This is a genomic window from Agrobacterium sp. MS2, from assembly GCF_003261015.1.
GTDB classification, from domain to species: domain Bacteria; phylum Pseudomonadota; class Alphaproteobacteria; order Rhizobiales; family Rhizobiaceae; genus Agrobacterium; species Agrobacterium pusense.
In genome coordinates, this window is the sequence record NZ_QLNF01000086.1 from 394,787 (window position 1) to 452,457 (window position 57,671).

The 57,671-nt window shown below is 57.3% G+C and carries 51 protein-coding genes and 2 tRNA genes (1 of these 53 cut by a window edge); 10 read left to right on the plus strand and 43 right to left on the minus strand.

Annotation, left to right across the window (positions count from 1 at the left end):
- Nucleotides 1-93: 93 nt before the first annotated feature.
- From DOU54_RS24770 to DOU54_RS24790, 5 genes are all read right to left on the minus strand, one after another.
- Entirely contained in the window at nt 94-5,550 is a 5,457-nt protein-coding gene (locus tag DOU54_RS24770) for an alpha-2-macroglobulin family protein (protein ID WP_113731998.1), read from the minus strand.
- Between the two features lie 119 nt (nt 5,551-5,669).
- Nucleotides 5,670-5,858 (minus strand): Trm112 family protein, encoded by a 189-nt coding sequence (locus DOU54_RS24775; protein ID WP_113731999.1) that lies wholly within the window; start codon nt 5,856-5,858, stop codon nt 5,670-5,672.
- Between the two features lie 10 nt (nt 5,859-5,868).
- Nucleotides 5,869-6,540, minus strand: a complete 672-nt coding sequence (locus DOU54_RS24780; RefSeq protein ID WP_022563035.1) for an LON peptidase substrate-binding domain-containing protein — start codon at nt 6,538-6,540, stop codon at nt 5,869-5,871.
- A gap of 67 nt (nt 6,541-6,607) precedes the next feature.
- Nucleotides 6,608-7,576 (minus strand): thioredoxin, encoded by a 969-nt coding sequence (gene trxA / locus DOU54_RS24785; RefSeq protein WP_022563036.1) that lies wholly within the window; start codon nt 7,574-7,576, stop codon nt 6,608-6,610.
- A gap of 53 nt (nt 7,577-7,629) precedes the next feature.
- Nucleotides 7,630-8,139 (minus strand): prolyl-tRNA synthetase associated domain-containing protein, encoded by a 510-nt coding sequence (locus DOU54_RS24790; RefSeq protein WP_004445709.1) that lies wholly within the window; start codon nt 8,137-8,139, stop codon nt 7,630-7,632.
- A gap of 254 nt (nt 8,140-8,393) precedes the next feature.
- Between DOU54_RS24790 and DOU54_RS24795 the strand changes: the two genes are divergently transcribed.
- A tRNA-Gly gene (locus DOU54_RS24795) sits at nt 8,394-8,468 on the plus strand.
- Nucleotides 8,469-8,496: 28 nt separating this feature from the next.
- On the opposite strand, the gene DOU54_RS24800 is transcribed toward DOU54_RS24795, so the two are convergent.
- The 8 genes from DOU54_RS24800 to DOU54_RS24835 all read right to left on the minus strand — a co-directional run bounded on the left by DOU54_RS24800 (nt 8,497) and on the right by DOU54_RS24835 (nt 17,478).
- Entirely contained in the window at nt 8,497-8,952 is a 456-nt protein-coding gene (locus DOU54_RS24800; RefSeq protein ID WP_146617399.1) for a hypothetical protein, read from the minus strand.
- 50 nt (nt 8,953-9,002) lie between these two features.
- Nucleotides 9,003-9,079, minus strand: a tRNA-Met gene (locus DOU54_RS24805).
- Nucleotides 9,080-9,215: 136 nt separating this feature from the next.
- Nucleotides 9,216-10,412: a tRNA 2-thiouridine(34) synthase MnmA gene (gene mnmA / locus DOU54_RS24810; protein ID WP_035209137.1), complete on the minus strand. Its 1,197-nt coding sequence runs from the start codon at nt 10,410-10,412 to the stop codon at nt 9,216-9,218.
- A gap of 206 nt (nt 10,413-10,618) precedes the next feature.
- Nucleotides 10,619-11,809: an OpgC family protein gene (locus DOU54_RS24815; RefSeq protein ID WP_113732001.1), complete on the minus strand. Its 1,191-nt coding sequence runs from the start codon at nt 11,807-11,809 to the stop codon at nt 10,619-10,621.
- Between the two features lie 449 nt (nt 11,810-12,258).
- A complete protein-coding gene (locus DOU54_RS24820; protein ID WP_022563039.1) occupies nt 12,259-13,332 on the minus strand; it encodes a Tim44 domain-containing protein in 1,074 nt (357 codons plus the stop codon).
- A gap of 221 nt (nt 13,333-13,553) precedes the next feature.
- The gene (serA, locus tag DOU54_RS24825; RefSeq protein WP_003506257.1) at nt 13,554-15,149 is read right to left on the minus strand and encodes a phosphoglycerate dehydrogenase; all 1,596 of its coding nucleotides are present in this window, start codon (nt 15,147-15,149) and stop codon (nt 13,554-13,556) included.
- A gap of 83 nt (nt 15,150-15,232) precedes the next feature.
- Nucleotides 15,233-16,411: a phosphoserine transaminase gene (locus tag DOU54_RS24830; protein WP_077985781.1), complete on the minus strand. Its 1,179-nt coding sequence runs from the start codon at nt 16,409-16,411 to the stop codon at nt 15,233-15,235.
- A gap of 212 nt (nt 16,412-16,623) precedes the next feature.
- Entirely contained in the window at nt 16,624-17,478 is an 855-nt protein-coding gene (locus DOU54_RS24835) for an outer membrane protein (RefSeq protein WP_006697163.1), read from the minus strand.
- Between the two features lie 213 nt (nt 17,479-17,691).
- Here DOU54_RS24835 and DOU54_RS24840 point away from each other — a divergent pair, with 213 nt between their 5' ends.
- Nucleotides 17,692-19,512 (plus strand): recombinase family protein, encoded by a 1,821-nt coding sequence (locus tag DOU54_RS24840; protein WP_113732002.1) that lies wholly within the window; start codon nt 17,692-17,694, stop codon nt 19,510-19,512.
- A 95-nt stretch (nt 19,513-19,607) separates the two neighbouring features.
- Here DOU54_RS24840 and DOU54_RS24845 read toward each other — a convergent pair whose 3' ends face one another.
- On the minus strand, nt 19,608-20,600 hold the full coding sequence (locus DOU54_RS24845; RefSeq protein WP_193603456.1) for a DNA-methyltransferase: 993 nt from the start codon (nt 20,598-20,600) through the stop codon (nt 19,608-19,610).
- 38 nt (nt 20,601-20,638) lie between these two features.
- On the minus strand, nt 20,639-22,294 hold the full coding sequence (locus DOU54_RS24850) for a restriction endonuclease PLD domain-containing protein (RefSeq protein ID WP_146617400.1): 1,656 nt from the start codon (nt 22,292-22,294) through the stop codon (nt 20,639-20,641).
- Between the two features lie 302 nt (nt 22,295-22,596).
- On the opposite strand from DOU54_RS24850, the gene DOU54_RS24855 reads away from it, so the two are divergent.
- Both DOU54_RS24855 and DOU54_RS24860 read left to right on the plus strand, forming a co-directional pair.
- On the plus strand, nt 22,597-23,322 hold the full coding sequence (locus DOU54_RS24855) for an ABC transporter permease (protein ID WP_113732101.1): 726 nt from the start codon (nt 22,597-22,599) through the stop codon (nt 23,320-23,322).
- Between the two features lie 180 nt (nt 23,323-23,502).
- Nucleotides 23,503-24,072, plus strand: coding sequence for a tyrosine-type recombinase/integrase (locus DOU54_RS24860; RefSeq protein WP_113466577.1), 570 nt, complete (start codon nt 23,503-23,505; stop codon nt 24,070-24,072).
- 55 nt (nt 24,073-24,127) lie between these two features.
- Here DOU54_RS24860 and DOU54_RS24865 read toward each other — a convergent pair whose 3' ends face one another.
- Nucleotides 24,128-26,647: a hypothetical protein gene (locus DOU54_RS24865; protein WP_113732005.1), complete on the minus strand. Its 2,520-nt coding sequence runs from the start codon at nt 26,645-26,647 to the stop codon at nt 24,128-24,130.
- A gap of 99 nt (nt 26,648-26,746) precedes the next feature.
- Between DOU54_RS24865 and DOU54_RS24870 the strand changes: the two genes are divergently transcribed.
- Entirely contained in the window at nt 26,747-28,108 is a 1,362-nt protein-coding gene (locus tag DOU54_RS24870; protein ID WP_113732006.1) for a hypothetical protein, read from the plus strand.
- Nucleotides 28,109-28,150: 42 nt separating this feature from the next.
- Here the strand turns inward: DOU54_RS24870 and DOU54_RS24875 are convergent, their stop codons facing one another.
- Together DOU54_RS24875 and DOU54_RS24880 are read right to left on the minus strand one after the other, a co-directional pair.
- Nucleotides 28,151-29,170: an ABC transporter substrate-binding protein gene (locus DOU54_RS24875; protein ID WP_113732007.1), complete on the minus strand. Its 1,020-nt coding sequence runs from the start codon at nt 29,168-29,170 to the stop codon at nt 28,151-28,153.
- 71 nt (nt 29,171-29,241) lie between these two features.
- Nucleotides 29,242-29,517 (minus strand): DUF6626 family protein, encoded by a 276-nt coding sequence (locus tag DOU54_RS24880; protein ID WP_113732008.1) that lies wholly within the window; start codon nt 29,515-29,517, stop codon nt 29,242-29,244.
- A 108-nt stretch (nt 29,518-29,625) separates the two neighbouring features.
- Between DOU54_RS24880 and DOU54_RS24885 the strand changes: the two genes are divergently transcribed.
- Nucleotides 29,626-31,002 (plus strand): hypothetical protein, encoded by a 1,377-nt coding sequence (locus DOU54_RS24885; RefSeq protein ID WP_113732009.1) that lies wholly within the window; start codon nt 29,626-29,628, stop codon nt 31,000-31,002.
- A gap of 9 nt (nt 31,003-31,011) precedes the next feature.
- Here the strand turns inward: DOU54_RS24885 and DOU54_RS24890 are convergent, their stop codons facing one another.
- Entirely contained in the window at nt 31,012-31,794 is a 783-nt protein-coding gene (locus DOU54_RS24890; protein WP_113732010.1) for a DUF2958 domain-containing protein, read from the minus strand.
- Between the two features lie 195 nt (nt 31,795-31,989).
- On the opposite strand from DOU54_RS24890, the gene DOU54_RS24895 reads away from it, so the two are divergent.
- On the plus strand, nt 31,990-32,502 hold the full coding sequence (locus tag DOU54_RS24895; protein WP_113732011.1) for a HEPN domain-containing protein: 513 nt from the start codon (nt 31,990-31,992) through the stop codon (nt 32,500-32,502).
- Here the strand turns inward: DOU54_RS24895 and DOU54_RS27225 are convergent.
- The 5 genes from DOU54_RS27225 to DOU54_RS24915 all read right to left on the minus strand — a co-directional run bounded on the left by DOU54_RS27225 (nt 32,483) and on the right by DOU54_RS24915 (nt 37,061).
- Nucleotides 32,483-32,677, minus strand: a complete 195-nt coding sequence (locus DOU54_RS27225) for a hypothetical protein (protein ID WP_146617401.1) — start codon at nt 32,675-32,677, stop codon at nt 32,483-32,485. The two genes, DOU54_RS24895 and DOU54_RS27225, sit on opposite strands and share 20 nt — an antisense overlap.
- Before the next feature lie 259 nt (nt 32,678-32,936).
- On the minus strand, nt 32,937-33,383 hold the full coding sequence (locus DOU54_RS24900) for a hypothetical protein (RefSeq protein ID WP_113732012.1): 447 nt from the start codon (nt 33,381-33,383) through the stop codon (nt 32,937-32,939).
- Nucleotides 33,384-33,485: 102 nt separating this feature from the next.
- The gene (locus tag DOU54_RS24905) at nt 33,486-34,280 is read right to left on the minus strand and encodes an HNH endonuclease (RefSeq protein WP_113732013.1); all 795 of its coding nucleotides are present in this window, start codon (nt 34,278-34,280) and stop codon (nt 33,486-33,488) included.
- 210 nt (nt 34,281-34,490) lie between these two features.
- Nucleotides 34,491-36,176, minus strand: a complete 1,686-nt coding sequence (locus DOU54_RS24910) for a flagellin N-terminal helical domain-containing protein (RefSeq protein WP_113732014.1) — start codon at nt 36,174-36,176, stop codon at nt 34,491-34,493.
- 210 nt (nt 36,177-36,386) lie between these two features.
- Nucleotides 36,387-37,061 carry a hypothetical protein gene (locus tag DOU54_RS24915; RefSeq protein ID WP_113732015.1) on the minus strand — a complete coding sequence of 225 codons (675 nt, stop codon included), beginning with the start codon at nt 37,059-37,061 and terminating at the stop codon, nt 36,387-36,389.
- Nucleotides 37,062-37,333: 272 nt separating this feature from the next.
- On the opposite strand from DOU54_RS24915, the gene DOU54_RS24920 reads away from it, so the two are divergent.
- Complete coding sequence (locus tag DOU54_RS24920) at nt 37,334-38,968, plus strand: recombinase family protein (protein WP_113732016.1); 1,635 nt, start codon at nt 37,334-37,336, stop codon at nt 38,966-38,968.
- 225 nt (nt 38,969-39,193) lie between these two features.
- Here DOU54_RS24920 and glmM read toward each other — a convergent pair whose 3' ends face one another.
- The 17 genes from glmM to ruvC form a co-directional block, all read right to left on the minus strand.
- A complete protein-coding gene (gene glmM / locus DOU54_RS24925) occupies nt 39,194-40,546 on the minus strand; it encodes a phosphoglucosamine mutase (protein WP_004445721.1) in 1,353 nt (450 codons plus the stop codon).
- Nucleotides 40,547-40,736: 190 nt separating this feature from the next.
- Entirely contained in the window at nt 40,737-42,701 is a 1,965-nt protein-coding gene (gene ftsH / locus DOU54_RS24930; RefSeq protein ID WP_110758059.1) for an ATP-dependent zinc metalloprotease FtsH, read from the minus strand.
- Between the two features lie 154 nt (nt 42,702-42,855).
- A complete protein-coding gene (gene tilS, locus DOU54_RS24935; protein ID WP_113732017.1) occupies nt 42,856-44,181 on the minus strand; it encodes a tRNA lysidine(34) synthetase TilS in 1,326 nt (441 codons plus the stop codon).
- A 30-nt stretch (nt 44,182-44,211) separates the two neighbouring features.
- Nucleotides 44,212-45,219 carry a tol-pal system protein YbgF gene (gene ybgF / locus DOU54_RS24940; protein WP_193603457.1) on the minus strand — a complete coding sequence of 336 codons (1,008 nt, stop codon included), beginning with the start codon at nt 45,217-45,219 and terminating at the stop codon, nt 44,212-44,214.
- Nucleotides 45,220-45,377: 158 nt separating this feature from the next.
- A complete protein-coding gene (gene pal, locus DOU54_RS24945) occupies nt 45,378-45,911 on the minus strand; it encodes a peptidoglycan-associated lipoprotein Pal (RefSeq protein WP_004445728.1) in 534 nt (177 codons plus the stop codon).
- Between the two features lie 209 nt (nt 45,912-46,120).
- Entirely contained in the window at nt 46,121-47,428 is a 1,308-nt protein-coding gene (gene tolB / locus DOU54_RS24950; protein ID WP_004445729.1) for a Tol-Pal system beta propeller repeat protein TolB, read from the minus strand.
- Between the two features lie 20 nt (nt 47,429-47,448).
- Nucleotides 47,449-48,618: a cell envelope integrity protein TolA gene (gene tolA / locus DOU54_RS24955; RefSeq protein ID WP_072493288.1), complete on the minus strand. Its 1,170-nt coding sequence runs from the start codon at nt 48,616-48,618 to the stop codon at nt 47,449-47,451.
- Nucleotides 48,619-48,627: 9 nt separating this feature from the next.
- The gene (tolR, locus tag DOU54_RS24960) at nt 48,628-49,089 is read right to left on the minus strand and encodes a protein TolR (RefSeq protein ID WP_004445732.1); all 462 of its coding nucleotides are present in this window, start codon (nt 49,087-49,089) and stop codon (nt 48,628-48,630) included.
- Between the two features lie 57 nt (nt 49,090-49,146).
- Nucleotides 49,147-49,866, minus strand: coding sequence for a protein TolQ (tolQ, locus tag DOU54_RS24965; RefSeq protein WP_113732018.1), 720 nt, complete (start codon nt 49,864-49,866; stop codon nt 49,147-49,149).
- Between the two features lie 261 nt (nt 49,867-50,127).
- Nucleotides 50,128-50,568 (minus strand): tol-pal system-associated acyl-CoA thioesterase, encoded by a 441-nt coding sequence (gene ybgC / locus DOU54_RS24970; RefSeq protein WP_004445735.1) that lies wholly within the window; start codon nt 50,566-50,568, stop codon nt 50,128-50,130.
- Complete coding sequence (locus DOU54_RS24975) at nt 50,565-51,101, minus strand: NUDIX hydrolase (RefSeq protein ID WP_113732019.1); 537 nt, start codon at nt 51,099-51,101, stop codon at nt 50,565-50,567. Before DOU54_RS24975 ends, ybgC begins: the two co-directional genes overlap by 4 nt.
- Nucleotides 51,098-51,622 carry an NUDIX hydrolase gene (locus DOU54_RS24980; protein ID WP_004445738.1) on the minus strand — a complete coding sequence of 175 codons (525 nt, stop codon included), beginning with the start codon at nt 51,620-51,622 and terminating at the stop codon, nt 51,098-51,100. Before DOU54_RS24980 ends, DOU54_RS24975 begins: the two co-directional genes overlap by 4 nt.
- Nucleotides 51,619-52,200, minus strand: a complete 582-nt coding sequence (locus DOU54_RS24985) for a DinB family protein (protein ID WP_004445740.1) — start codon at nt 52,198-52,200, stop codon at nt 51,619-51,621. Before DOU54_RS24985 ends, DOU54_RS24980 begins: the two co-directional genes overlap by 4 nt.
- Before the next feature lie 33 nt (nt 52,201-52,233).
- On the minus strand, nt 52,234-52,452 hold the full coding sequence (locus DOU54_RS24990) for a hypervirulence associated TUDOR domain-containing protein (protein ID WP_004445742.1): 219 nt from the start codon (nt 52,450-52,452) through the stop codon (nt 52,234-52,236).
- 52 nt (nt 52,453-52,504) lie between these two features.
- Nucleotides 52,505-53,545 carry a Holliday junction branch migration DNA helicase RuvB gene (gene ruvB / locus DOU54_RS24995; protein ID WP_004445743.1) on the minus strand — a complete coding sequence of 347 codons (1,041 nt, stop codon included), beginning with the start codon at nt 53,543-53,545 and terminating at the stop codon, nt 52,505-52,507.
- Nucleotides 53,546-53,667: 122 nt separating this feature from the next.
- Nucleotides 53,668-54,285: a Holliday junction branch migration protein RuvA gene (gene ruvA / locus DOU54_RS25000; RefSeq protein WP_113732020.1), complete on the minus strand. Its 618-nt coding sequence runs from the start codon at nt 54,283-54,285 to the stop codon at nt 53,668-53,670.
- Between the two features lie 29 nt (nt 54,286-54,314).
- The gene (gene ruvC / locus DOU54_RS25005; protein WP_004445748.1) at nt 54,315-54,827 is read right to left on the minus strand and encodes a crossover junction endodeoxyribonuclease RuvC; all 513 of its coding nucleotides are present in this window, start codon (nt 54,825-54,827) and stop codon (nt 54,315-54,317) included.
- A gap of 223 nt (nt 54,828-55,050) precedes the next feature.
- On the opposite strand from ruvC, the gene DOU54_RS25010 reads away from it, so the two are divergent.
- Nucleotides 55,051-56,052: an LLM class flavin-dependent oxidoreductase gene (locus tag DOU54_RS25010; RefSeq protein WP_022563046.1), complete on the plus strand. Its 1,002-nt coding sequence runs from the start codon at nt 55,051-55,053 to the stop codon at nt 56,050-56,052.
- A gap of 55 nt (nt 56,053-56,107) precedes the next feature.
- Here the strand turns inward: DOU54_RS25010 and DOU54_RS25015 are convergent, their stop codons facing one another.
- Entirely contained in the window at nt 56,108-56,854 is a 747-nt protein-coding gene (locus DOU54_RS25015) for a YebC/PmpR family DNA-binding transcriptional regulator (RefSeq protein WP_004445751.1), read from the minus strand.
- 198 nt (nt 56,855-57,052) lie between these two features.
- Here DOU54_RS25015 and DOU54_RS25020 point away from each other — a divergent pair, with 198 nt between their 5' ends.
- Nucleotides 57,053-57,556: a pyridoxamine 5'-phosphate oxidase family protein gene (locus DOU54_RS25020; RefSeq protein ID WP_004445753.1), complete on the plus strand. Its 504-nt coding sequence runs from the start codon at nt 57,053-57,055 to the stop codon at nt 57,554-57,556.
- A gap of 37 nt (nt 57,557-57,593) precedes the next feature.
- Here DOU54_RS25020 and DOU54_RS25025 read toward each other — a convergent pair whose 3' ends face one another.
- On the minus strand, nt 57,594-57,671 hold the 3' portion of the coding sequence (locus tag DOU54_RS25025) for an MBL fold metallo-hydrolase (protein ID WP_113732021.1). 765 nt of this gene lie beyond the right edge of the window; 78 of the gene's 843 nt are visible here — the last part of the coding sequence; its start codon lies off the right edge, out of view; it ends in the stop codon at nt 57,594-57,596.

The window sequence follows — 57,671 nt, forward strand, 5'->3', positions numbered from 1 at the left end:
GGTAGGCCTTGTCCAGCGCATCGAGACCGAAGGCCGCACCGCCGATAAGCAATGCGGCCACAACGAAGCCGACGATGACAGCCTTTTTCCGTCTCATGGGGTCGCCGAACGCACCTCCATGCGGCCGGTTGCGGTGCGGGCGGCAAATTGCGGCCGGTACATATCCTCAACAGACGCCGCCGGATGATCATAAGTACCGGGAGTGACCGCGCGGACGACATAGGCCAGCGCAATTTCCGAACTGTCCCCTGCCGAGCGATCGAAGGCCGCCACAAAACGGTCGTAGCGGAATTCTGTATGCGCCGCCTCCGTTTCCGGCAACCAGTCGAAATTCGACAGTTCGGCCGAATTGACGAGGCTCGGATTGTCGATCTCGAAACCGGAAGGCAGTAGATCCGTCACCAGAATGCGCGACTGCCAGTTATTCTGCGGCACCACGTTCAGAACCACGACATAACGTTCGTTCTGTGTGACGTCGCTCGGGTTCACCTCTTCACCGTCCAAAGAGTAATAGGTGCGGGTGATGGTGAAGCCTTCGCCGCCGGCGGCAAGCGGCTGAGCCGGCGGGGCCACCGTAGTGACAACGGCCGTGACCGGATCAGCCGAGGCATTGGCGATCTTCAAGGGTGCCGCCAGCAATTCATCGCCGCTCATCCGCTTGCCGAAACCGCCGGTCTGTAAATCACCGTTCACATCGAGACGGATGTCCTTGTCCTCGCCTTTCACGGCCCGGGCGGCCAGCAGCATCCATGCCTGCTCCTGTGTGCTGGTATAGGGCTTCTTTTCCCATTCCCTTGCCACGGCACCGGCAAGCTGCGGCACGACGGCCGGAACCGGACGGCTTTCCGCCGCCAGCGCCAGCGCCGCCGCACCGTCGCGAAGGGCGGAGCCGTAATCGGCGCGGGCGAAGCTGACATTGGTGGCGCGGCTGGCCATGTCGAGCGAAGCACCGAACACGGTCTTCGAACGGGCCTGGTCGCCGTAAAGCGAAAGGGCTGCGGCAACCTGCGCCTTGGCAAGCGGCGTCGGGAAATCGGCAAGCGCAGTATCGGCGTAATAACGCAGATCGTTGATCGCCGCCTTGCGGTTGCGCGCCAGCACATAAAGCGAATAGGCGATCTCGTTGCCGCGATCCTTGACATTGCTGTCATAGGACAGGCCGTTCTGCAGGTTGTTCAACGCCTGCACCATGGCCGCTTCGGGGACATCGTACTTCTGCTCGCGCGCGCGGGTCAGGAAGTCGGTAATATAGGCATCGAGCCACAGATCGCCGTACCCCGGCGACCAGAGGCCGAAGCTGCCGGAACTCGACTGGAAGGACAGCACGCGATAGACCGCTTCCTGAACCCTCTTACGGGTGTCGGGATCTTCAGCCATGCCGCTGTCCTTCGTCAGTTCCGAGACGTAAAGCAGCGGCAGCGCGCGGCTCGTCGTCTGTTCGGCGCAGCCGTAAGGATATTTGTCCAGCATCATCACCAGCGCCGGGATATCGAAAGCGGGCGAGCGCGTGACATTAACGGCGACGGACGAGCCGAGGAGCATGCTGTCGGCTAGAAGATCACCATTGATCGTCAGGCTGCTGTTCGGCGCAATCTTGATTTCGCGCCGCGTCGTGACTGGAAGAACGGCCGGGCGCACCGGAACGTTCAGAACCTGCTCAAGCGAGACACCTGCCGCATTGGAGACCTTTATGGTGATCGCGCCATTGCCGGGCTGCTCGCCCGTCAGCGGAACGGTCAAAGACGACTTGCCGCCCTTTTGCAGCGCAAGTGTCTGCGACACTTCACCCTGATCGACCGTCAGAGCCGTATTGCTGGTCACATCCAGCCGGTAGTCGCCGGCGTCGCCATCCGTATTGGCGATATCGAGCCGCAATTGCGAGATATCGCCGGGGGCGAGGAATTTCGGCGCGCTGGCGGTTACCACGACGGGATCGCGAATGATGGCATCGGAAACCGCATGTCCCACGCCGGTCTTCGTCCAGGCAACCGCCATGATGCGGGCCGTCCCGTTGAACTGCGGAATATCGAAGCTCACAGTCGCCTTGCCGTTAGCGTCGAGTTCAACCGGACCGGCAAAGAAGGCCACAAGCTTTTCCGTGGGCGGGCTGCCCTGAAGGGCCGCCCCGCCGCCATCACCGCCGGTGCGCAGCCGGCCCGTGGCGCCAAGCGAGCCGTCAATCAGGCGGCCATAGAGGTCGCGGATTTCCAGTCCCAGCCGGCGCTGGCCGAAATACCATTCATCCGGCTTCGGCGGCTCATAGCGGGTGAGGTTCAAGATGCCGACATCGACCGCCGCAACGATGGCGTAGGCCTTTTCGCCCACACCAGCCCCCGCAACCGTGATCGGAATTTCGAGCGGCTGGCGCGGCAGCGTCTTCTGCGGCGCGCCGAGTGTGACGGCAAGCTTGCGCTCGGCCGGATCGACGGCAAGCCACTTGATGCCGATGGCGCGCATGGGCATACGGCTTTCCTGCGCGTCGCCGGGGCGGAACAGCGTCGCCGTCACATAAGCGCCAGCGCCCCATTCCTCGGTGACCGGAATGTCGATCTCGCCGCCCTCTTCGCCGATCTCGGCATTCTGTACCGCAATCAGCTTTTCCGAACCGGACGTTATCATCAATTCACCGGCGAAACGTGAGGAGACCTTGAGTTTGGCCGTATCGCCGATCTTGTAGCTCTGTTTGTCCAGCGCGATTTCCAGCGCATCCGGCGTTTCCGTCGAGCTTGCCTCGACATAGAAACCGGCATCGAATTCGACACTGGAAACCGGTGCGCCATTACCCGCACCCTCCACTTCCAGCCGGTAGCGGCCCCAGGTGACCGGCACGGAAATTTCGCCGCCATTGGCGTCGACCGAAAGCGTGCCGGTTTCCTGCTGCTTGGTGTATTCCACGGGCTCATAACGCCAGGAATTACCCTGACGATACCATTGATAGTTACGCTCTACCTTGATGAGCTTCCAGGTCAGGCCATTCATCGCCTGTTTGGCACCATCGGCACTGACACCGATGATATGGAAACGTCCAACGGAGTTCTGGGCGAGATCGCCGGAAAACTGCGGCTTGATGCCAATGACGGATGCTTCCGCCTTGATGGGCAGCGCCAGCGAGCGTTCCACGGCGCGGCCGCCGGCTTCGCGCATGCGCACGGTGATGTTGGCGGAGAGAAGCTGCGTTGTGGATGGCAGATCGGTGAGATCAACGTTGAAGCTCGCTTTGCCTTCTTCATCCAGGACCGGCAGATCGGCAAGCGTCGTGCGGTTTTCCTCTTCGCTTTCCTCATCGGCCAGGCCGAAGAAATAACCTTCGAAATCGGCGCCGGTGCGCGTCGGCTTGATCGCGACCTCTCCTTCCAGCGTCAGGCCGGCAGCGGGCGCGCCATAAAGATAACGGCCATCGACGTCGATTGCCGTTTCTGCGCCCGGATCGATCTGTTTTGCCTTGCTCGAGAGGTCAAACTCGGTGCGGTCAGGCACAAAATCGTCGACAAGAAAGCTCTTTTCGCTGATCGCAGCCGTTTTCGGGTCGGTATGGATGCGCAATGTCCAGGTACCGCGCATGGCATTTGCCTGCAACGGCAGATCCACCGCATGACCGCCAAGCGCCTTGCCGTCGCTGACAAAGCGCCGGTCTTCCACCCCGTCAGGGCGTGAGAAAATGAAAGTGAGCGGCAGGTCTTCGATTGCCTTGCCGTCAACGTCACGGGCCAGGGCTGCGGCATGCACGGTCTCGCCGGCACGGTAGATGCCACGTTCGGTCCAGCTGAACACGTCGATAGCACCGGGTGCTGCACGTCCCGTCACCCCGCGATCCGAGAGATCGAAGCCTGCACGGGTCATATCGAGGAACACGTAATCCTCATCGCCGTTGCGCGCCGTCAGGATGGCAGGCGCCTGAGCCGCCGTGCCGCGCATCAGGCCGGCAGAGAATACCGCGCGTCCGTCCGCATCGGTTTTCGCGGTGCCCAGCACCTCGTTGTTCTTGGCCAGGAGCTGCAAATCCACGTCCGCAAGCGGTTTGGCGCTGCCGAGTGCACGGACAAATACATTCAAACCGTCCGTTCCGGCATAGGTGGTGATGCCGGTATCCGACACGAGGAACCATTGGGTGGCGCGTGAATCCCAGGTTTCCGGCGCCGTGCCCGGCGGCACGGCAGTCAGCACATAGATGCCCGGCTTGCGCTCCGGCAAGGCCTCATCCACTGGAAAACTCGTGATCACATCCTTGTTGAGATCGGGCTGGATATCAATCGAGCCCTGCCAGACAAGCTCGCCGATTTCGTTTTCGATACGGTCGGCATTGTAACCGTCCATCTGCGTCAGAAACTGCGAATTTGCGAGCAGCGCGGTGATATTGCGGTCACCGACGCGATAAAGCTTCAGGTCGGCCTTGTCGGCATTCACAGAGACAATCGGAATGCCACGGCGCGCACTGCCCGGCAGCACGAAATTCTCGCCGGTGAAGCGCACGCTGGCCGTGCGGTCACGCACGTAAATATCGAGATTGACCTGTTTTTCCAGCGGCTCTTCCACGGAAGACGGCAGGCCGGCGCGCAGTGCGATCTTGTAGCGCTGGCCATGGGTCAGGCCTTCGACGCAAATTTCGCTGCCCTTCGCCTCGATGGCCTTGGGGGCTGCCCCATCCAGCGTGATGAAGGAAGAATAATCGACGCCATTCTTCACCAGCGGTTCGGAAAACTGCACGCAGGCGCGCGGGCTTACGCTGTCCGTATCCACCGTATTGTTGATGACGCGAAAACCCTGGCGCGTGCGCAGGTCGGCATAGGCCGCCTTTGTCTGTGAATCGTCGGTAAGCGCAAGGCTTTCCTTATAGGCATTGAGGGCTGCGCGATAATTCTGGGTTCTTTCAAATGCCTTCGCCAGCCGGTTCAGGGCTTCGGTGCGGGCGCTGACCGTTCGGCTCAGCTGATAGGCATTGATGGCGGCAGACGCCGCCTGCCCTGCGATCGAATAATTATCGGTGACCTGCGCCGCCTTTTCGGAAAGCTCCGCCCAGAGCGCGCCGTCGTCTGGCGTGATCGCAAGGGCCTGCTTATAGGTCGTAACCGCATCGGGAATATTGCCCGCGGCCGCCTGCTGCCGCGCCGTCTGTACGAGGGCTTCCACGCCTTGCCGGCCCTCACCGTCATTCGCCGCAAGGCCGGATTTCATTCGGCGCGCTTCCTGCTGCAGGCTGTCAGTGACGAAGGACAGGCGCTGCGGCGCGCCGATATCGGCTTCCGTCGCCACTTCGACAATCTTGCCGGCAACCGCACCGGGGAAGGCGTTCAGCTGATTGAAATCAGATTTGAGGAAGCACCATTTCACCTTTGGATTGTAGGTAAAGGCCTTGCAGGATGTGTCTCCGGCGCAAATCTCGCCACATTGCTCCAACGAGACGTTTTGCTCCGTCCTGAGATCGAAGCCGAAATAATCGCCATTTTGGGTGGTCACGACCTTGCGGGAGGGTTCCGCCGCCATGGCTGGCGCGAAAATCATGGCGGCTGAGACCGCAACCAGCGAAATCCGGACGAGCGCGCGCAACGACATCAGTTCTCTCCCCGCAACAGACATGTCGGGCGGGACTCTGGTCAAATCCACGCATGGTTGTCAACGCATCTTCGTCAATTCGCGCCATGACAATCTGTGGAGAGTAAAAGAAGCTGCGATTAGTCCTCTATTTTACGCGCTTCCGAGATGAGCATGATCGGCACACCGTCACGAATTGGATAAGCAAGCCGCGCATTTTCGGAGATGAGTTCATTGCGGGCACGTTCATAGGAAAGGCGGCCCTTCGTCAAAGGGCAGACAAGCAATTCGAGAAGCTTCGGATCGACGTTGTTCATCCTGTCGTCCATGGCGGCGATCCTACTGCAGCACGTTGCCGCCCTCACCCGATCCTTGGGCAAGAACGATCTCGGTGATGGCGATCAATGTTTCGGCCCGCGTCTTCAGATCGGGCGCTTCCAGCAGCGCCTGTTTTTCGGCGGGTCCAAAAGGAGACATCATGGAAAGCGAATTGACCAGAACACGGTTGCCGGCCCTTTCCACACTCTCCCAATCCGCTTCCAGCTGGTTGGCATCCAGAAACGAGCGGAACACCCGCAGCAGGTTTTCACGGTCCACGGCCTCCTCATCGTATTCGCCGGAAAGATCGGCGATGAAGGGCGCGTGACGGAAACTGCGATAGGGCTTGCCGGCCTCCACCTCCTCCAGCAGACGGAAACGGCACACACCGGTGAGCGAGATGATGTAACGGCCATCGCCGGTTTCGGAAAAGGAGGTGATGCGGCCAAGGCACCCAACCGCACTCAACGGCCCGCCCTCTAGGCCCGATTCAATGACATGAAGGGCTGGCTGCACCATGCCGATGAGACGGTGACCCGCCAACGCCGTGTCGATCATGGCAAGATATCTTGGCTCGAAGATATTGAGTGGAAGATGGCCTTCCGGCAACAGAAGAGCACCGGGAAGGGGAAAAACCGGCACGGTTTCCGGCAGGTCGTCGCTCTTCACATATCTTGCATTTCCGACATGCATGGGAATCAAGCCCCCTGTTCACTGCTGCCGGCCGGCGGATCAACCGCCTAGCCGGGATATGCCCGCATTAAGAAAACAGTATCGACGAAAGCTTCCGGCGGCCCGCGACGGTCGCCGGATCCTTAAAGCCCCAGGCCTCGAAAAATTCGAGAAGCTGGCGGCGCGCGCCGTCGTCGTCGAAGGTCCGATCCTTACGCATGACGTAGAGCAGATGATCCGCCGCCTCGTCGCGCCGGCCCTGCGCATTCAGCACCTTCGCAAGCTTAACCCGTGCCTCGTGTCGATCCGGGTCGGCTGCCAGTTCGCTTTCCAGCGCCACGGGATCGCCGATCTTGCGGGCTTCCTCATATTGGGCGATCTTTTTCGAAACGAGCTGAATGCCCGCATCCTCATTGAGTTCCGCCGGCAGTGACGACAGCAATTCACTGGCCCGCTCATATTGTCCGGCGGCGATCATGCATTCGGCAATGCCGGCAATCGCTGCGGGGTTTTCCGGATCCGCCTGCATGACGGCGCCAAAGAGCTGTGCTGCGCCGTTAAAATCGCCATCGGCCAGAAGCTGTTTCGCTTCGGTCAGAACGGCCTCGATCTCCGCCTTGGGATCGCCTGCATCAGGGCCGGCAATCTTTTCGATGAATTGCTTGATCTGGCTTTCCGGCACCGCGCCCATGAAGCCGTCGACCGGCCGGCCATCGGCAAAAGCGACGATTGCCGGAATGGACTGGATGCCGAGCTGGCCGGGAATGGACGGGTGGTCGTCAATGTTCAGCTTCACGAGCTTCACGCGGCCATTCGCTTCGTTGACGACTTTCTCGAGCACGGGCGTCAGCTGTTTGCACGGGCCGCACCAGGGCGCCCAGAAATCCACGAGAACTGGCTGACGACGTGACTCTTCGAGAACGTCCTTGGAGAAACCAGCCGTCGTTGTGTCCTTGATGTGTCCGGAGGACGCACCATTCAGCTCGCCACTATAGTGCGCGCTTGCGGACATCTGCCCGCCGTAGGAACCGCCGTAAGGATTATTCGTGTCGCTCATGCCGGTCTCCCGTAACCTCTGTCATATGTCTTGATTGAAGCAAAGATCGTATCTCACTCGCTGACTTTCAAGACAAGCGGCGTATGTCCGGTCGCCTCGAGAAAGCGAATGAGATCCGCGGATGCGATTGTCGTCGTCTGATCGTTGGAGAGCGGGTGGCCATTGACAAGTTCGTTTTCCAGCAGCGCGCTATCCAACACAAAAGTGACCTGCCGGTCCGTGTCGTTGATTGCGCCGAACACCGTGACCGAACCCGGCACCACACCCAGATATTCGAGCATTTTTTCCGGCCGGCCGAAGGACACGCGGCTTGCAGCACCGATGATCTTATGGACGCTTTTCAGATCCACCACCGCGTTTTCTTCCACGGTCAGAACGAAGTACTGGTCCTTCTTGTCCTTTACAAAGAGGTTCTTTGTGTGGCCCCCAGGGATCAGGTCGCGCAATGACTGCGATTCCGCGACGGTAAAGACAGGCTCGTGCTGTTTCGTGGTGTGCGAAATTCCGAGCCCATCGAGAAATTCGAACAGTTCCGCTGCCGTCTTGCGAGAATTCTCCGCCATATGCTGCCACCTGCCTCTGCCGATTCCATTGTCGTTGCGTCATGATTAAGGGGGCAGCCGCCCATTGGCAACGCGGGAAAAATCGGCTGCAGGAAAAATTATCAATCTTTTCCGCCGCTTGTCGCATTTCTCAAAGAAATTTTCGCGTTTTTGTCATTTCCCTGTTGCATTCCAAAATCGATTGAGCGATATAGCGCCCGTCGCCGCTTCGGCGGCCCACGGTTCAGCATACTACCCCGGACCGGTGGATTTGAGCGGGTGTAGCTCAGGGGTAGAGCACAACCTTGCCAAGGTTGGGGTCGAGGGTTCAAATCCCTTCGCCCGCTCCAGTTTCCCAAGTCATGATCTTCCGGATGTTTATTTTTTCGCAGCGGCGGTTTTCGTTGCGGCGTCATCGACTTCATATTGTCTGTGTGCGAGCGGTACAAAAATTGTCCCCCGGGCGGAACCTATATCGAGGATGGCCGTTTGAACGCTGAGGCTCCTAACCTCAGTTCCCTCTGATTGCCCGCTGCCAGCGGGCATTTTTTTACCCTCTTTAAAGTCGCCTCCTGCGCCCGCCCCTTTAAAACTACGGGTGAGAGCCCTGTCATACGCGGCTGAATGGCAGAACAACCCTGTCAGCAACAACAATATGACGCCTTGATCTTGCCATATTTCATTCAGTGTGCTTTTGTGCAGCCGCCCTTGTGGGAGGGGGTAGAGGTTGAGGCCCGCTGGCTGCATTTCAGCAGTAGCGGGTTTCCCTTTTTTTGGGCGAGATTCGCCGGCAAAGGCGTCTGATCCATTGCTATTTGCCGCTGAGACAAGCAACGAACTCCCGCGCTGCACGGTGAGGTACGGTTTTTTCGTATGAAGAAAAGTGGTAGCGGGAGAGGGACTTGAACCCCCGACACGCGGATTATGATTCCGCTGCTCTAACCACCTGAGCTACCCCGCCACAGGGGAAACGTGACAGTCATGTGACCGGCTCGTTCCATCAGGATGAGCGGCTTATAAGGTGCCGCTCCCCAAAGTGTCAAGCGCAAGATGCGCAAAAAATTCGCTTTCCGCATCGCTGCAAAAAGCGAGTGGTTTCAGGCGGCAACCGGCTTTTCCAGAAGCGCCTTGAGCGACGCCTCGGCCTCCGCCGAGCGCTCGGACCGTTCAATGAAACCGCCGCCGTACACGCGGGCATCCGCGCCCGGCGCGGAATAAAGCACGCAGGCCTGACCGGGCGCGACACCCGCCTCTCCGGTCATCAGGTCCACATAGATACCATTCTCATCCGCATGCAGCACTGCCTCCGTCGGAGGACGGGTGGAACGCACCTTGGCGAAGCAGGCGAAGCCCTGCCCGGCGTCAACGGCCAGGTCGCCATCACCCAGCCAGTTCATGTCACGCAGATAGACGCGGCGGGTTTCCAGCGCCTCACGCGGGCCAACGATGACCCGGCGGCCACGCGCATCGAGATGCACGACGTAAAGCGGCTCGCCTGTCGCAACACCGATACCGCGGCGCTGGCCGATCGTATAGTGCACGATGCCATCGTGGCGACCAAGCACTCGCCCGTCGAGATGCACGATATCACCCGCCAGAGCCGCATTCGGCTTCAGCTTGTTGATGATATCGGTATATTTGCCCTGCGGCACGAAACAGATATCCTGGCTGTCGGCCTTTTTGGCAACGACAAGCCCCATTTCTTCCGCCAAAGCCCGCGTTTCGGCCTTGGAGAGGCCACCGAGCGGGAAGCGCAGATAATCGATCTGTTCCTGCGTGGTTGCGAACAGGAACCAGCTCTGGTCGCGGTCGCTGTCGATCGGCCGGTAGAGCGCGCGGCGGCCCGGCTGGCCGGGAACGGGGTTGGGCCGCGAACGGATGTAGTGGCCCGTGGCCAGCGCATCGGCACCCAGTTCCTGCGCGGTCGCTAGAAGATCGGCGAATTTTACCGTCTGGTTGCAGGCAACACAGGGAATGGGGGTCTCACCCATCGCATAAGCTTCCGCAAAGGGGTTGATGACGGTTTCACGGAACCGCGCTTCATAATCCAGCACGTAATGGGGGATGCCCAGCGTTTCGCAGACCCGGCGCGCATCGTCGATATCCTGGCCGGCGCAACAGGAGCCGGCGCGGTGCACGGCGGCGCCATGGTCATACAGCTGGAGGGTGATGCCGAGGACATCATAGCCCTCGCGCTTGAGGATACCAGCCACAACAGAAGAATCGACGCCACCGGACATGGCGACAACGATCCGGGTATCTTCCGGCCTCTTGTCAAAATCGAGCGTATTCACGTTTTTTCCCATCGTCAGTCATAACGGGGGTAAAGGCCCCGCCGCCTGTCGGTCATCCGCCGCGAGAAACCTTGCCCACTAAAAGGGCCGTCCTGTCTCGCCATACCGCGGATTTAAGGGCTGCATATAGAAAGGAATGGCTTCACACGCAAGTACGGGGCGGAAAACCGCCCCGTAAAGCCGTCTGATTCCCCTTGTGGAGGGCTTCAGGCGCCAGCCGTCTTCTGGCCGCTGCTGCCGAACCACTTGTCGCGCTCCCGCCACAGGGCGGGCATGGCCAGCAATCCGATGGCCGTGAAGGCGATCAGCGTCTTGTTCAGCTGCGACAGTTCCGCCGTGCGGCCATCGAGATAATAAACGCCGTAAACGATCGCCACGTGCCAGACATAGACCTGCAGCGAGTGGCGGCCGAGCAATTGCAGGAATTTCAGCGACAGCACCCAGATAACGCCTTCGGCGATGGAGCGCACGAGCGGGCGATGGTGATGCGGTCCGGCAATCACGAGCCAGGTGAGGCCAACGCCGACGGCGATGAAGTTGATGAGATAGACCGGGCCGAAATCGGCGCGGATTTCCATCGTCGAAAACTTGCCCATCATGAATTCCGGCATCAGACCCCACGCGGTAGCGATGCGGAGCGGCATGAAGAACAGGCAGATGACAAGCGCGGCCTTCGGCAGCCAGGTATGCTCCGGGGAGAAAATCTTCTTCCACGGAATGCGGTTCTGCGCCGTCATAGCACCCATCACCAGCGCCGAGTAGAACACCAGCTGCCAGCCGAGCAGGTTGAAGCTGACGCGAATACCCTGTTCGTCCGCGCCCTTGACGAGTTCATTGAGAGGCGTCGTCACAATCTGCTGCAGGCCAAGCTGTCCCGCCATCCAGACCAGCAGCGAGCCGGCCATGACATAGGCCCACTTGCCATCGAGGCAGAGCTTCACCAGGACAGGCGCGAAAATCATGTAGACAATATATTGCGGCAGAATGTCCATGAAGGTCGGCTGGAAGAGAAATGTCGCAATTGCCGCCAGACGCAGCGGATCGTCGAAAGACGTCATGCCGAGCCAATTGTACCAGATATAGGGCGCATGCGGGATGATCATACGGAAGAACAAAACGGCGATGACGAGACCCATCGCATAACGATAGAGTTCCAGCGCGCGGTTCCAGATCATCTGTTTACCGGCGTCATAGCCATATTTCATCATCTTGCGCGCATATACCATGCCGATCAGCAGGCCGGACAGGAATACGAAGCCCTGCGCGTCCTCGACAAAGGCGAACTGGCGATGGTTGATTTCCACCAGCCAGAAGCCGCCGGCAAACACCAGATGGTTGATCAGCATGAAGACGAGGAAGTAACCACGCATCCCGTCGATCAGGTCAAAGCGTTTCATTTCGATAGCTCTCCGTTCTCGCGGGCCGTGCATTGCCCGGCCACCCAGCCCGGCCTGCGAGATGCCGGGAATTGGATTGTCAACGCGTTTTTGCGGCTGAGGTTCCGCTCCCAAAGCGGTTTAGAACCGGCACGAAAAGTCACATTGACGTGTACGCCCTGTGGTTAGGACGCGGGGACTGAATGACGGATGAATGAAAAAAGGCAATTCCGTGAAGCGGATGAGCCATGCGCCCGGGACATACCGAGGCAAACAAGCCTCAAGGCCTTGCATGGCAGGGGAAAGCCGAATCCGCCGCGCGTGGTTGGCGGATATATCACCCGTAAGATCTCCCAATCTTTTTTGGCGGCATTCCGCCATGCTTTTTAGGAAGCTTATCGAACGAAACGAACAAAGGCCCGGCGGTGAAGCGACCGCCGGGCCTTATCCGTTTAAGAGGCTCTGATTCGTCAGGCGGCGGCCTGGATGGCGGCGACCTGCCAGTTGTCGTTGCCGGGGCGGCGGACAAAGGTCCACATTTCCACCGATTCGGACGGATGTTGCTCGTCACCTTCGATCACCTTGCCAGAGGTGCGGTCGCGCATCACGTCGATGGCAGAGTAGCGCATCGCGACTGTCGCGTAGTCCTGCCCTTCTTCGTGCCATGCTTCGGCGACATCGCCCTGCAGTAGCGTCACCTCGCGCACGTCGTTTTTCACACCGCTGGTCGCGTTATCGCTGAGTTCTTCAGCGAGATATGACATGGCTTCGGGCGTCGTCAGTTTGCGCAATGTGCCATAATCCTCGGCGGCATAGGCAGCCTGCACGTCTTCCAGCATTTTCTGGAACGTCTCGAGGTCGCCCTGCGTGATGCCGATTTCGTCGCCTTCCGAGATGGCGTTGGCGTGGGGCGTGGGCTTTGCCGTTGCGGCAGCAGCAGCCGCTCCGCCCGCAGCGCCGGCCATCGCGCCGATCTTCGGGATCTTGAACGAGGATGCGGCCGGACCCGCCTGCGAACCGCCATTATAGGAGGAGCCGGAATGATCCGTGCGGTGCGAGCCGTTGGCCGATCCATAAGCGGGCTGGCCCTGACGGCGCGACGCGAAGAAACGCATGGCGAGCATGACCAGAAGGCCGATCAGCGCAACCTGTAGCAACATGCCGAAGAAACCGGCCATGCCGCCGAAACCACCACCCAGAAGCATGCCGAACAGACCGCCCATCAGAAGGCCGCCCATCAGACCACCCATCATGCCGCCGAAGAGGCCACGATTTTGTTGCGGCGCCTGTGCGCCAGGACGTGCCGGCTGAGCAGCGCCAGGAGCTGCCTGGTTGGTGTTGGGCGTCATGCTGCGGTTAATCGGCGCGGTCTGGCCGGGCGCAGTGCTGGTCGAAGGCGGAGCGGAGTAGGTCCGCGTGCCACGGCTGCCGAAACCGCCGCTGGCGCGACGTGCTTCTGCCATATCAACCGCCACAAAAGAAACCGCGATACCAAGCGCGGCGACTGCGAACAAACCCTTGAAGCGCCGAAAGGCTGCAAACATCGTTATCTCCTGTTGGCCGCCCTCCCATGAGCGGCATCTCAACAGGCCATATAGCAACTCATGATCATCATTTTTAGACCGCTCGGCTTAAATTTTTTGTGATATGCAACCAAGGCGTGAGGCGCGTGAAATCTGCCGCAATTCGAAAGCTGGAAAAACAAAAACCGGCACAGGGTTTCCCCTGCACCGGTTCCTATTGTCCCCTTGGGAGGAACGATAGATCAGTCGACGTTGAACGTCAGCGGCTTGACCTGGCGGATGGCGGGGTTGGCGCGCAGCTTGTCCAGCACCTCTTCGGAAACCGGACCGTCGACATAAAGCAGGGCGATGGCGTCGCCGCCTTCCTTTTCACGTCCAAGCTGGAAGTTGGCGATGTTGACGCCAGCCTCGCCGAGCGTGGTGCCCATGAAGCCGATCATGCCGGGAACGTCGGTATTGGTGATGTAGATCATGTGCGATCCGACATCGGCATCCATGTTGATGTTCTTGATCTGGATGAAACGTGGCTTGCCATCCGAGAACACCGTGCCGGCAACCGAGCGGATCTGGTTTTCCGTCTTCACCGTCAGCTTGATGTAACCGTCGTAAACGCCGGTCTTGTCGCGCTTGACCTCGGAAAGGATGATGCCTTTCTCCTTGATCATGACCGGGGCCGAAACCATGTTCACGTCGGCAACCTGACTGCGGATGAGGCCGGCCAGCAATGCACTGGTCAACGCCTTCGTGTTCATGTTGGCGGTTGCACCGTCATAAAGGATTTCGATTTCCTTGGTGGCGCTTTCCTGTACCTGGCCGACGAAAGACCCGAGAACATCCGCGAGACGGATGAAGGGCTTCAGACGCGGCGCTTCCTCAGCCGTGATCGACGGCATGTTGATGGCGTTGGACACGGCACCCTTGACGAGGTAATCCGACATCTGCTCGGCAACCTGCAGGGCAACGTTTTCCTGTGCTTCCGTGGTCGAAGCGCCAAGATGCGGCGTGCAGACGACGTTAGGAAGGCCGAAAAGCGGGCTCTCGGTGGCGGGCTCGACTTCGAACACGTCAAAACCGGCACCGGCGACATGGCCGGACTTGATGGCTTCCGCAAGGGCAGCTTCATCCACCAGACCACCACGGGCGCAGTTGACGATACGTACGCCCTTCTTGGTCTTGGCAAGGTTTTCAGCGTTGAGGATGCCGCGCGTCTTGTCGGTCATCGGCACATGCAGGGTGATGAAATCGGCCTGGGCTAGCAACTCGTCCAGCTCAACCTTGGTGACGCCCATTTCCTGGGCGCGCTCCGGCGACAGGAAGGGGTCGTAGGCGAGAACGTGCATCTTGAGGCCAAGTGCACGCGAGCAGACGATCGAACCGATGTTACCCGCACCGATGACGCCGAGCGTCTTGCCGGTGATTTCGACACCCATGAACTTCGACTTTTCCCACTTGCCGGCCTGCGTGGAACTGTCGGCTGCAGGAAGCTGGCGGGCGACGGCGAACATCAGCGCAATCGCGTGTTCTGCCGTTGTGATGGAGTTGCCGAATGGCGTGTTCATGACGATGATACCGCGGCGCGAGGCAGCCGGGATGTCAACATTGTCGACGCCGATGCCGGCGCGGCCGATGACCTTGAGGTTGGTGGCGGCTTCGATCAGCTTTTCGGTTGCCTTGGTGGCAGAGCGGATGGCCAAGCCATCGTAATTGCCGATGATTTCAGCAAGCTTGTCCTTGTCCTTGCCGAGCTTCGGCTGGAAATCGACTTCGACGCCACGATCACGGAAAATCTGGACGGCGGTTTCCGACAGTTCGTCGGATACGAGTACGCGAGGTGCCATGGTTCACGGGCTCCTTGAAAAACGGTGCAGTTTTGAAAGCGGGAACTATGCGGCCCTGCATCAGCGCAGGGCCGGTATCAAAATCAGGCGGCAGCCTTGGAAAGTGCTGCCTTCTGCGTCTGGTAAGCCCAGGTGAGCCAGGGCATGACGGCTTCCATATCAGCCGTCTCGATGGTGGCGCCGGCCCAGATGCGCAGACCGGACGGGGCGTCGCGGTAAGCGCCGATATCGAGGGCGACATTTTCCTTTTCGAGCAGGGCGACGACGCCCTTGGCAAAATCGGCCTGTGCTGCGGCATCCAGCGCCTGGACCTCGGGATCGACGATCTTGAGGCAAACAGACGTATTGGAGCGAGTTTCCGGCTTCACGGCCAGGTTGGCGATCCAGTCGTTCTTCTCGATGAAGTCGTAAATAACCTTGGCATTGGCATCGGCGCGGCCGATCAGCGCCTTCAGGCCACCGAGATTTTTTGCCCAGAGCAGCGCGTCGATATAATCTTCAACGCAGAGCATGGACGGCGTGTTGATGGTTTCACCGCTGAAGATGCCTTCGATCAGCTTGCCGCCGGAAACCATGCGGAAGATTTTCGGCAGCGGCCATGCCGGTGCGTAGCTCAAGAGACGCTCAACGGCGCGCGGCGACAGGATGATGACGCCATGGCCGCCCTCGCCGCCGAGAACCTTCTGCCAGGAGAAGGTGACGACGTCGAGTTTCGTAAAGTCCATATCCTGCGCGAAAGCCGCCGAGGTGGCGTCGCAGATGGTCAGGCCCTTGCGGTCGGCGGGAATGAAATCGGCGTTGGGAACACGAACGCCAGAGGTCGTACCGTTCCAGGTGAAGACCACGTCGCGGTCGAAATCGACTTCGGCAAGGTTCGGCAGCAGGCCGTAATCGGCCTCGAACTTGCGAACGTCCTTCAGCTTCAGCTGCTTGACGACGTCGGTGACCCAGCCGGCGCCGAAGCTTTCCCAGGCGAGCATATCGACGCCACGTTCGCCGAGCAGCGACCAGAGCGCCATTTCAACGGCGCCGGTGTCGGATGCGGGAACGATACCGATGCGATAATCGGCGGGAACATCAAGAACTTCACGGGTGAGATCGATGGCCTGCTTCAGCTTGGCTTTGCCAACCTTGGCGCGATGCGAGCGACCGAGCGGCGCATCGGAGAGAGCATCTAGCGACCAACCGGGGCGCTTCGAGCAGGGACCAGAGGAAAAATGCGTATTGCCCGGACGGACGTCCGGCTTCACGATATCTGTCATTTGACTACCCTTCCAGATAGGCGCTCCACGTTAGGGTGGAGTGTCCTGACGCCGTTGCTATTCCTGTCGCCGATCCCAGTCAAGCGGAATATGTCGCTACGCAGAAGAATCTTGGTCCATATGCGTCATGTACCTTGCCACATGCCGATAAAACAAAACCGCCCGCACCCGGAGGATGCGGACGGCCCGAAACTATCAGGTTGGCGTGACGTTTATTTATAAACGGCAGGCTGCAGAGGAATATCGGCAGGCGGCATGTATTGCGCGGTATCGCAGCCATTGAAGACATAACGGCCACCAACGCGCACCTCATGCGAATAAAGACCCTTGTCACGGCCGGGGCCGCCGCCATTCTCATAGGCGAACATGTCGCCCTTGTTAATCTGCCGGAAACGGTAACCGATATCGGCCTTGAGGTTACAGGTGACATCAATGGATGCGCCGGCCATAAGGGCGTAAGCGAAACGCCACTTGCCCCTGCCACCGTGTTCGGTGGTCGGGTCGCAATAGCCCGATCCGTCTGTCGCGCAGGAGGTATTACGCAACTTGTCCCACTTCACGTAGGACGCGCCGATACCGCCGCCGACGTATGGTGTGACGCGGCCGTAGGTACCCAGATCGACATAGGCGTTCGCCATCAGCGTATAAGCCCGCAGCGCGCTTAGGTCGGTCGATACGCACGGCGTTCTGCTTCCCAAAGGACCACCGCCACAAAAACCACTAGTGGAACCGCGGAAATCCGACTTGCCCATATAGTCGAAGGTCACGTCACTGCGGAAATAGTTGTTGAACTGATAACCGACACCGGCGCCAATGACATAGCTATCGTCGATCTTTGCGGTATCGAAATCAGCGAGATAGCCACCAGGGCCACCCTGATAATAATTGGCACCACGCAGCTTATTGAAAGAATAACCGACGTCGCCTCGCAGATACCAGCCGCTTGCCTGGGTGATCTCCACTTCGGGAGCATAGGTCGGCGCAGGCTCAGCTTGATAAAGATCGGCGGCAATGGCGCTGGTGCCGGTCAGCAGGACGGCCAGAAATCCGGCCAGGGCGTTTTTCATGACTTCCACTCCAGAAGAGGCACGTGCGTTTGCGGCAGCAGATGCCAGTGAACTGTTCAGTCATGGAGATTGACGTAAAATGGTTAAGTCCCGATTAAAATGGAAATTTGTATTACAGCAGTCATTACTGAGGATGGTAAACAAGCTGCTACGGTTTGCGCTTTCTTAACCCTAAAACGCATAGGTTAAAGAAGTTCAAAGGGTATTGCGTTGATGAAACAAAGCGAAATCAGGCAGACGGCATACTCATATATTCGCATGAGTAGCCAGCAGCAGATGAAGGGCGACAGCTTCCGTCGTCAGTTGGAACTCAGCCGTCAATATGCAGCCGAGAACAACTTGGTCCTGGATGAAAGCCTTACAGACATCGGCATTTCTGCGTGGACAGGCGCCAATGTCCAAGACGGCGCGCTTGGACGCTTTTTGCAGTTAATCCAGAGTGGTCTGATCAAACGTGGATCGTACTTGCTAGTCGAGAGCCTTGACCGACTAAGCCGTCAGCAAGTCCGTAATGCAATTGGTCCATTCATCGACATCATCAACGCTGGCGTGACCATCGTCACCCTTGCTGACAAACAGGTGTATTCGGAAACCACGGTCGACGAGAACTGGACGCAATTGATGATGTCACTGGCGATCATGTCGCGAGCACATGAGGAAAGCCAGACAAAGAGCAAGCGTCTCAAAGAAGCCCACGCGAACAAAAAGAAGCTCGCTGCGCAGGGAATTGGCCGCTATTCCCACAATATATGGGGCTGGATCGATCAGATCGAAGTGGCTGCCAATAAATTTGAATACCGGCTAAATGAGCATGCGGCGACTGTTCGCAAGATTTACGAAATGGCGGACGCCGGCCTTGGTCAGTTGGTTATCACGCGCAAACTGAATGACGAAGGTATTGGTACGTTCCGAGCGTCGAAAAACGGGTGGCAACAGCCAAACGTCGGCAGCATACTTCGTAATGAAGCGGTGATCGGTACATATCAGCCAACACACGCCGTAAACGGCAAAGCCACCCCGAACGGCCCACCAATCAAAAACCACCTTCCCGCCGCGGTACCCGAAGAACTGTTTTGGCGCGTGCAACGTAACAAACAGCGTCGAGTTTCAAGCGGACGTAAGGGCAAGCAACTGACAAACTTGTTTACGAGCCTCTGCGTGTGCCAACATTGCAATGGTCCCATTCGCGTGCGGCTCGCTGGGACGAGCGGCAAGACACACAGGCACCTTCACTGCGACAACAGATATCGTGCATTAGGCTGCCCGAGCGCGGGCGGTGGCTTTCGGTATGATATTATGGAAGCTGCCATTCTCGATAAGATCAAAGAGTTCGACATCGATATTGGAACAGGCAGACAGACCGCCGACCGAGAGGTTCTGCTTCACGAGATAATGTCAAAAGAAATTCATCTCGATGAGATGGAAAAGCGAAAAAACAAGCTGCTTCGTGCCCTTGAATTGTCAGATGATGATGCCGCAATGAGTGACATCCTTTCCCAACTGTCAGAACGGCGAACCACCGTCGAGCAACTGACCACACAGATCGCGGAAATGAAGGGCGATCTTGCCCGTATTGATACAGAGGCAATCGCTCTCGCTTCGGCAGTAGAGCGACTACAGCTTGAACGCTTGATTTGGCCGACTGGTTCAGATGATGAAGTTTATGCGAGCCGTTCTAAGGTTTCAGCAATGATGCATTCGTATATCGACGTGATAGCTTTCGATTTTAACCGAAAAACCTATCGCGTCTCAATTGGCGGGCATCTCATTTTGTATGAGTTCTATCGCGACGGGCGGTTGCTGAAAAAAATCGACAATCGAAGCCTGATGCGAAAGCACGGCATTCCAGTTATTTGGAAAGATAAGGACGAAAACGGCCACGCCATTGAAGGAACTGGCGAGAAAGTCATTCCCATCAGCTGGAGTGTAGAAACGCTTACAACAGCAATCCCCCAATCCCGACAAGACCCGAATGCGCATCTTGTTGACAAACGCAAACGAACCGTCAGCACGCTTATCAACAAAAAGCACTAACGTCGTTGCTCAGATCGGAATTGGGAGACTACGGTGTAAGTCCCTGATATTACTCTTCCAGTTCGCGGGTGCGCTACGACTGTGCTAAGCTCGGGCTATTCGCCAAGAGTAGCGATAGGGCTGCGTTCTGGGTGTGAGTTCTTTCCGTTCTTTGACAACGACGCGTCTGCTACGGATGCCTTTCGCGGTTTCAAGTCGCTGTGTAGATGCCACTCATCGTCGGCAACGATGTTGAAGTCTCTAAGTGGGGTCTCGTCGTCTCTCGCAATCTGACCGATGTGGGAATTTAGGTAGCCGATGAATGCCTTGTCGGCATCTGAGGCAATAGAATTTCGGCCCAGTTCGATCGCAACGCGTGTCGTCACGCCACTGCCCGCAAAGAAGTCGAGTACTGTTGAGCCGGGATAGGACATGGATTTTACAATTCGCTCAATCACGGCCTTCGGCTTCTGCGTAGGATGCCCCACACGCTCCTTCGAGTTTCCATTCAGACGTGGAATTTTCCAGACGTTTGTCGGGTTTATGCCCTTCTCTAAATTCTCCGGGTTGAGGCGTTTGTCTTTCTTGTAGGCTGCCAGTGTGGCTGGATCGAGCTTTTGTCGTACAGCGTCGAGATCAAAGAAATACTTATCAGATTTTGCAAACCACGCTATTTCCTCGTGCCGATTTGCAAAGAAACGCTGTGCGCCCATTCCATTTGGGTAATTCCAGATAATCAGGTTCGCCAATAGCATGGCGCTGTTGCGCCTCATCCAAGCGATGAGGCTTAACAGATCCCCCGACCCTGCCTCGCCTTGGTACTGAAGGCCACCGAAGAGAACGAAGTTGCCCGTAGGCGTGAGGACGCGCTCAACCTCTCTGATCCACTGTGCGGCCCAGTCCACATAGTCGGTCATGTCGTCCCAAGTAGCCACATTGATGTTGTAGGGTGGATCGCAAACAACCAACTGAATCGATTTGCTCGGTATCCGACGGAGTGTTTCCAAGCAGTCGCTTACCGCGACGAAATGCTTTGTATCGCAGATGTTATCCTCTTTGATCTGAGACACAGACGAATGCTTTCGACCGTTTTTTTTCAAGCTGTTCATGCCGATGTGGCCGGCATTACGGTGTGATCGATTAGACATCAGGTTCCGATCTCAAATACTTCGTTAATGTGATAGGCTTCGGTTAGAAACGTAGTTCCAAACAGCTCGCGAAGCGATGCCTTTTCTGCCGGTTCAAGAGATGGGGCATGTGCGTTCCACTCCCCGATAACCGTCCTTATCGTTGTGGTGCTTGCAGCCACGGAGCCAGCATCCGCCGCAATAAGGTCTCCCGAGAGAGCAAGCCTTTGTAGATTTACTGTCCTCGGGGTTTGCGTGAGCACACCACAGCTTTCCAATATGTTCAACAAGAAGGGGCAACGGTGCCTTGCGGCTTCTTCAGTCGCGGGCTCGATGCCCATCTCGTCACAAAAGTCCAATACCGGCTGGAAATCGAAGAAGCCATCATAGATATCGGCTTTTGGGATCGAGGCGATACGGTATTCAAAGTATAGGTATTGCAGCATCTGCTTCGCAGCAGGCATGTTAAGGAATATCTTTGTGTATAGTTTTCGAAGCTCTTCAGATTGTGGCAATGCTGAGGCTATAAGCTGATTGTAAAACGGCGCCCTGTGCGGAGTTTCGCTTGAATATGTGCCGTCTTCGTTCGTTGATATTTGAATTTCGGCAACATTTATGAAAGGTTCGAGCAGATCCCATAGCCTCTGGCCATCTTGCGTCAGTTCAGGGGTAAAGTTTGCTGGATTCTCAGCGAGGCGGATATCAGTAAGAAGTCCAATTTCGATAGCGGCAAGAATTTTATACTTGACCTGTCGCCGATACCCCGCAATGCGTCCTGCCCCAAATCCTCCGGCTAATTTGATATAGTCATCTGCAAAGGCGCTACCGTCTCTTCCATTGACGAAATAGTATAGAATGGACAGCAGGTGGCCTAAGTGCGTACCTTGCGGATAATGAAAACTGGCCTCCGTCGCACGCTGGAGTTGGCTGGTCTGTGGTGCAGACAGCCCACCAAAGCGGGCTACGCGACTTGAGACAACATTGCTGCGCTCGGCCGCCCAGCGAACTTTTACAAGCGGCTTTAGCCGCGCGCCTGTCAGATTGCGTTCACCACGCACTGCTGCCCCTTCGGCACCTTCTCCGGGGTCGGCTGGAAGGACAATTCTTTGTAGGGCGAGAATTCCTGAAGTGGTCAACTCGTCTATGTCTTGCTGGCTGCTTACAAGGCTGATGCCGGGTTGTTGTCCCGTTAGCCATTGATCTATCTGCTGCGCAATACCGGCGAGGACTTCATCGTTGTCCCCATCGTCGGTATCCAGAATAATTCCGGCTTCAATGTTAAGCCCCGAAAGTCCAGGCCCGGTAAGGTTCGAAGAGCCGATGTATGCGCTTTGACGCCCGTTGGCGAATTTGAAATGATAGACCTTGGGGTGAAACAGTGAGGTGTCAAACGCAGCTATGCCGATGGCCGCATGTTCTCGAGGAAGAACCAATGCGTCTTTCAACATTCGCACATGATCAGCCAGAGTCGCTCCCCGGTTTGAGCCGATTACGAACCGCGAGACACCGTTGTTCTCGGCGCATTTCTTGAGAGCTGGCAGCAAAAGGGAACTGCCTTCAAATGTGTAGTAGCCCGTTTGGCAACGAACTTCATCGATGCCCGCCGCTACGGCCTCATTCATCCATTTCGCCACCGTTTGGTTGGCGTCTCTAATTCTCGAATCGATGTATCTCATTCTCCCATAAGTCAGGACCTGTGCCGTCTTGACAAGCTCAGACAGTTGCTCCAGCTCAAGGTAAGTGTGCAAAACGAAAATTATAGACTTTGTGACCTTCGGCTGCGCGCCATTGCTTGGGCCGACCATTTTGGCATTGCGCTTTCCGCAAGCTCCGAGAAATCGTGCTTCGATATGCGTACAACTGATTGCTGCAATCGAGGAATCACGTGACAGCCAGACACGCCAAGACAAGCCCGCTGAAAGCATCGGCGAGAGATTTGACCCTCGGTGTCGCCGTTCCGCTTGTGGGTGTCTGCGTGATGATCGCGTGTTGGGCCCTGTACGTGGAGCTATCGGGAGTTCCACCGTATATTCTTCCGGGACCGGGCACCGTTGCTGCGGCGCTCACCAAGGATTGGTATATTTTGCTGGCGGCGTTATGGGTGACCGCCCAAACAACCCTTGTGGCGCTGCTCCTCGCTGTCGTCGGAGGAGGATGCGCAGCGGTGGTCTTGGCGCAATCGCGATGGCTCGAAACGCTGTTGTCGCCGGTTATGGTCACGCTTCAGGTAACGCCCATCATCGCGATAGCACCGTTGATCCTGATTTACGCGCCGACGCCGTGGATTGCGCAGTTGATATGCGCGTTCCTCGTGACATTCTTTCCGGTTATGCTGAATACGCTGCAGGGCTTGAAGAGCGCCGACCGGCATCATGCCGATCTGCTGAAGACGTATAGCGCATCCCGGTGGCAAACCCTCATTTATCTGAAACTGCCGTCGGCATTACCGAGTTTCTTTGCGGGTCTCAAAATCGGAGGCGGGCTAGCGTTGGTGGCGGCAGTTGTCGGAGAGTTCGCGGCAGGGCAGGCCGGTAACAATGCGGGCTTGGCCTTTCGATTACTGGAAGCGCAATACCGGCTGAATATGCCGCGCCTCTTTGCCTGCCTCATCCTGCTTGCTATTCTCGGGGCAGCCATCTTCGGCCTCACCTCCAAGCTGTCCGAGCTCGCCCTTCGTCATTGGCATGAGAGCGAGCAGAAATAGTCACTGCGAAGCCTGCAAATCCAAACCTAATGAAACGCACGTTTTCTGACGTTTGCGCTCTGGATGGCGCTGACACCTTGATCCCGCAGAGCAATTTCCCGCCTGCCAACAATGCTCGCCCTTCCTGCCCATCGGCAACATAACGAACGGCATGGAAATGCTGTTTTTTGTGAGGTTCTGATGAAGCAAGCGCGCGTTTTGACGGATGCCGAATTTAAACGGCTGCTGGCGGTGGTGGCACAGATGAAGCATGCGGGGCGAAATAGGCTTGCGTTGATGCTGTCGCACCTCGCAGGGTTGCGCGTAGGTGAGATTGCCGCCCTGACGGTGCGCGATGTTCTCGACAGCGACGGGAAGGTTCGCGAGCAACTGCGGCTGCGGGCCGAGATCACCAAGGGCGGTCATGCGCGTGTGGTGTTTCTCAACGAGAAGCTACGCAGGGAGATCGAACGGCATCGCAGCGAATGGCCCGAAAACAAGGGCGCCGATGCGCCACTGCTGGTGACGCAGAAGCGGACGGCGTTTTCCGCAAACACGCTCTGCCAGTTAATCGGACAATTATACAAGAGCGCCGGTCTCGACGGGGCGACCTCGCATAGCGGTCGCCGCTGGTTCATCACACGACTTGCACATTCCGGTGTCAGCCCGAAGGTCATCATGACGCTGGCAGGCCACCGCAACTTGACGACCACACAACGTTACATCGATGTACGGGACGACATGATGAAAGCGGCGGTCGATTTGCTTTGACCGTCGCCCATTCCGACATGGCAAAAGTTCGCTCAATGAACTTTTCTGACCGAAGCTACAGAGGTTTAGGAACCTCGATCCGCTTTGACTTCTCGCCCCAGCATCGGGTTTCGAACCCCTTCTTATCGAGGGCATGCGAACCAGTCTTCATGCGCAAACCAAGCTGACCGAATTTCTCCACGAGAAGTTCATGCCCCTCCCGCATCTTTTCCGTCCGGTCATCGTCGCCGTTTGCGAATGTGCTTTCGCCCGACAGTTCTTCGAGAACCATGTTCCACGAGGTCATGGTCGAGTAGCCAAGTGAAATGGCTTGTAGCACAAGATAGGTATCTTCACCGTGGCAACGGAAACTCGGATCGGGCAGCAAGAGTGGACGTCCGTCCTTCGCAAAGTTTCGGACAACGATCATGCTGCCTTTGAGGTCCGTGTTCTTTTTGAACACATGGTTGGCCGAGTACGGATTGCCGGGGCCATTGAGTTCCCCATTGAAGGGAGCCTTCCGCCCATAGATCGGGGCAAAAACATCAACGCCGTTGTAGGCATCTTTTCCGCTTGCCGCCATTTCCGCGAACAGCCGGTAGCTACTGTTATGGTTTTCAGCCTGCATCAGCACGGCGTCATCATCCATGATGATGCCCCAATCGAAATCGCTCGCATATAGTTGTCGGAGGCAATCGATGCGGTTCTCGATCAAGATGCGCGGACCAACACGGGTAACACTGCCGCCATGCCCGGAAAGTAGCCCCACCTCCTTGCTTGCGGCGATTTCTTCATCGGTCCAGTTCGATGCAATTACATTAACGGGAATATCCGTCATCCGCCTCCACCATTCGAGTTGCCACTCGAAATCGAATTTTCGATCGGCTCGGTGTCCGGTGGTATCCGGTAGATAGCTGGTGATGAAGGCGCCGAACGCCCGATTACTCGATGATGGAATCGGGGGGAAGTTCGTTTTCTTTCTGCGGTTCGCTTCGATCAGCTTATAGTCGCGGGAACGCGGCACGGGAGAGACTGGCGGTGAGGCAGAGGCAGCGGCGAAATCCTCGCAAACCTGCGTTCGTGCCATGGAGACGCCGAGCACCATCGGGGAGACATATTCGAAGTGGTCTCCGCCAACGAAGGTGTGATCGATGCAAAAGGCAGCGTCGGCTACCTCACCGTCCGCGATATGACCGGCCAAGTCTTCCCCATAGGCGGATGCGGTTTTCCAGAGAGCAGCGATATCCGCCAGCGAAAGCTCCATCTGCGGATCGATCGCAGCCGCCGGTGCGACAAAATCCAAGAACGGATAGCTCAGCCCGGAATAGCCTTGGGTGCTGGTGAAACCGGCTTCCAGCGCCGTTCCTGACGATAGCCATTGGAGGCGTTTGGGTGCCGGGTCGGCGGCAAGCTGCGCTGTGTTGGACTTCTTGAACAAGGCCGTCGCCATGTCGAGGTTGCTGGCCGAAGCCTTCATCCCCGTGCATGTCGCCTGAAAATGACGTGTTCGCTGTCCCAGCTTCGCGCCCTGCCGCAGCTTTTTGTCTACATAATTCGCAATCGGTCGAAGCGTCAGCCGCGCTTGCGATCTCGCATCGTCCACGAGAGAAATGTGTTGGTCGTCGTCCGATACTCGCCATTGGCAATCATGCTGGAAAAACTGCCGGAAGGTTTCGGCGTCGGAAAGCTCAAGAACGAGCTGGCCTTTGCCATCCAGTTCCGGGAGCGCATGAGCAAGCGTGACGGTGGCATTCGTGAAGCTATAGGCATCCGACAAGAAACGCAGTTTCGTGACCTGTGCATCGTCGGCCGCTTCGTTCCAGATAGCGATTAACTGGAGTTTACCGCTGTTGGACGGTTTGCATGTGCCAGCAATCAGATCGATTGCCCGGAACAGCGGATAAAGCGGACGATCGGCAAGCGGATGCTCGTCGGGATTCTTGTTTCCAGCGATTTCGAGCAGATACTTGTCGATGATTTTCTGGTCGTCCTCATCGCGAACGTGGACAAGGAAGGTCTGGCCACCCTCGGAAAACAGCAACGAACGGTGAAAGCCGTTAGCGAGCGTCACCCCCGGCAGCGCAGTCGTGACGATCCGCGATTGCTTCAATTCGGTGGCAATCATGTCGAGCCGCGAAGACCGAAGCTTTTGCGCCTTCGTGGCTGCTGGGCGAGCGAAGTGATTCACCGCCTCTTCATAGCGCCCGGAAATACCACCGCCTAACTCCAGCCAGTGGCTCAACGATTCCTTGACGTTAATATCCGAAGCAAGCCTCAGAACATTGCTGATCTCACTGCGCCAGCTTTTGCTACGATTTTTGGTGAATGCCAGTTCAATCAGAGCATTGTATGGGTTTTCCTTCGTGATCTTGTTCAATGCCTTGTCGTGATCACCAAGGAATTTCTCGAACGTCTGTATGTCATGGCGGATTTCTTCTCCGAACGCGAAAAGCTTCTCCAGGGCGACATAGAGCAGTGCCTGACCCTGCATGTCGTGGTTCTCGAATTGATGGGTTGCATCAAGAACGGTCAGAAACTGGTTCTCGTATTGCTCAAGCGCGGAAACGATTGATTCTTTTTTAACGGCTTTGCCCATTGGATGCTCGCAATGATTTCATCAATTGCCCGCAATCAAGCCGTGTATGTCTTAAAAAATTGCAGCGGATGAGCGGGACAGTGTTCTTAAGGTTATTCAATGCTTTCCACGAAATCCGCATACGCTGTCTACATGCCCGCCATCAGCTCGAACTTCGCGAAACTCGGCCATTCCCAGCATCTCAAGCGCAATTTCCCGTTTGCGGAAAGCGATCTGAATTTCCTCGATCCGACGAGCAAATTGTTCCACTACCCCTATGCGCTCTATAGCGCGGGACAGGCAGCGCGAACCGATGGAGCAGCTAAGCAACATGACATCGTAAGCCAAAGAGACCGTGATCGGACGACTGTTATCGGCGACAGCGGCGGGTTCCAAATACAGGAAGGCACGATCAGGTTTACCGGCGATGTGACATGCGAACGCATGTTGCGCTGGATGGAAGACCATTCAGATTATTCCATGTCGCTGGATTTTCCGACGGGAGGAATATCACCGGGTAATGTTGCACAGCACACCGCGCGCCTGAACGGACAAGGGCAAATCACCGCAATGAGCGCAGCCAATGGCCTATCGCTGGACTACAATGCCTGCCTCACGCAATCGGTGCTCAACCTTGACTACTTCGTCCAGAACCGCAATCCGGGGAAGACCAACCTGCTGAACGTCATCCAAGGGCGTACCGAGCGCGAGAGCAAGGTCTGGTATGATGCGGTAAAGGGCTACCCGCTGGAAGGGTGGGCTTTTGCAGGTGCGCATCAGAGTGCGTTCTCCATGGCGATGGCTCGCCTGCTCGATATGTATGATGATGGCCTGCTACAGAAAGCCAAATGGATACATTTCCTCGGCATTTCCACCCTTGAGCCAGCTTACCTCTTCACGACGATCCTTCGTTGCCTGCGCCGATACAACCCGGAAATGGGTGTCTCCTTCGATACATCCAGCCCGTTTTTCGCCGCTGCGCACTTCAACATGTACACGTCGTTCCGGTTCGACAAATATGGTTGCGGGTTCATTTCGTCTTCGTTTGCCCAACATGCGGACGTCAACGATAGCCGGACGCTCAACGAAATGGGCCGCGACCTCAGGAAAGAGATCGCCATAGCTCGAAATGGGGCTCCTGAATTGCGCTTCACGCCGCTTCCGGTCGCAACGGCCATCGGTTCAAAAGTGACTATCGCCGAAATTTGCGAGATGCAGAATAGCCGGTTGCGTGTCACCACAGACGGCGTCTGGATTTTGATGAACCACAACGTCGAGGTTTTCAAAAAAGCGTTCGAGGCTCTCAATCGTAGCTTCGATGAGAACCCGCTGGACGACGATATGCCGGTTCATGTGCGTGCGGCCAAGGTCGCTATCGAGAAGATTTTCGAGGCACGCGTCTTGAAAGGCGCGACTGCCGCAAGAGACTTGCTGCAGGAATGCACGGCTTTGTTGGATGTGTTCGCCGAGGTGAGGAACTGAGTGGGACGGTGCCAAGCGAATTCGGCACCATCTCAGAATTGTTCAGTTCTTTAAATTCAGTCCAACGCCCTTGCAGGAGAAGCGAGTATCGAACGCCTTGGTATAGTCGGTATCCGGCTTTAGCAACTTCACCTTTACCAGTTCGTCGGCAAGCCACTTGTAGCGTTCGGCAGTCAAGCAGCCGATGCCCTTGTCGAGCGCATCGCCACTATCCACGATCCCGTATCGCTTCATTTTGTCGATGGCGTATTCGATCTGGCCATCCGTCATCTCGGGGTTGGTCGCTTTGATCAGCGCGTTGGCGGCTGCGTTATCCCCGTACAGGTAGTTGTACCAGCCCTCGATTGAGGCATCGACAAACCGCTGCACGAGATCGGGATTGCTGTCGATGCGACTCTGTTGAACCGTAATCGTGGTTGCATAGGGCTTGTAGCCGCTGTCAGCGAGCAGGAAGATTTTCGGTTCGGTGCCGGTCTGCTTCCGTATCTCATAAGGTTCAGCGGTGATCAGGCCTTGCTGAGCGGAGTTCTTGCCGGCGAGAAACGGCGCAGGGCTGAAATTGTAAGGCCTGTACTGCTCATCACGGAAGCCGCCGAAATTGGCCTTCATCCATTCGAAATACGCGCCAAACCCGCCCTGCGTCATGAAAATTGTTTCGAGCTTGGCAAGATCTTCGAACTTTTCAACGCCGCTGTCGGAGTGGGCCAAAATAACCTGGGCGTTTTTCTGATAAAAGGCAGCAACATCGACCAGCGGAATACCTTGCTCGATGCCGACAAGCTGTTCCTGCTGGGTGCCCAGATAAAAGTCTAGCTTGCCGGTTAGGAGAAGGGCGCGGTTCTGTGCGCCGGGACCGCCCTGTTGGATTTCAACATCGAGGCCGTATTTGGCGTAGGTGCCGTCGGCGACGGCCTGATAGAAACCGCCATGATCAGCCTCGGCGAGCCAATCGGTGCCGAAACGGACTTTGTCGAGGGAATAGGCGGGCGAGGCAATGGAGATTGCGGAGATTGCCAGCGCGGCAACAATCGCTGCCTTGGCGGGTGAGATATGCGCGTTCATGGGAAATTCCTGATACGGAAAGATGCGGTAGTTAAACGCGGTGATTGTATTGGGTGGCTGTTGGTCAAACGTTAAGATCGGTGTCGGCGAACATCGGTTATTGCCCGGCGCTCGATCTCGTTGGCGAGCTTCTGCTGGAAATCTAGCAGCGCCGGGTAGTTGTCCAACCGCATTCGTTTCAGCCGCCATGAGATTCCGCAAAGCGTGGCAAGCCCCGGCTCTCGGTCGACAGCGATGAGATGCGAATAATAACGTGGGCTACGCCCAAGCCATATTCGCGAAAACTCCATCTGCGAACTGGTCAGCCCATCCGCCCGCAATGCCTCGTAGATGTCTTTGATTTTCATTCTGCTATCTCCTTGAAACAAATATTTATTTCCAAGAAGGCACGGCGCTAAAATGGTGCTGGATAAATAGCACGTTATTTCAGCAGGGGATTTTCAATGAAGACAAGGATGGAACAGCTACAGGCGGATATGATGACGAAGGGTGTCTTCACCCGTCACGAACGCCGCCAAATAAAATATCTGACAAAGGCCAACGAAGCTCAACGCCAATATGTGAAAGCGGCACTTCCGGCGAACCATCTGGTCCGACGCTGGATGGAAACCTGTGGCGAGGTCGATGATTACGGCAACATCGATTATTGCGGTGTCCCGCTTTGTCCGCGCTGCCATATGCGGGAACGCGCAGTGCAAACGGGAAAGGCCACCAAGAAGATATTCTGCGATGCGGCAAATGAGGAGCTTGCTTTCGCAACGATCCTGCTGCCGCCGCAACTGGACTTCACCGGCATGACCGATCTCGTAGAAAACGAGAAACGCCGTCTTCGCACTTTCATAGATCGGCAGCGCAAGAAGGATGCTCGTTGGGATGATTTTCAATTGCTGGGCTGGTGGGAAGTCGACCGCATGAGCTTTGGTGATTTCGAGACCTGTGGCCGCAACACACGACTGGCTTTGGATGCGCTGGGCTTTCCGCTAATGGAAGCCCCGGACAAAACAATCTGGCGTCCGCATCTTCATGCAATTGTCCGCAAGGGCGTATTGACCACGGAAGAAATCGCCAGCGCTTTACGCAAGGAAACCCACACGGCAAAATATCAGGTGGATATCCAGCCATTTCGCGCATATCGCAATGTCGGCGACAATATTCAGAATATCGTCCGCTATTGCCTGAAATTCCGCATCGAGTGCGACTACAAGCGGCCAGACGCTCAGGACTTCATTGAGGCAGAACAAGCCGATGAGGCAAATCCAACCGAACGAAATTGGTGGCCAGCCGAAGATATCCGCGCATATGTGGACTGGCTATGTCTGGAGCGATCCGGCTTTCAATCGCTCCGCGTTGTTATCGGGCAAGCCAAAGACAAATCGGCTAACGATGTTCAACGTGTCATGCCTTCGAACATTTCAATTGGTGAAGAGATTGAAGACGGTGAGAAATCGACAAATGCGATATCAGACCGTTCTAGTACTCGAAACCATATTGATGAAATGAAAGCTCATGCCGTTATATCGGATATGAGTGGGACTTTCGTTATTGAAGACAGACGTGTTGTTTCAAGAGGAAGTGTGGATGTTTTCGATGTGGGTAATGGCGTAACGCGTTGTTTGTATAATAATATTGTACAGGATACGAACTGGACAGATATCGGCATGAAGATGCCGCCATCAGCTGCGGAAACAGCGGAGCTTTTCACGGCCATGAATGCCGTCAGCAAGACATCCAGATGCGCAGGAAACGTTATAAGCCTTGCCGAGCGTCTGCGTAGTATCATGGCGTTGAAGCAAGCTGGTGGCGTTCCACGCGGAGATATGACGCAGCCGTAAAAAGTTTGCTCAACGAACTTTTTCGGTATCAGTCCAAAATGAGTAGTCCTCGTATATCGTGCGGCCCAGCAGCTTCGCCATTGCCGGGTTTTCTCTGCATGCCTGATCGAAGATGCTGCGAACAGCCTTCGATGTCGTTGGGGCTGCAAGCAGGGGTACGCTGCCAGTGAGAGGCAAACTGCAAAGCTCCGGTTCATCGACAATCCGGCCAGCTATCGCGGCAGCTTCCAGATACGCGCTAATCGGTAAGGTAGCCGAGAACGTCTCGTCGCGGACAAACTCGATGCCGAGCATCGGGCGCAACGCCATGATATCGGAAATCCACAGCGGCTGAAATACCGGTCCGCCATCGGTGAGATTATGCAGTGCATCGACGGCATGACCACAAACGCGGCTGCGGGTTAGCAGCATAACAGTACTGCCGTTGGGGTCATAGAGGCGGGCGACCGGCGGAAAGTTTCCATCCTGTCGCGTATGCCATTGAAAACGGCGCAGCAGGGTTTTCGGGAACATCTGCCGGTATCGTCCGGGCAGGTCCATTTCGTGGACGGTGACGTTTTTGCCCTCGGTCAGTGCAAACAGCATGATCGCCCGCCACGACAGCGCCGACAGATAGTTACGCTGATGCATTTCTCCGTCGATTTCATATCGCAGGTTCAGCGACGTACCTTTGCGCTTGATTTTATAGAGCTGTTCGGACCCCACTTGCAGGTCCGTCATAAAGAGCAAGGCCAGATCGGTTTGCAACTGCGTAGGCTGGTCTTGGTGATCGCTATCTGAATGGTCTCGCATCTGGTCTCCGCTCGATTTCGGCGGAAACAAATTTCCAGATGGTGCAAAGGGCGAGCGAAGAGTTGGGCAAAATTATCCGGCTGGATGAACGCGGGCACAAGGCAAAAAACCAACTTCCATGCCGTCTTGCGCCAACAATTTGCGAGACATAATGTTCCGAGCAACTGCCGCTATACTCAAGTTGGAAGAAAGCTCATGATCCCGGAAAGTTCAGGTGCGACACCTTTCGGCATATTCTTGTTGGCGGATGAATACCTTGCCGCTTCCCGAGCGTCGTTCGAAACAAGGCAGGCTTTGACATATGGGCCGACACGGTTGATGGCATATCATTCGTGCGAACTGTACCTGAAAACCTACATGCGGTCGCACGGAATGCTGATCGCAGATTTGCGCACATTCCAGCATGATCTCCCCGCGATGCTGGCCGCTGCAACCAAGATGGGATTGCGGCCGAAGAAAGGCATGCTGAAAGCTTTCAAAGTTCTCGAAGAAAACAACGACTATGTACGGGTGCGGTATTCCCTCAAGACGGATGCCGTCCGTGTCCACGCGCAAAACGCGATAGCCCTCGCGGAAAATGCAAGGGAGAGTGTCCGCATAGCACTCAACTTTGACGAATTTGGTAATCCCAGAGGCGAACTCTGGAACTGTCCTTTACCAGCAGATCACCCGGTATCAAGAGCGATGATTATTGCACCAGATGCGTAAGCGTTACTGAAATTGCGAACGCCAGAATAGCCGCCAGTGCGACGATCAGAACAAACGCTCCGCTGGATAAGCGGTCAATCCATGGCGCGCGTTTGAAATCTTCGACCAGAACTTTCAGCTTTGGTCTTGGATCACCCCATTTAATCCGTCTGAACTTATAGACGTTCTTTGCCATGACACTGAAGCTATGATGGATGCTTTAAATCCCGTTTAACAGGCAGGGCAATTTCGTGTTGCCAGCCATATCGTCCAGAAGCACAGAAGCGTCAAGCAATGCGGACAAGAGCAAAAACGCAGTGTGGCAGTGGGGAACACCACCCGCGCGTCCGCGACGCTCTTTGACAGCGCTCCTGTATCGCAGGAACGCACGAAGGACATGGGATCATTTGATCCCATGTCCTTCGGATGCTTACCCGGTAAAAAAACCGCGCTGTTTATGCGGACTTGCGCAGCATCTTGCCGCGTTCGACGGCGGCGGCAGTCAATTGCGCGTCAAGCTCGCCAGCCCGGACAGCTTCAACGAGCGTGTCGATGACCTTCGGCAGCGCCGAAAGCTCGCCGATCTCAACAGCGTTCTTGTCCTTGGCGAATTCGATGGTCTTGCCCGCATAACGCAGGGCGAAAAACACCTTTCCGTTGCCGTCGGTGAACCAACCCTGACGCAGGCGCTTGGCTGCTTCGACCTCGACACGGACACCTTCGGCGTTCTTCTTGCGCACGATATGCGTGGGTGTGAAAGCCTGACCGGCGATCTTCGCCTCGGCCATCTGCTTCTGCTCGGCCAGTGCGGTAATCATCTTTTCCCGCGCCCGCTGTACGGGATCGACTGCTGCGCGAACCGGAACTGCGGAGGTGAGCTTGAGAGCCTTGAGGTGAGACATGCTGTGATCCTTTCCGAAACCGTTGAACGTGTTTCCGGGATACAGCCGTCGGCCAAAAGGTCGAGCGAAGAGTTGCGGCCTCGCCGTTCGCCCCCCCAAGCCTTATTCCAAATCGTCCTGGCGGATGGTAAGCAACTGAGGATCTGGCCATAGCGCACGCCGTTTTGGTAGCTGTATGGAGGATCCATGAAGACGCACACTGTGGTAACGGTCAGCTTCTGAGTAGCGGCTTTCCAACTCATCAGGATCAGAAAAATTGACAACATATTCGGGTGTCACATTTATCCACCCGTTGTCGTAGAGCTTGTGATGGGTTGAACACAGCGACAGACCATTCCGCGGGTCTATTCTGAGATGAGGCTGGGCAGAAGCCCAACGGACGATGTGCGCGGCCTCCAATCCTTCCGGGAAAGTCAGACCACACATACAGCACTTCCAGTCGTAGGCATTCAAAACTGCTCGCCTAAACACGCGCTGCCTGTTTCCCCTCGATAAAATCTTGGCGTATTTCTCTGAGGCGACGGTCGGGTCAAGTGCGAGTTCTTCCGCAATGCCTTCCAGCTCCGCAATGTTTAGATCAGAGAATGGATTATCGACGGAACTCCAGTCAAAGGCAAAAACCTCATCTAAATCGGCATCATGGCCCGGCCTCCCCAGATAGCCAGCACCCTGAAGGCCTGTACTTTTTGAAAGTACCAAGGCGGTCAGCCGTGGAAGACCTTCCTTTATGCAGTAGTCTTGAATCGGTTCGAGCACATACCGTAGCGGGCGATGGTGTATGCCGATGGAGCGAGCCGCGTCACCGTAGGTAGTCGTCGTTTTGTTCTTAGCCAACACGACAAGCACCGGCCAAAGTCGGCCAGCGCGTTCTTCATGGTCAACGTTGGGATTGCTCAATTCAAACTCCTCCTGCCGGGCGACCGACGGCGCATTCGTGCAACAAGCTTAGAAGTTGCGAAGGCCATATGCCATGCGCTTAAACGCAACCTTGATAATTTCGTGATGTTGGAGAATGCCACGTTAAAGAGCATTGGATATTCGAAAGGCTCACGCCGCTACTGCAGGATCGCGGTTCGGCCATGGTCCTGACGTTGCGAGCGTCGAGGATTAGCGAAACAGTTGCAAGATATTCTCGGCATTGCTGTTCGCAATCTGCAAGGATTGGATGGCAAGCTGTTCCTGCGTTTGCAATGCCTTGAGGCGGGTCGAGGCTTCGTCCATGTCGGCATCCACCAGCCGACCAATGCCCTTGTCGATGCTGTCCATGAGTGTCTGTGTGAAACTCTCCTGCATGTCGATGCGGGTTTTGACCGCTCCAAGCGTCGATGCGCCGGAGATGACTTTTTGCAGCATAGCATCGACGCCCGACAGGTAGTTGTCGAGGTCATTGGCTGGATCAGTGATATCCACATCGAGAATGTCGAAATTCGGTGCAGGACCGATGTTGTCGATGATGCCTGCAACGACCAGCGTGGATTGAGAGCCCATCTTGGGATAGAGCGCCGGATCGACATCGAAGACGACGTTGCCCGCGCCGGCAGAAACCTTCAGCCCCATACCGTCCACGACTGCATTCAAGACAGCGGCAAGGTCAGACGCCGAGTTGATCCAGCCATCGGACGTTCCGAGTGTTGCGTCTACAAGGTCGCGATCGATGGTGACGGAGTGCCATTCGTCGTTATTGACCATGAAATCGAAGCTGAACGTCACGTCGCGATAAACTTGAAACGCGGTGGTGAAAGTGAATTGGTCGGAACCATAACCGCCTGGTAAATCGAGTGCAGGCGGCAACATCAAACCGCCTGCGTCGCCGCCGGTCGTATCGACAACGTTGCTGATCGAAACGCTGGAACCAAGATTCCCGGTATTCTCACTGGTAATGATTTCTACCTGCGTTGGGGGAAGGCCCGGTACAGTCGCGATGGCCTTGTCGGAGATACCTGCTTCAAAGAAGGCCTGCGCAAGAACCGTTGTATATTCATGGGGGTCATTGATAACACCGTCCGTCGTAAGCAGCGCTACATCAATGGTCGATTTGCTGATGGTGACAGTATAGGTCTCGCCTGCGGACAGGGCACTTGCATCGAGCGTGAGGTCGAACTTTATTGTGTCCGTACCAGTCAGCGTGAGTGCCCCGGTCCAATCCCATGTCTGCGAACCGCGAGAACCCGGCGAATTCAGATCGGAGTTGCGAAACCCGCCGATGTCGCCGAGTGAACGCGGGTCCGCTTGCAAGGCACCGCCGCCACCCACATTGAAAAGGCTGATATCCGCGAGTTCGATTTCCGTCGTACCGACACGCACGGAGCCGTCAGCGGATCGGATGAAAGACGATGTGATGCTGGTCGGCAGCGAGGACAATTCCCACAGGTTCTGCGTTGCATCGGTATTGAGCCAGTTGACGCCGTTGAAGCTCGCCGAAGTCGCGATGGACACGAACTGTTCCTTGAACTGGTCAAGCTCGGTCTGGATTTTCGCCTTGTCTACGCCGTCTTCCTTGGCGGCGACGAGCTTTGCCCGGAACTCGCTGAGAACATCTACGGTCGCATCGAGACCTGCATAGGCGACATCGACTTTCGCGGCACCAAGGCCCAACGCGTCAGCCACGGCGGAAATCGCCATATTGTCGGAACGCATAGTTGTCGAGATCGACCAGTATGCGGCATTGTCGGCAGCGATTTGCACCCGAAGTCCTGAACTCACCTGTCGTTGTGTCTCGGCCATGTTCGAGCCGATCATACGCAGGGTTTTCAGCGCGGCCATTGCCGCCGTATTCGTCAAGATGCTGGTCATGTTAACCGCTCGCCCATGCGCTGGCCTACAGTCCGCGTTGACGGTCTGCATGAAGGAGCCAGCAATAAAAGGGACACTTCTGACGGTTAACCACGGAGGGTGCCCGCCATCATGGCGAGACCGATGCCCGAAGAACGAGAGGACTCGATAGCTTTGAGCTGCTCGATAGGAATCGAGCACTTTTCGTTAACACTATTGCAACAGAGTAAGTTAACGGAAGGTTAATGGCGACGATGCGGTAGGACTGTTGAAGCTCAAGAACTGCGGGATGACGCTCGCGATCATGTCGAACTCCGGCTCGAAGCCAACGACAAGCTCTGCAAATCTCCTCTCCATTTCGTCGGTGCTGCGAATATCATTCACGGCAATCTTATTTTTCCACAAGAACCGTGAATAGAGACGTCCCTTGTCAGAGGCGCCAGCCGGGAATTGAATTCGTTCCAAGCCGTTCCCGGATGCTGCGACCTTAATTGCTTCGATAATCCCCTTACGGACCTTGTGATTTGAAACGGGGCCGACTTCGGCATTCAGCGTGAGGTGACCCGTGGTTCCGTCATCGCTGGTCCGTATCTCGACCCAGACAATTAGCGGATAACCTGCCCACCAATTTTCACAGCCGAGCCATGCGTCCTTGGTCTTATCCAGTTCCTCGTGCCAGCGTGCAGGTAGAAAGCTCACGAGGTTCTTCGCACGGCTTGAATATTTGAATTCACGGTTGCCGATCCTGACTATTTTTCCTTGCTCGGGATTGTCACCAAACAGGCGATGGACTGCGGGTTCAAAACCCAAGCCGGCCCTCGGTTCCCTGATGAGATCCAGTACGTTTCTTTGATCCCGATAAAGCTGACGGGCCAGATTCTCTGTTTCAGAGCGTCTTTTGCTCATGTCCGTAACGCAGCCTCCCGTCAGGCGTTTCTGCTTCCGTCAGCCGAATTTGCGTACCGGCAAGTGTTTTTGCACTCGGCGGAAAATTTATCTCTTGTTAACCGAGTGGGCTACAGTAATCTCAATGTAACCAGCGGCGATTTGTGCCGCTTCTTCTCTACCTATTCCCGCAAGCCGCAGCTTTACACCGACTTAGCCGTTTACACCCCACTCGCCTCGCGCTCGAACCTCATCGCCTCTGGTGTTAGCGGTCTGACGCAAAGGAGGCGGTCATGGACGATTTTCCCGGCAACCAACATTCATCGGGTCCGGTGCGGGCCTATTCCTATGTGCGTATGAGCACCCGTAAGCAACTTCGCGGCGATAGCTTGCGTCGGCAGCTTGAGCGGTCGAAAGCCTTTGCGGACGAACACTCTCTGCTTCTGGACGATAGCTTGCAGGACTTGGGTGTCAGTGCGTGGAAGGGCAGGAACTTCAAGACCGGCGCGCTCGGGCGGTTTCTGTCCATGGTCGAAAGCGGCGAAATCCCTAAGGGCAGCTATCTGTTGATCGAAAGTCTCGATCGGCTGTCGCGGGAGGCCGTGCCGGATGCGCTGACGTTGTTCATGGCGATCATCAATGCGGGTATCGTCATTGCGACGCTGGGTGAAGATCGGCAAATCTACAGCCGCGACAGACTCAACGGGGATTGGACCAAGCTGATTATCGGACTTGCGGTGATGTCGCGCGGCCACGAGGAGAGCCAGACGAAGAGCGAGCGCATCAAGGCGGTTGCCAAGCGAAAACGGGAACAGGCGCGAGAGGGAAAAGGCCACATCACAGGCATTGTGCCCGCATGGATCGACGCGACACGAATCCATGCGAGCCGCTACGCCTTCACGCTGAACCATCACGCGGAAACGGTGAGGGCAATCTACGAGATGGCAACGCGCGGTCTCGGCGCTACGGTGATCGCACGCAAGCTCAACGCGGACGGGGTTCCGGCCTTCAAGAGCAAGGACGGTTGGTATCAGAGCATCATCAAGGCGCTGCTTTCTCGGCATGATGTCATCGGCACATTCCAGCCGCATCGCATGGAGGACCGCAAGCGAGTACCGGATGGCGATGCAATTGAGAACTATTTCCCCGCCGCCATCGACAAGGACTTGTTCCTGCGCGTGCAGGCGATGCGCAGCAATCCCGGCAGACCGGGCCGCAAAGGCGAAGCGTTCGCTAATCTCTTCACCGGCCTGTGCCATTGCGCCCACTGCGGCGGGCCGATGACAATGAAGCTCAGCCGTGTGAAGGGCAATGAGAACGGGCGCTATCTCGTATGCGCCAACTATGTGCGAGGACATCGCTGCATAGAGGGCAAACGGCATTTCCGGTACGAGCCGTTGGAGGCAGTCATCCTCGATCACGTCAAGGAGATCAATCTGGCGGAAACGCTGCAAGAGGCGCGGTTCGACACCGTTCTTGATGTAATCGATGAGACCATTGCCGCGCTGACGCTGCAACTGGACGGGCTGCGCAAAAAAGAACAGCGGCTCGCGTTAGCCATCGAGGACGACAGTCTGCCGCCGGACGCCATTATTGATCTGCTCAAGGCGAGGCAGAGCGAACGCCTAGCCGTCGAGGCCGAGCTACGGCACCAGCAGACAGAACGCCAGCGTCACACAATCCGGCACGACAACTCTGCCAACATGGGCGACCGCATTGCAAAGCTGCGAGTGGCGTGGGAACAAGCGGAAGAAGCCACGCGCTACGAACTGCGCTCAGAGGCCCACGCCGCGATACGGGAGCTTATCACCGAAATCAGTTTTGACAGCACCAGTTATTCGGCGGTGGTGGTCACAGAAAACGGCGTGTCCGCCTACAGGATAGAAGACGGAATAATTAGCGGGCTATTCCGGGCATTTGCGGCGTGAACATCTGAACATCGGTGGCGTCCGCATGCAAAAAAGTTCGTTCGAACGAACTTCAACTACTATCCTACGTCCAATCCAAAAGAACGACGATCTATTTTGGCCCTCTCGAAAAATGCTGTAATACAATAGTTGTACAACCACGCTCATTCACTATATTTATTAGTAAATACTCAAAGAAAAAGCCGGCGGAAGGCCGGCTTTTTGCTGATTTATTGTTGCTATGCCTCACGCGGCAGAGCGGGCATTCGCGATAATGCCGACAAGATCATTGACGATACGCTCCACCTTCGCGCTATCGTCGCCTTCCGCCATCACGCGGATCAGCGGTTCGGTGCCGGAAGGGCGGATGACGAGGCGGCCATTATCGGCAAGCGCACTTTCCGCATCCGCAATTGCCTGCTGCACGACCGGGTTTTCCAGCGGTTTGCCACCGGAGATACGGACATTCTTCAAAAGCTGCGGCACGGGCTCGAACTTGCGACAAACCTCGCTCACCGTGCGGCCGGAGCGCTTGACCTTGGCGAGAACCTGCAATGCCGCAACAAGCCCATCCCCCGTCGTGCCGTAATCCGACAGCACGATATGGCCGGACTGCTCACCGCCAACATTGAAATTGTGGTTGCGCATGTGTTCGACCACATAGCGGTCGCCCACCTTGGTGCGGGCAAGGGTGAGGCCCTTGTCGCCAAGAAACCGCTCAAGACCGAGATTGGACATGACAGTTGCGACGATGCCACCGCCGCGGAGCGTGTTGTCTTCGGCCCAGCTATCGGCGATGACGGCCATCAGCTGGTCGCCATCGACGATCTCACCGCGTTCATCAACGATGATGACGCGGTCCGCATCACCATCCAGCGCAATGCCGATATCGGCCCGCACCTCGTGGACCTTTTTCTGAAGGGCTTCCGGGTGCGTGGAACCGCATTCGAGGTTAATGTTGATGCCGTTCGGCTCGTTGCCGATGGTGACGACCTCCGCGCCGAGTTCCCAGAGAGCCGCGGGCGCCACCTTATAAGCCGCGCCATTGGCGCAGTCGATGGCGATTCGCAGGCCGCTCAATGTCACGTCGCGCGGAAGGGTGCGCTTTACGAACTCGATATAACGATAGATGTCGCCATCGACGCGCTTCGCCCGGCCGATTTCGGCAGGTTTCGCCAGTTGGGCGTAGATATCCTTGTCGAGGAGGTCTTCAATCTCCAGCTCCAGCTCATCGGAAAGCTTGTAACCGTCAGGCCCGAAAAGCTTGATGCCGTTGTCGGAGAAGGGATTGTGCGAGGCCGAGATCATCACGCCGATATCGGCGCGCAGCGAGCGGGTCAGCATGGCGACGGCCGGCGTCGGGATCGGGCCGAGCAGGAAGACATCGAGACCGGCGGCGGTGAAGCCGGCAACCAGGGCGTTTTCCAGCATATAGCCGGAAAGGCGCGTATCCTTGCCGATGACCACGCGATGGCGATGATGGCCACGGCGGAAAATCGTCCCGACGGCAATGCCAACCCGCATCGCCAGATCAGGCGTCATGGGGAAGACGTTCGATTGTCCGCGGATACCATCGGTTCCGAAATAACGGCGTGCCATTTTAACTCCAAATCTTTTCCAGCATTCCGGCATAAGCTGAAAACAGCCGGAAGCGTTTTTGGCTAGATGCCACAAACCACGATAAACAGCACGTAAATTACCGCAAAAATGGCTTATATCTTGTTACCAAAATGAAAAGGCCACCCGGAACCCCGGATGGCCTTTTACAATTTCTAACAGACGCGGTCGATCAATGCGGCTGCGGCTCCATGCCGCCTTCGGCTTCACCGTCGCCCTTTGCTTCACCGTCACCCTTCGCTTCACTAGGGCCGTCCTTCTTGGTGCCGGCCTTCGGCACTGCGGAACCACGGCTGCCCGGAGAATCGTCGCCCAGATCGCGGGCGGGCTTCTCACCCTTCAGCAAGGCCTTGATCTCGTCACCCGTCAGGGTTTCGTATTCAAGCAGACCCTCGGCAATCGCAACGAAACCATCGTGATTTTCCGTCAGAATGCGGCGAGCCTCGGCATAAGCCTCGTCGATCAGGCGGCGAACTTCCGTGTCGATCGTCTGGGCTGTGGCTTCGGAGACGTTCTTCGACTGCGAAACGGAATGGCCGAGGAACACTTCCTGCTGGTTTTCACCATAGGAGACCTGGCCGAGCGCATCGGAAAAGCCCCATTGCGTCACCATGGCACGGGCAAGCTTGGTTGCCTGCTCGATATCCGAAGACGCGCCCGAGGTAATGTTTTCCTTACCGAAGGTCAGTTCTTCGGCAACGCGGCCACCCATCATGATCACGAGGCGCGACACCATCCACTTGTAGCTCATGGAATAGCGGTCGCCTTCCGGCAGCTGCATCACCATGCCAAGTGCGCGGCCGCGCGGGATGATCGTCGCCTTGTGCAACGGATCGGCCACGGCAACCTTCAGAGCGGTGATGGCATGACCGGCTTCGTGATAGGCAGTCAGCTTCTTTTCGGCCTCGGTCATGGCGGAAGAGCGGCGCTCCGCACCCATCATGATCTTGTCCTTGGCGTCTTCGAATTCCTGCATGGTGACCACGCGCTTGTTGCGGCGGGCGGCCATGAGGGCGGCTTCGTTGACGAGGTTCATCAGGTCCGCACCCGAGAAACCGGGGGTACCGCGAGCCAGAACCTTGAGATCGACATTCGGCGCGAGCGGCACGTTGCGGATATGCACCTTGAGGATGCGTTCGCGGCCAACGATATCAGGGTTCGGCACGACAACCTGACGGTCGAAACGGCCGGGACGCAGAAGTGCCGGGTCAAGAACGTCAGGTCGGTTGGTGGCGGCGATGAGAATGATGCCCTCATTCGCCTCGAAACCGTCCATCTCGACCAGCAGCTGGTTCAGCGTCTGTTCGCGCTCGTCGTTACCGCCGCCGAGGCCGGCGCCACGATGACGGCCGACGGCGTCGATTTCATCGATGAAGATGATGCAAGGCGCATTCTTCTTCGCCTGCTCGAACATGTCACGCACACGGCTGGCACCGACGCCAACGAACATTTCCACGAAATCCGAACCGGAAATCGTGAAGAACGGCACATTGGCTTCACCTGCGACGGAGCGGGCCAGAAGTGTCTTACCGGTGCCCGGAGGACCAACAAGCAGAACGCCGCGCGGAATCTTGCCGCCGAGGCGCTGGAACTTCTGCGGGTCACGCAGGAATTCCACGATTTCCTCAAGATCCTGCTTGGCTTCATCCACGCCGGCAACGTCGTCAAACGTCACGCGGCCATGGGCTTCCGTCAGGAGCTTGGCCTTGGACTTGCCGAAGCCCATCGCACCGCGCGAACCACCCTGCATCTGCCGCATGAAGAACAGCCAGACGCCAAGAATGAGAAACATCGGCAGAAGCGTGCCGAGATAGCTCAGGAAGCCCGAGGAGCCATCGCTTTCCGGGCGCGCCACAATGGTCACGTTCTTGCTCTGCAAGCGCTCCATCAGGCTATCGTCGATGACGGGGGAATAGGTCTGAAAGGCCGTGCCGTTTTCGGTATAGGTTCCAAGAACCCGGTTACCGGTGACGGTCACGTCGCGAACTCGCCCGGAATCCACGTCGCGGAGAAACTGGGAATACGGAATCTCCCGTGAACCCGTTTGCGTCGGCGACGTCTGGAACATGCTGAACAGCGCGATCAGCAAGAGGGCGATCACGGCCCACAAGGCGAAATTTCTGAAATTTGGGTTCATCGAACTCCCCGAACTCACACGGGCACAACTACTGCCCGCTATTACGTGCCCTTAACATAAGGACGACATCTGCCCTTGCCAAGGCAAAGCGCATTATCTGATGCGTTTTGGTGTAAAAACTGTTCCAAGGCAATTCACGAAAATGAGGCCCGATTTAAACCGGGGGCTGTGGATATGCCGGCCGTCCGAACAAAACGGCGATCGTATTTGCCAACTCAAGGTCGAAGCGCGGCAGAAAAAGATCGAAGGGCGCCAGCCTTGGCGTCACATCGACCGTCAACTCCCCGACCGTTTGCCCCGCTTCCGCTGCGGCGATTTGCGGAAGGCCCGATAGCGCCAATCTGGTCACTCCCGGCGGCACCGATGGAAAACCCGCTCCAGTACCAGCCTCCTCCGCGCTGACCCGGACAGGGAAAGGCGACCGGTTTTCCACGATGAAGCGATCATCCCACAGGCCCTTCTGATATGCCTCAAGACGAAGCTCCGGCAGATTTCGTTGCTCGCGGAAGATATATAGCCCATCCCGTCGGCGATCGAGCAGGACACGACCGACTGTCATACGTCCGTAATTGCCGGTTTTGAGGAAGCAAAGAACGCGCTCCATGCTGCCCGCGGCCGGCAGATAGGGCCGCCCGCCGAGACTTGCTATCAGCACTGCCAGCCCGTGCCGGAAATCCGCCCGATCAGGCGACACGCCGTCCGGCTGCAATTTCGCGAGCGCACCAGAAAAGACCTCGGCGTGTGCGCGCAGGAAAACTGCCGTTTTTTCAGAGGATATACGCCTTTTTTCCGCCTCTCCCCCATCGGCCGGAAGCGGAACATCAGGCAAGGCCTGCCGCATGCGAACACGCTCATATCGTGGATTTTCATTGCTTGGATCGTCGAGCCAGCGCCGCGAACGGGACGACACGTAATCGCGGATCGCCTGCCTTTCACACCTCAGGAATGGTCGCATGATCCAATGGCGCCGAGCGTATAAAACCGCGTCCGCCATGCCGGAAAGGCCGAGATTGTCCTCGCCGCTGTTGCGGGCAGCGCGCATCGCGACGGTTTCCCGCTGATCGCCGGCCGTGTGACCCGTCACCACGAGATCGGCATCGAACGCGACCGCTGCTTCCGCGATAAGCCGGTAGCGGGCGAGACGGGACGCTTCCGAAATGCCGGAGACCGGCTTTAAACCTTCCCACCGGCGTGTGACGTGTGGAATGCCCAGCTCGGCGCAAAGTGTCGCAACCTTGCGGGCCTCATCGGCGGATTCCACTCGCAGAGCGTGATCCACTGTAACGGCAGAAAGCCGAAGCAGATCGCGCCCCTTCTCGGACATCACCTCATGCAATGCCAGCAACAGCCCGGTGGAATCGCTGCCGCCGGAGATTGCGACGAGAATATGCGCAGGTTCGCGGAATTTTTCGACAAAGGACCGTGCGGCCGCAAGCGGCGCAATTGGCTGTTCATTCGGAATGCGGGCATCAACGGGCATGGAAAGACCGCCGCGATGGCAGGGAAGAGATCAGCAGCTCAGCCGCTTCTGTTCACTGGCGACTTTGTTCAGCACGGTCTTCGAGGCATTGGGGTAACGCTTCGGCACCTCGCGCAGCGTGGCGCAGGCCGTTTCGGTATTATCGAGAGCGGCAAGGGACATGCCAAGCTTCATCAGCATTTCCGGAGCCTTCGGAGACTTGCCATAGGCCTGGTGACCGTTAAGAAAGGTCTTCGCGGCTTCGTTGAACTTGCCCTGGGAATATTGCGCTTCACCCAGCCAGAAGCTCGCATCCGCGGCTTTCGTGCCCTTGGGGTAACCCTGCAGATATTGCTGGAAGCCCTGTTCCGCCAGCTTGTAATCACCGGAAAGGACATGACCGTAAGCGGCCTGGTAGATATCGCCTTCGCTGGTCAGCGCCGCTGTATTGACGGGATCGGTCTTGCGCGTGCTGCTGCCTGTCGTCACGCCGGGAAGGCTGCCGGAAGAATTGTTGGCGCCTGAATTGAGCGTGCCGCCAATAGGCATCCCCTTGGAATCAAGTTCGATCGAACCGAGCGTGGTCTCACCCGGCGCGCCTGTCGGAGCACTGGAGGGAGCGGACGGTGAAACGGAAGCGCCACCCTCGGGTGGCGTTTCGATGATCGTTGCAACGTCGTCGGTCGGGGGCGTCGCCGGACTCACCGGACTTGCCTCCGCCTTCTTTTTCGGCGTTGCTGCAGGACTTCCGCCCTTTCCGCTTTCCAGTTCCTGGAAGCGGAACTCATTGTCTTCCTGCGCCTTGCGGATCGTTTCCTGCATCTGCAAAAGCTGGAAGCTCATTTCCTCGATACGGCCGTTGAGTTGCCGGATCTGTTCTTCAAGCTGCTGAACCCGATAGGCTTCATTGGCCTGAACCCGGACGACCGGGAGCTGCTGCTGAGAATTGATCGTGCCGAAGCTACCCCCCGCACCGAACAGCGGACCCGAAACGGCTGTGCCGCTCAAGCCGGTGCAGGCTGCAAGCCCCAGCATTCCCGCCACGACAAGTTTCTTCATCTCATTCGTCCTGCCTTAACTGATTTGCACCGGAATAGTGCAAGCCGGATTTTTTCCATATCGACCGAAAAAGCAACTTAACTTCGGCCAAACTATGAAAAAAACAAAAGGCGGCCCGAAGACCGCCCTTTATTTACGTTCACAAAAACGTCAGGCGATTACATGCCTGCGCCGCCGAGAACCGTGACCGCGCGACGGTTCTGCGACCAGCAGGAAATGTCGTCGCAAACCGCGACCGGGCGTTCCTTGCCGTAGGAGATCGTCTTCATGCGGCTTGCCGGAACACCCTGAGAGGCCAGGAAGTCACGGGTTGCTGCCGCACGGCGGGCGCCGAGTGCCAGGTTGTATTCACGCGTGCCGCGCTCGTCGGCATGGCCTTCGACCGTGATGGCGTAGTTCGGGTAACGGGCAAGCCACTGTGCCTGGCGCTGCAGGGTCTGCTGGGCGTCGGCGCGGATCGAGGTGGAGTCCGTGTCGAAGAAGATGCGGTCGCCGACATTGACCGTGAAGTCCTGCTGGGAGCCCGGCGTTGCAGAGCCTGCGCCACCAAGGCCGAGTTCACCGGCGCTGTTCGGCATGTTCTTCTTGTTCGCGCAGCCTGCAAGAGCAAGCGCGAGCGTCATGGCGATGACAGCCGGGTTACGGGCCAGTTTCTGCATCGGGCTGAGTGCCGAAATATGTGTACGGCTCATCGCCGGTCTCTCCTTAGGATTTCAATAACGTTGCCGGACACTAACTGATCGCGGTTAATAGCCGGCAAACGCTTATGGTTAACAGAAAGGAAATGTCCCAGTTTTTTGCTCCCTCACAACACTTTGCGGCAAGAAAGAGGCACATTTCCCTGTGGTATGCGTAAAACATCACGGCACCGGTTTAAGCCGGCGCCGTGATGGCAGTCATATCAGTCCAGAAGCGGCGACCAGGCCGGGTCTGAAGCGAAGGTCGGTGTCTTGATGAGCTGTTCATTGTAGCCCGTCAGGTCGATCGAATAGAGCTGCGGACCGCCCGCACCCGCGTTCTGGCGGAAGAACATCAGTACGCGGCCATTCGGTGCCCAGGTTGGCCCTTCATTGTGGAAGCCGCTGGTCAGGATGCGCTCGCCCGAACCATCCGTCTTCATCACACCGATCGAGAACTTGCCGCCAGACTGCTTAGTGAAGGCGATCAAATCGCCGCGCGGAGACCAGACCGGCGTGGAATAGGAACCATCGCCGAAGGAGATGCGCTGCTGTCCGGAACCGTCGGCATTCATGACGTAGATCTGCTGGCGGCCGCCACGGTCACTTTCAAAGGCAACACGCTGACCGTCAGGCGAATAGGACGGGGCCGTATCGATCGCCGACGTGTTGGTCAGGCGTGTCGTGGTACGAGAGCGCAGATCCATGGTGTAGATATTGGCGTTGCCATCCTGCTGAAGGCTCATGATCACCTTCTGCCCGTCAGGCGAAAAGCGCGGCGAGAACGTCATGCCTGGGAAGTTGCCGACGACTTCACGCTGTCCGGTTTCCAGCTGCAGCAGATAAACGCGTGGCTGCTGGCCTTCAAAGGACATGTAGGTGACTTCCTGGCGGCTCGGCGAAAAACGCGGTGTCAGGACGATGTCGTTCGAGTTGGTCAGGTTGCGGACGTTGAAACCGTCCTGGTCCATGATCGACAGCTGCCGCTTGCGGGCCGTCTTCGGGCCGCTCTCGGAAACAAAAACGACGCGGGTATCGAAATAGCCCTTTTCACCGGTGACGCGCTCGTAGATGGCATCCGCGATGATGTGAGCGACACGGCGCCAGTTTTCAGGCTGGGTGAAGAACTGCTGGCCCGTCATCTGCTGATTGGCGAAGGTATCCCACAGGCGGAATTCGGCGCGCAGGCGGCCGTCGCTTTCGCGCGTCACGCGACCGGTAACGAGCGCCTGCGCGTTGATGACCTTCCAGTCTTCGAAACGCGGCTGCTGATCCGGATTGCTGATCTTTTCGATGAAGGCGTTCTTGTTGACCGGCGCAAAGAGACCGGACCGCTGCAAGTCGGCGGCGATGACCGCGGAGACCTGCGCGCCGATGCCGTCGCTCGACATGAAGTCGGTGATGGCAATCGGCAGCGGCTCGACATTACCCTTGTTGATATTGATTTCCACCCGTGCAAAAGCCGGTGCGGAGAAAACCGACATGAGGGCCGCGACAGCGAGCACCAGCCGGATCGGCGAAAATATCTTCATGTTGCCAGGCCTTTCAGCATTCATAGCAATTCACTGGGATCGAAGTTCACGACGACTTCGTTCCATGCATCGTATTTGTCGGCAGGAAGGTTCGTGAATGGAGCAGAACGCATGATGGCGCGATAAGCTCCGCCGGAAAGGGCACGGCGCGTCCCTTCGGAACCGCCCGTCGCCTCGATCTCGGGCCGACCGATGATGGAGCCATCACGGTCGAGCTTCATGGTCACCCGGACGCGAACGTCCGAGGCATCCGCCATGCCGGGAATGATCTGCCAGTTCTTCTGGATCGCGCCGCGTAGCGCATCCATTTCCGTCTGGCTGAGCGTCGAGCCGCCCGTTGATTTCTTGCCGCCAAGGGCTGCCGTCTGCGTCGAGCGCTTTGCGCCGCCGCCGGAAGGCGCCTGCTTGTTCAACAGCGCGGCAATATCGTCGGCGTTGAAATCGCTTTCTTTCGAGGAAGCGGACTTCGCAGTCTCCTGCTTCTTCTCGCCGGGCTTCTTATCGGAAGGCTTGTCCGTCGACTTTGCCTGATCCGGCTTTTTCTCAGCTGGCTTTTCGGCCGGTTTCTGCTCCGCTGGCTTCGTCTCGGCCTGTTTCGGCTCTTCCGGCTTCGGCGGCTCGGGCCTCGAATTCGGACGGGGAACGTTCTGCGGCACCGGTATTTCTGCCGGCTCCTGCGTGGCAGGCGGCGGTTCTTCCGCCTTGGTTTCCTGCGGCGGCGGCTCGGTCTTGGGCTGCGGTGCGACTTCAGGCTTGGTCTGCGGCAAGGCGGCCATTTCCTGCGGCTTGGGAGCCGAGGTTTCCTCCTTCACGATTTCCTTCACCTCATTCGCTTTGGTATCAACGACGGGCTGCGGCTTCTCCTGCTTTGGCGGTGCGGCCGCGGCGATATTGTCGTTAGGCTTGGCGGTCGGCGTCGGCGGCGCCTCGATATCCGCGGTGTTATTGCCAATATTCTGCGCGTTCTCGATGATATCGGGACGGGTTGTCGGAACAGGCGCGGATTTTTCCGCCTTGGGCGCATTTTTATCGCCCTGCTGTATCTGGGTCAGTTCCTCGATCGGCACCAGCTCCACCGGCAAGGCCTCAGCCTGAGACACGTCAAGGGGTTCCGGCGAGCCCAGGGAGACAAGGGCGAAAGCCAGAAGCGACGCATGCACGATCGCGGATGTGGTAAGGCTGCCCTTCATCGCTTTACGTCAATTGTCCTGTTTCTGCTGGGTCACAAGGCCGATATTTTTGAAGCCGGCCGCCTGGATACGCGCCATCACATCCGCAACGACGCCATAGGCGGCAACGGAATCCGCGCGCACGAAAATGCGTTCGTTATAGCCGGTCGTGGCGATTGCCTGCAGCTTGTCCGCCACTTCAGCCGCCTGGATTTCCGTTTCCTGCAAATGGATCTGGCCATTGGCATTGACGGAAATGGTGATCGGTTGCGTGTCCGAATTCAACGCATTGGCGGAGGTCTGCGGCAGGTCGATCGGCACGCCGACAGTCATCATCGGCGCCGCCACCATGAAGATGATGAGCAGCACGAGCATGACGTCGACCAGCGGCGTCACGTTGATTTCGCTGATCGCGCCGCCTCTGCGCCGTCCGCCGCGTCCACCTCGGCGTCCGCCGGAACCGCCGCCGCTGCCACCTGCTGACATACCCATATCATCTACTCCGTTTTGCCTTGCGGCAAATCACTCGACGGCATTGCAGTCGGCCGCTTACTGGGCGGCCTGCCGTGTCTGAAGTTTTTCATCGATCTGTCGCGACAGGATTGCCGAAAATTCGTCGGCGAAACCTTCCATTCGGGCGGAAAGCTTGTGTGCGTCAGCCGTGAACTTGTTGTAGGCGATAACCGCGGGAATAGCCGCGACAAGGCCGATCGCGGTTGCAAGAAGCGCTTCCGCGATACCGGGAGCCACGACCGCGAGGTTGGTGGACTTCGAACCGGCAATCGCCTGGAACGAGGTCATGATACCGACAACCGTGCCGAAGAGACCGATAAAGGGGCCGGCCGAACCGATGGTGGCGAGCGAGCCGAGGCGCGCCTCGTATTGTTCGCTTTCCCGCGCCATGGTCACGTCCATTGCCCGGTCGATACGCATCTGCAGGCCGATGGGCGAACGTGCGCCACGCTCGAAGGATTTTTTCCATTCGCGCATGGCCGAAACGAAAATTGCGGCCAGACCGCCATTCTGGCGCTCCGCCAGCGTGCGATAGAGCTCTTCAAGAGACTGGCCCGACCAGAACACCTGTTCGAACTGGTCGAACTGGCGCCTCGCCTTGCCGAAGCTCACATATTTGTCGAAGACGATTGCCCACGTCCAGACCGAGGCGGCGATAAGCCCGATCATCACGAGCTTAACGATGAGGCCCGCCTGCATATACAGCGCCCAGAGACTTACATCATGCGTCGCCGCTGCCAAACCTGCCTGTTCCATAAATATCCAATCCCCGAATCCAAACGCCCGGTACGGGACCGGGCGATTCAAACGCGTGTTAACGCTCGAAGTCCTGCGGCAACAGCCGCCAACCCCTTAGCCATACCCCGATACTTGCCAGTAAGCCTTACTTGCCAATAAATTTGGTGAAAGGAAGGCGTGCGCTGCACAAATGCCAGTTGCTAAAGTAAGACACCATTATGGTTAAAGGAGTGTTACAACCCGGCCACGCCCGGCGGATTTACTGATCCGGCCCGTCAATTACTTCAGAAATTTTTCCGCCACCGTCTCGGGAAGACGCCTTGGCCGGCCATTGGCATTGATGACGGCTATGATGACCTTGGCGGCGACGAGCAGCGTTTCACCGCGCCTGATTTCCTGATTGAGCACCATTTTTGCGCCCCCGGCCTTCTCGGTGATGGTTGTCACCGTCAGCACGTCGTCCATCCGGGCGGGGCTTTTAAAATCGATCTCCATGCGATGCACGACGAAGACCAGACCTTCTTCATCAGCGGTCAGAAGCGCACTTTGTTCGCAGCCGAGGCAACGCAGGTAATCGGTACGGCCCCGCTCAAGAAAATGCAGGTACCGCGCGTGATAAACCAGGCCGGAAAAATCGGTATCCTCGTAATAGACGCGTTGCATCAGGCGGTGACCGTGTTCGATCAATTCACCCGACAGCGAAACCAAAAGCTCGCTCATAATGTCTCCTTGGGATTTTCAGTAGCGTCAGAGCGGCCCTCGCGGACAATCAGATGCTCGTGCCGCAGGGGCAACGCCTCGATGCACTCTGCGATGAAGCGCGGGCGCAGATCGTTCCTGATCAGCGCGGAAGTTCGTGAAGGCAGCCAGCGGAATTCGACCTCGATGCCATCCATCACCCTGTGGACGATGTGGTCTTCATGGAATGGCAGGGGATGGCCCAGCGAAACGAGATAATAAAATCCCAATTCATGGGCCGAATAACCGTCATAGGCGAAAAAGTTTTCGGCCGACCATAAAAGGCGCTCCACCGAACACGTCCGATCAAGCTCCTCACCGATCTCGCGAACAATGGTCTGCTCGGAGCTTTCACCGATTTCAGCCCGACCGCCAGGCAAGGCCCAGTAGTCATCCCCTGCGCCACGCTGCACCAGAAGATGATCACTCTGAAAAATGAGGGCTGCCACGCGCATGCTAAAAAGCTGCGGTCTGCGATCCAACCGGATCATGTGACGTTGGGGCGGAGAGGTCATTTATCGTCCAGATCGCCGTCGTGCCAGACGAGGTGTCGCGTGGCCCTGGGCAGGTTCTCTATTTCGTCGGCGATGAAATAGGGGGGAATATCGAGCTCCGTCAATGCCTGCCGGGTTGCCGCGACCCAGCGAAACTCAAGCTCGTTATCGCCATCCTGAACACGGTGAATAATGTCGGTGGGATGAAAGGCAAGCGTTTGCGGCAGGTCCATCAGGTAATAAAAGCCGAGTTCGTGCCAGTCCTTGCCTTCGTAATGGAAGAAATTTTCGACCGCCCAGAGAAGCCGCCCGATCTTGGCTTCCACACCGAGCTCCTCGACCATTTCTCGCGCCAGCGTTTCTTCTGAGCGCTCACCCATTTCGGCACGCCCGCCTGGAAAGGTCCAGAATTTTTCATGTGTGGCCCGGTGCACCAAGACGTGGCCATCGCGAAAGGCCAGCCCCGCGACCCGCATCTGGAAAATGCGCTTCGGCTTGAACTTGATGCGGATGCGGGTGTCCTGCTTGGTATTGTGTGTCATTGGGCGGGCCTGCGGGCTGGAAACATCAAATCGGTTTCCGTCCACCCTAATGCATCCATCTCGTCTTTTCTCGCCTTTGCATCATCTCCCACAATGAATTCATCCAGTTGCGGCGGCTTGACCGGGGTCCCGGACAGCATCGCATGCGCCTGCCCGCGATGATGCGTCTGGTGCTGGAAGAGATGCGACAGAACGTCGTCGCAGCGATCCTGCTGGATACGCCTGCCGCGGTGGATATTGACAATAGCGGCGAGGCGATCTTCATCGAGCCCGTCGACAAGGGCGATCAACACCTCGTCAAGCTCTGTCTGGGCGCCTTGCAACGCCAGCATGTTGGCAAAGGGTTCCTCTACGGCAAAGGCGGCCAGTCCCAGTGTGCCGCCCTGCAACGCATCGATATAAAAGCGGTCGACAGTGTAGATATGATTGAGCGTCGCACGCAGCGTCGGGAAGAAACTGATGCGGCGGGCAACAAACGCCTCCTGCGAAAGCTGGAGACAGGCTTGATGCAGCCGGTAATTGGCGAGCCGGTTGTTGCGCGCAAGTTTGCGGAAAACCCGCAGCGGATCATAAGGCATCGGCATCCCTCCCGTAACACCTAACGGCGTCGTTCAATCGGTGCGTTCGAGCTCTGATCTGCTTTTCAGAACCTTGCCGCCATCTTCCTGTTCGATGAGATAAGCGGGTTCGTCTTTGCTGGCCTTACGCTTTATCGTGGAACCGGAAATCGTTCTTTCGACATCTTCGGTGAAGACTTCAAGGATTTTCCCTTCACCTGTACCCGTGCCCCAGTTCCAGCGGACCTTCGTACCCTTGCGATATCCAGACATGACCATCTCCGTGCCAAAGACGATCAAAGCCGGCAAGGCGGGTTTGTTCCCCTCAATCGTCCTCAAGCGTGAGCCGGAACTGTGCTGCCTCGAGATCCTTCGGCGGCTGCATGCCCAGATGTTTCCAGGCCGTGGCGGTCAGGATACGCCCGCGCGGCGTGCGCTGGATGAAACCCTGCTGGATCATATAGGGCTCGATGATATCCTCGATCGCGTCGCGCGGCTCCGACAGTCCGGCAGCAATGGTCTCGATGCCGACCGGGCCCCCGCCAAAATTGACGGCGATCATGGTCAGATACCGCATGTCCAGCTGGTCAAGACCCATATTATCCACCAGCAGCCGCGTCAAAGCCTCGTCGGCGATATCCCGGGTAACGGCTTCCGCCCGCGCCACCTCGGCAAAGTCGCGCACCCGGCGCAGAAGCCGTCCGGCAATGCGGGGCGTGCCACGCGCCCGCCTCGCCACTTCGCGGGCACCCTCATCCGTCATGTTGAGACCCATCAGCCGCGCACCGCGACGGACGATAAGTTCCAGTTCATCAACCGTGTAAAAGGACAAACGCACGGGAATGCCGAAACGGTCGCGCAGCGGTGTCGTCAAGAGGCCGAGGCGGGTGGTGGCGGCGACAAGCGTGAATTTGGAAAGATCGATCTTCACCGAACGCGCCGCCGGGCCTTCCCCGATGATCAGATCGAGCTGGAAATCCTCCATCGCCGGATACAGGATTTCTTCCACGGCCGGGTTGAGGCGATGAATTTCATCGATGAAGAGAACATCGCGCTCTTCAAGATTGGTCAGGAGCGCGGCGAGATCGCCCGCCTTGGCGATCACCGGCCCTGAGGTGGACTTGAAGTTTACTCCAAGCTCCTTGGCCATGATCTGCGCCAGCGTGGTCTTGCCGAGGCCGGGCGGACCGACGAACAGCACGTGATCCAACGCCTCGCCACGATTCTTGGCGGCCTCGATGAAGACCTTGAGATTGGCGCGCGCCTCCGCCTGCCCGGTAAAGTCGTCCAGCGACTGCGGGCGCAGGGTGGTGTCGATGTCCTCACCGCGCTTTTCCGGGGTGATCAGTCTGTCCGCATCGCTCATTCAGGGCATTCCATTATTTCTAGAATTCATGAGGTCGTCTTCGCCGCTATAACATGGCTGTCGCGCCAGGGCGCGTCACGAAATTCAACACCGCGTCCGGACGCTTGTGTAACGGGCTCACCTTACCGTGAAAGCTCCTTCAGCCCCAGCCGGATCAGCTTGGCGCTATCCGCGCCCTCACCGCCATTTTTCAGCGCCGCGGCGACCGCATTGGCGGCCTGGTCACGCGAATAGCCGAGATTGGTGAGTGCAGATACGGCGTCCGCCACCGGCGCGGAGGCTACACCCTCCCCGAGTTCCTGCTTCAGTCCGATAGCCCCGGACGCCTCGCCCGCGAAAGCCGGGGCCTTGTTGCGCAATTCGGTCACGAGGCGCACGGCCACTTTGGGCCCAACCCCCGGCGCACGCGATATTGACGCCTTGTCCTGGAGCGCTATGGCATTGGCAAGCTCGGTGGGCGACAGGGTGGAAAGCACCGCAAGAGCGACTTTCGATCCGACGCCCTGCACGCTCTGCAAAAGGTTGAACCATTCCCGCTCCAGCGCCGAAAGAAAGCCGAAAAGCTTGAGCTGGTCCTCTCGTACATAGGTTTCGATGAAGAGGATCACGGCCTCTCCGACGGAGCCTATTTTCGACAGCGTGCGCGCCGAACAATAGGCGATGTAACAGACGCCATGCACATCCACCAACACGTAATCCGTGCCGATTTCCTCGATGCTGCCCTTCAGTTTTCCGATCATGATCGCGCCCGCTGCAATGAGACTTAAAATTAACCGGCCGCCAGCAGCCGACGCATCCTGTCACCGCCGCGATTATGGGCGTGGCAGATTGCGATCGCGAGGGCGTCCGCCGCATCGTTACCCTTAAACTCGGCCTTCGGCATCAGGATTTTCAGCATCATGTGAATTTGCTGCTTTTCACCATGCCCCACACCGATGACAGCTTTTTTCACGGCGTTCGGCGCATATTCGAACACCGGCAAACCGGCACGCGCCGGAACAAGCATGGCGATGCCGCGCGCCTGTCCGAGTTTCAGCGTGGCCACCGCGTCCTTGTTGACGAAAGTCTGCTCCACAGCCGCCTCATCGGGCTGATGGCTGTGCACGATTTCCGCCAAGCCGTCATGAAGCTGGCAAAGCCGGGAGGCGAGATCCATGTCGCCATCTGAAGTCACCGTGCCGGAAGCGACGAAACGCAGGCTGTTTCCCAATGTGTCGATCACGCCCCAGCCGGTGCGCCGTAGTCCGGGGTCGATGCCGATGATCCGAATCGTCTTTTGCATGAGGTACCTTATCTTTCCGGCCGCGAGACTGCCAGCGATAAGTGAACAAAACGACAACATTCCCGGGTACAGGCGTCAAATAGGGGCCAAAGTCGCCCCAGTGCCGACCTTTGGCAAAGGCCAATTTTTTTGATCCATCCTTCAATTCTACGCGACTTGTCTGGTAAATCCGCAGGCGCGCCTTACATCCGCTGCAAAGACCCAGATTACGCAGGAGCGTCGGATGATCCCCTTTTCCCTTCTCGATCTTTCGCCCATCGGCGAAGGCGAGAGCGTCAGCGCGGCGCTCGAAAACTCCCGCCGGATGGCGATCAAGGCTGAAGAACAAGGTTATAGCCGCATATGGCTGGCCGAACATCACGGCATGCCGGGCATCGCAAGCGCCGCGACGTCGCTCGTTATCGCCCATGTGGGTGCGGCCACGAAACATATCCGCGTCGGCTCGGGCGGTATCATGCTTCCCAACCACTCCCCGCTCGTCATTGCCGAACAGTTCGGGACGCTTGCAGCACTTCTGCCCGGCCGGGTCGATCTTGGCCTGGGCCGCGCCCCCGGAACAGATATGCGAACCGCACGGGCGCTGCGCCGTAATCTCGACGCCGGTGCGGAGAATTTCCCGCACGACATCGTCGAATTGCAAAGATATCTCGGCCCGCCTCAGCAGGATCAGGCGATCCTCGCCGTACCCGGCATGAATTCGAACGTGCCTCTCTGGCTGCTCGGCTCCAGCACCTATAGTGCGCATCTGGCCGCAGCCCTTGGCCTGCCCTATTCCTTCGCATCCCATTTTGCCCCTGACATGCTGATGGAAGCGATCCATATCTATCGCGAGCGTTTCCAGCCCTCCGAGGTGCTGGACAAGCCCTATGTGATGGTTGGCGTGATGGGTGTAGGCGCCGATACCGACGAGGAGGCGCAGCATCTCTTTACCTCGTCACAGCAGCAATTCGTCAATCTGCGGCGCAATGTGCGCACGCAGTTCCCGAAGCCCGTGCACAGCATGGAAGGCTACTGGAACGAGATGGAGCGCTTCTCCGTGGAGCATACGTTGCGTTTTGCCGCCGTTGGCGCGCCTGAAACGATCCAGCGTCATCTCGACGGTTTTCTGGCTGAAACACAGGCGGATGAGCTGATTGTCTCGATGCCGATCCACGACATCGAAAAGCGGCTGCGGTCGGTCGAGATTTTCGCCGACGTGCGGACATCCATCAAAAAGGCCGCCTAAACAAAAAGCCCCGGCGCGGATCGCTGCCGGGGCTTTTTTTAGGAACGTGAAAACGTCAGGCGGAAAGCTTGGCGAGAATTTCTTCCGACACTTCGAAGTTCGAATAGACGTTCTGCACGTCGTCATCGTCTTCGAGGTTGTCGATGAGTTTCATCAGCGACTGTGCCTTTTCTTCATCTACCGGTACCGTGTTCTGCGGCTTCCAGATGGCCTTGACGCTTTCGGCTTCGCCCAGCACGCCTTCCAGCGCCTTGGATACCTCGTTCATCGCTTCGAAACCGCAGATGATGATGTGGCCGTCTTCGGAAGATTCAACATCGTCCGCACCGGCCTCGATGGCCGCTTCCATCACCTTGTCTGCATCGCCGACTTCCGCCTTGTAGGAAATCTCGCCGACACGGTCGAAGGAGAAGGAGACCGATCCGGTTTCACCCAGCGCACCACCAGCCTTGGTGAAGATGGATCGTACATTGGAGGCAGTGCGGTTACGGTTGTCTGTAAGCGCCTCGACGATGACGGCGACGCCGCCAGGGCCGTAGCCTTCGTAGCGGACCTCATCATAGTTCTCGCCTTCGGCACCCGCAGCCTTCTTGATGGCGCGCTCGATATTGTCTTTCGGCATGGACTGGGCCTTGGCGTTCTGGATGGCCAGACGCAGGCGCGGGTTCATGTTCGGGTCGGGCATGCCCGTCTTGGCCGCAACGGTGATTTCGCGCGCAAGCTTGGAAAACATTTTGGACCGCACGGAGTCCTGCTTGCCCTTGCGGTGCATGATGTTCTTGAACTGTGAATGACCAGCCATGGAAAACCTGATTTATCGTAATTTGGAGATTGCGGGCCTTATAAGTGCGATAGGCTCATCGTTCAAGCCCGCAGGCGCTTTCTCTTGCCGCAACAACAGAAGGAACTGATTTATCCGCTCTTCGTTCTGATCATGAACGCGACGGAGAAGGCCATCTTTTCCACTCCGCCGCAGCCCCAAACCGGAAGGAGAAGACATATGGTCAGCCTGACTGAAGCAAGAGAAGCCCCGGCCCGCCAGCTCTGGGACGAGATCAATTCCGTCCATGCCGGCATGCTCGGCCTTGAGGGCCTGCACAGTCACATGCAGCCTATGGCGCCCCACGCTGACCCCAAGACCAACACGATCTGGTTTTTTTCCAAAAAAGACACGGATCTGGTAAAATCGCTCAAATCCGGATCCCGTGCGCATTTCTGCCTTGTGGGCAAGGATCATGATTATCACGCCTGCCTTTCGGGCGTCCTCGAAGCGCGCGATGACAAATCAAAGATCGACGAATACTGGAATTCAGTCACCGCCGCCTGGTACGAGCACGGCAAGAGCGATCCGCAACTGACCATGCTGGCGTTGCATGTCGATGATGCCGATATCTGGGCTTCGACGGACAGTACGCTGAAATTCGGCTGGGAAATCGCCAAGGCAAACATGTCGGATGACAAGACGCCCGACGTCGGCGTTCGCCAGCACCTCACCTTCGCCTGAGAACCCGCTCCCCGAGCCTTTCCCCGCCCGTCGCCATTTACATGCCTTTCGGCACCAGTATCTGCGGCTGGCGGGGAAGGTTTCTCATCGAGACCCGGATGACCGGATCGCTCGC

Bases quoted from the DNA above. Each gene is read 5' to 3' on its own strand.
- DOU54_RS24855 (WP_113732101.1), top strand. From the start codon at position 22,597: ATGATCGCGTGTTGGGCCCTGTACGTGGAGCTATCGGGAGTTCCACCG.
- DOU54_RS24890 (WP_113732010.1), bottom strand. From the start codon at position 31,794: ATGCGAGACCATTCAGATAGCGATCACCAAGACCAGCCTACGCAGTTG.
- DOU54_RS24975 (WP_113732019.1), bottom strand. From the start codon at position 51,101: ATGACCTCTCCGCCCCAACGTCACATGATCCGGTTGGATCGCAGACCG.
- DOU54_RS24790 (WP_004445709.1), bottom strand. From the start codon at position 8,139: ATGGCGGAGAATTCTCGCAAGACGGCAGCGGAACTGTTCGAATTTCTC.
- DOU54_RS24895 (WP_113732011.1), top strand. From the start codon at position 31,990: ATGATCCCGGAAAGTTCAGGTGCGACACCTTTCGGCATATTCTTGTTG.
- DOU54_RS24880 (WP_113732008.1), bottom strand. From the start codon at position 29,517: ATGAAAATCAAAGACATCTACGAGGCATTGCGGGCGGATGGGCTGACC.
- ybgF (WP_193603457.1), bottom strand. From the start codon at position 45,219: ATGAAGAAACTTGTCGTGGCGGGAATGCTGGGGCTTGCAGCCTGCACC.
- ruvB (WP_004445743.1), bottom strand. From the start codon at position 53,545: ATGAGCGATGCGGACAGACTGATCACCCCGGAAAAGCGCGGTGAGGAC.
- DOU54_RS24775 (WP_113731999.1), bottom strand. From the start codon at position 5,858: ATGGACGACAGGATGAACAACGTCGATCCGAAGCTTCTCGAATTGCTT.
- ruvC (WP_004445748.1), bottom strand. From the start codon at position 54,827: ATGCAAAAGACGATTCGGATCATCGGCATCGACCCCGGACTACGGCGC.
- pal (WP_004445728.1), bottom strand. From the start codon at position 45,911: ATGAGCCGTACACATATTTCGGCACTCAGCCCGATGCAGAAACTGGCC.
- DOU54_RS24885 (WP_113732009.1), top strand. From the start codon at position 29,626: ATGGAACAGCTACAGGCGGATATGATGACGAAGGGTGTCTTCACCCGT.
- DOU54_RS24865 (WP_113732005.1), bottom strand. From the start codon at position 26,647: ATGGGCAAAGCCGTTAAAAAAGAATCAATCGTTTCCGCGCTTGAGCAA.
- tolQ (WP_113732018.1), bottom strand. From the start codon at position 49,866: ATGGAACAGGCAGGTTTGGCAGCGGCGACGCATGATGTAAGTCTCTGG.
- DOU54_RS24850 (WP_146617400.1), bottom strand. From the start codon at position 22,294: ATGAGATACATCGATTCGAGAATTAGAGACGCCAACCAAACGGTGGCG.
- trxA (WP_022563036.1), bottom strand. From the start codon at position 7,576: ATGAGCGACACGAATAATCCTTACGGCGGTTCCTACGGCGGGCAGATG.
- DOU54_RS24845 (WP_193603456.1), bottom strand. From the start codon at position 20,600: ATGAACAGCTTGAAAAAAAACGGTCGAAAGCATTCGTCTGTGTCTCAG.
- DOU54_RS24990 (WP_004445742.1), bottom strand. From the start codon at position 52,452: ATGTCTGGATATCGCAAGGGTACGAAGGTCCGCTGGAACTGGGGCACG.
- DOU54_RS24815 (WP_113732001.1), bottom strand. From the start codon at position 11,809: ATGAAACGCTTTGACCTGATCGACGGGATGCGTGGTTACTTCCTCGTC.
- DOU54_RS24910 (WP_113732014.1), bottom strand. From the start codon at position 36,176: ATGACCAGCATCTTGACGAATACGGCGGCAATGGCCGCGCTGAAAACC.
- ybgC (WP_004445735.1), bottom strand. From the start codon at position 50,568: ATGAGCGAGCTTTTGGTTTCGCTGTCGGGTGAATTGATCGAACACGGT.
- tolA (WP_072493288.1), bottom strand. From the start codon at position 48,618: ATGAAGGGCAGCCTTACCACATCCGCGATCGTGCATGCGTCGCTTCTG.
- DOU54_RS25010 (WP_022563046.1), top strand. From the start codon at position 55,051: ATGATCCCCTTTTCCCTTCTCGATCTTTCGCCCATCGGCGAAGGCGAG.
- DOU54_RS24860 (WP_113466577.1), top strand. From the start codon at position 23,503: ATGAAGCAAGCGCGCGTTTTGACGGATGCCGAATTTAAACGGCTGCTG.
- ruvA (WP_113732020.1), bottom strand. From the start codon at position 54,285: ATGATCGGAAAACTGAAGGGCAGCATCGAGGAAATCGGCACGGATTAC.
- DOU54_RS24980 (WP_004445738.1), bottom strand. From the start codon at position 51,622: ATGACACACAATACCAAGCAGGACACCCGCATCCGCATCAAGTTCAAG.
- DOU54_RS24870 (WP_113732006.1), top strand. From the start codon at position 26,747: ATGCTTTCCACGAAATCCGCATACGCTGTCTACATGCCCGCCATCAGC.
- glmM (WP_004445721.1), bottom strand. From the start codon at position 40,546: ATGGCACGCCGTTATTTCGGAACCGATGGTATCCGCGGACAATCGAAC.
- DOU54_RS24875 (WP_113732007.1), bottom strand. From the start codon at position 29,170: ATGAACGCGCATATCTCACCCGCCAAGGCAGCGATTGTTGCCGCGCTG.
- DOU54_RS25020 (WP_004445753.1), top strand. From the start codon at position 57,053: ATGGTCAGCCTGACTGAAGCAAGAGAAGCCCCGGCCCGCCAGCTCTGG.
- DOU54_RS27225 (WP_146617401.1), bottom strand. From the start codon at position 32,677: ATGGCAAAGAACGTCTATAAGTTCAGACGGATTAAATGGGGTGATCCA.
- tolR (WP_004445732.1), bottom strand. From the start codon at position 49,089: ATGGGTATGTCAGCAGGTGGCAGCGGCGGCGGTTCCGGCGGACGCCGA.
- DOU54_RS24780 (WP_022563035.1), bottom strand. From the start codon at position 6,540: ATGCATGTCGGAAATGCAAGATATGTGAAGAGCGACGACCTGCCGGAA.
- DOU54_RS24900 (WP_113732012.1), bottom strand. From the start codon at position 33,383: ATGTCTCACCTCAAGGCTCTCAAGCTCACCTCCGCAGTTCCGGTTCGC.
- DOU54_RS24920 (WP_113732016.1), top strand. From the start codon at position 37,334: ATGGACGATTTTCCCGGCAACCAACATTCATCGGGTCCGGTGCGGGCC.
- DOU54_RS24985 (WP_004445740.1), bottom strand. From the start codon at position 52,200: ATGCCTTATGATCCGCTGCGGGTTTTCCGCAAACTTGCGCGCAACAAC.
- DOU54_RS24770 (WP_113731998.1), bottom strand. From the start codon at position 5,550: ATGTCGTTGCGCGCGCTCGTCCGGATTTCGCTGGTTGCGGTCTCAGCC.
- DOU54_RS24840 (WP_113732002.1), top strand. From the start codon at position 17,692: ATGAAACAAAGCGAAATCAGGCAGACGGCATACTCATATATTCGCATG.
- DOU54_RS24830 (WP_077985781.1), bottom strand. From the start codon at position 16,411: ATGACAGATATCGTGAAGCCGGACGTCCGTCCGGGCAATACGCATTTT.
- serA (WP_003506257.1), bottom strand. From the start codon at position 15,149: ATGGCACCTCGCGTACTCGTATCCGACGAACTGTCGGAAACCGCCGTC.
- DOU54_RS24835 (WP_006697163.1), bottom strand. From the start codon at position 17,478: ATGAAAAACGCCCTGGCCGGATTTCTGGCCGTCCTGCTGACCGGCACC.
- ftsH (WP_110758059.1), bottom strand. From the start codon at position 42,701: ATGAACCCAAATTTCAGAAATTTCGCCTTGTGGGCCGTGATCGCCCTC.
- DOU54_RS24820 (WP_022563039.1), bottom strand. From the start codon at position 13,332: ATGTTTGCAGCCTTTCGGCGCTTCAAGGGTTTGTTCGCAGTCGCCGCG.
- tolB (WP_004445729.1), bottom strand. From the start codon at position 47,428: ATGAAGATATTTTCGCCGATCCGGCTGGTGCTCGCTGTCGCGGCCCTC.
- tilS (WP_113732017.1), bottom strand. From the start codon at position 44,181: ATGCCCGTTGATGCCCGCATTCCGAATGAACAGCCAATTGCGCCGCTT.
- DOU54_RS25015 (WP_004445751.1), bottom strand. From the start codon at position 56,854: ATGGCTGGTCATTCACAGTTCAAGAACATCATGCACCGCAAGGGCAAG.
- DOU54_RS24915 (WP_113732015.1), bottom strand. From the start codon at position 37,061: ATGAGCAAAAGACGCTCTGAAACAGAGAATCTGGCCCGTCAGCTTTAT.